Here is a 57,237-nt window from a genome sequence, read left to right on the forward strand (position 1 = left end):
CGACACCCTTCGTTGTATCCGCGACCTGATCAGACTTCGGACTCACTCATCTAGGCCACGCCGGTGACGCCCTCGTACTCGCCTTGGGGCGCTCGGCCGGTCACCTCGTATTCGAGGAGCAGCAGGCCGTTCGGCGTGGCCTCGTGGTGGAGCAGGCGCAGGCCGGACGGCTCGCCCGCGCCGGCGAGCAGCCGCCGTCCGGTCCGCAGGACGGCGGGGGCGACCACCAGGCGGAGCGTGTCGACCAGGCCCGCCGCGAGCAGCGTGTCGCCGAGCCGGGCGCTGCCGTGGATCTGGAGCTCTTGTCCCGGCTGTGCCTTGAGCCCGGCGACCGCCGGGACGGGATCGCCGCGCAGGACGGTCGTGGGGTGCCAGCTCCCCTCGGTGAGCGAGCTGGTCACGACGTACTTCGGCAGGGCGTTCATCCGCTCGGCGAACGGGTCGTCCGGGTCGGTGATCCGCGGCCAGTCGCGTGCGAACGCCTGGTAGGTCCGCCGCCCGAACAGCAGGCCGTCGGCGAGACCGAGCCAGTCGGAGGCGCGCTGGACGAACGCCCGGTCCATGTGGGGGACCAGCCAGCCGCCGCGGGTGAACGCGTCGCTGGTGTCCTCGTCCGGCGAGCCGGGGCCCTGGCTGACGCCGTCGAGCGTGACGAACTCGGTAAGGGCGAGCTTCATCGCGCGGCCTCCGCGTGTGCGGCCAGCTGGTCGGCGACCGTCCCCCAGCCTTCGGCGAAGCCGAGCTTCTCGTGCTGTGCGCGGGCGTCGGGCGCGCCGTGCCGGACGAGGATCCGGTAGTCCGTGCCCTCCGGGTGCTCGAACAGCGTGATCGTGGCGGTCATCGTGAACGGGACGCGGCCCGCGGGCCGCCACGTGCTGTCGATCGCGGTGGTGAAGACGATCCGCTCGGGCTCGTCGACGGCCAGGAAGCAGGCGTCCAGGTGCGGGACGAACTCGGTCCCGTCGTCGCTCAGCAGCGTCACGAACGCTCCGCCGGGGTGCAGGTCCAGATGGTCCACCCTGCAGCGGGACGGGGCCGGGACCCACCACTGCTCGAGCCGGGACGGGTCGGTCCAGGCGCTCCACACGGTGGCGCGCGGCGCGCGGATGACGCGCTCCAGGCCGAGGTCGAGATCGGGATTCATCGGTGGTCCTCCTTCGGGTCGGTGACGAACCGCTCCAGGCGGTCGGTGCGCTCCTCCCAGATGCGGCGCTGCTCCGCGAGCCAGTCGTCGACGAGGGAGAGCCGTTCGCGGTTGAGCACGCAGGTGCGCACCCGGCCGGACTTGACCGTGCGGATGAGCCCGTTCGATTCGAGCGTGCGCACGTGCTTCATGAAGGAGGGGAGGGTCATCGGGAACCCGCCGGCGAGGTCGCCGACGCTCGTGGGGCCGTGACCGAGGCGCCGGACGACGGCGCGCCGGGTCGGGTCGGCGAGGGCGACGAGCACCCCGTCGAGCTGCTCCGAATACTGTGCCATGTGGCTAAGTATTGCTCACAGCAACGGTCCCCACAAGGCCCGGGCCGCGGGAACCGGGGCCGCTCGACGTCGGGCGCGCCCGACCGGCGTAGCATGCCGTCCGGCGGATCGGCGGACGGCGGCAGGAGGACGACGATGGCGGCGCACGTGGCGGCAGTGGGACGCAGCGCGGAGCACACCTTCAGCAAGCCGGCGGCGGAGTCCGTCCGCCTGCTGGAAGGACTCGGCGTCGAGGGGGACGCGCACATGGGTGTGACGGTCCGCCACCGTTCGCGGGTGGCGCGCGACCCCTCGCAGCCGAACCTGCGCCAGGTCCATCTGATCCCGGCCGAACTGCACGACGAGCTCCGGGAGTCCGGGTTCGACGTCCACCCCGGCGACCTGGGGGAGAACGTCACCACCCGCGGGCTGGACCCGCTCGCACTGTCCGCGGGTACCCTGCTGTCGCTCGGCGCGGATGCGGTGGTCGAGGTCACCGGGCTGCGCAACCCCTGCACGCAGATCGACGACTTCCGCAAGGGCGTGCTCGCGGCCGTCGTCGGCCGCGACGGCGACGGCGCGGTCGTGCTCAAGGCCGGTGTGATGGGCGTCGTGCGCGCATCCGGTGAGGTGCGCCCCGGCGACCCCATCGGTGTGCGCGCGCCCGAGGGCCCGCACCGCCCCCTGCAGCGCGTCTAGCGCCGCGGCCGCGGGGGGCCGGTCGGAGGCGCCCCTGGACCCGTCACGAGCCGAAGCGGGCACGCCTGAGCACGGTCTCGCGGCTGAACGCCGCCCCACCGACCCGGGCGCCCCGGAACGTCACCTTCTCGCTGAAGCGCGTGCGGTTGAACGAGACCTCGCCGAAGTGCGCGCGGTCGAACGTCGTCCTCCGGCCGAACCGCGCGTATTCGAACGTGGCACCCGCGTGGAACCGGGCTCCGGAGAACCAGCTCCACCCGGTGAAGTCCGCATCCTCGAACGTCGCGTCGCCGTGGAACCCCGCGTTCTGGAACGTGGCCTCGCCGTGGAACTCCGCGTCCTGGAAGTCGGCCTCTTCGGAGAAGCGTGCGCCGACGAACACGGCCCGGTCGTCGAACCGGGCGCCGTTGAACGACGCCCGGTCGTCGAACCGCGCATCCCGGAACGCGGCCCGGCCGACACGGCACCCCGACATGTCCCAGCCGTGCAGGGAGGCTCCCTCCAGATCGAGGTGCATCCCGCTCCAGAACTCCGGGTCGCCCCTCCTGCTGCTTCTCGCCGGCCGCAGATGGGAGAGGAGCGTCTGCCGGGCGACGCGGGCGGCCTCGGCGCCGCGGTCGGATCCGCCGCCGTCGCGCAGGATGCGGCACAGGGTGTCGACGGCCTCCTGGCGGCGGCCCGGGTCGTCTTCGGCGGCGCGCTCCAGCGCCTGTATCTCGGCTGCCCGGTCGACGGGCTCGTCCGAGTGCGGTGGGCCGTGGTCCGCTTCGCCGGTCCCATTGCGTGCAGTGGCAGCCGACCGGAGGTTCAGCCCGAGCCCCATCGCCAGAATCACCAAGCCGATCATGGGGGGCGGGAGGGTTCCGTCGCTCGGCGCGAGCAGCGTCGCCCCCAACGAGGCCGCGCACACGACCAGGACCCGCCACCATCGCACCGCGGGCATCGGCTCTCCGTTTCGTCCGAGGCCGCACGGGATCCGCCGCAGTACGACTCCCAGGACGAAGCCGGCTCTGGGGGACGGGGGACGCGCGGACCGTGGTCGGGGCCCGCTGATCATACCGCCTCCACCCCACTCCGCCCAGACGAAGCGGCAAGCCCCTTCTCCCGCCGCAGAGCCGGGCGCTCTGCGGCGCCCTGTCCGCCGGCGGGGGCGCCCTCCTGCCGGGCGCGGCGCCTACGGCGCCAGCGCGGGGTTGCGGATCCACTCCTGCAGCTCGGTGCGGCGGTCGTCGTCGCACTTGAGGGGGCACGTGGTGCAGAAGCCGTGCTCCGGGTCGCCCTTGTAGTCGAAGCAGCAGGTCCCGCGCACTGCCCAGGTGCCGCGCGGGTGGTCCTCGTAGAAGGGGAACAGCCGCGGGCGCGCCCGCGTGACCGCGCCCGCCTCGATCAGCGCGTCGCCGAGCTCCCCGGCGCGCCGCCAGGCGGCCTCGGGGTCGCGGCCCAGGAACCGCGCCGGGTTGAGCATGTAGAAGTGCTGGGTGTCGAGCACCCATCCCCACAGTGTGCGCAGTCCCACGCGCGTGTGGTCGTGCAGCGCGTCGATGATCGGCGAGAACGTGCGCACCAGGTGGCGGGCCGCGATGGCGTTCAGGGCCGCCTCGTCGGGCACGACCACCGCGTCGGGGTGGCCGGCCGCGGGGTCGTCCGGCAGGACGGCCATGTGTGCGCTGGTGATGGTGGGAGCGCCGAACGCCGAGGTGGACAGCCACGGGAACCACAGGCGGCGCTCGTCCAGCAGCGCGGCCCGGCCGGTGAGGTAGATGCCCGCCGAGACCAGGAAGATGGGCTCGCGCAGCAGCGAGCGCATGAAGTGGGTGGCGGCCGGGAGCTTGTGTCCGGGCCCGTGCTGGGCGGTGAGCTGGTGGAACAGGGCGCCCACCGCGCCCTCGGCGACCATCAGGTCGGTGCGGTACCAGTGCTCGGTGGCCGGGTGCTCGCGCATGGACTGCACCGTCGTGGTCCGCACGTCGGGCAGCGGCGCGAACTTCAGCGGCCGACAGGCGTCGATCACCGCTTGCAGCGGAGCCTGTTCACCGGCCATGCGGCCTCAGCCAACCTTCCTGCACCGCGTCGGAGACGTGCGGCTCCGGCGCGTAGACGCGTCGCACGAATGCCGCCGAGCTGGGACGACGGAGTTGATCACCGTTCTTTAGATGAGGCTACCCTAATGGGGAGCGACGCAGCAACGAGCCCCCGGCGCCCCGCGGCGCGCTCGCGGGCGGGCAGCCGGGGATCGGGCCTGTCAGATCGCCCGTCCAGCAGGGTCTCCGCGGCGTGGCCTACCGCGCACGGTGCCCACTCCGGGCGCTCACCGCGTCCAAACGTTCCACCAGCCACTCCGCCGCCCGCATCCCTGCGGGGTGCGGAGGCGGCCGCGCCCGGCGTACTGCGCGAGCAGCGGCGCGGGGGCGCGGGCGGCGGCCGGTTCCGGCCCGGTCGAAAGACCCGAAGGACCCCGGGCGGGACGGTGTCCGGGTGTGCGGCTCGACGCGGTGCCTCCAGCGGCCCCGCCCAGGTCGACAGCATCGCGGTGACCACGGCGGCGCGCATCCGGTCGTCCACCGGATGCCCGCGGTCGGGGCGATGGTCAGGACGGCACCGCGCCCGTTCCTAGCGGCTCAGCTGGCGGAAGCGGGCCACCGCCGGCGGCACGCACACCGCCAGTATCGCCAGCGGCCAGACCACCGCCATCAGCAGCGGGTGCTGGGCCACCCAGCTGTCGCCGCCCACCCCGGGGTTGCCGAACAGCTCGCGCGCGGCGTTGACCACCGAGGACACCGGGTTCCACTCGGCGACCGCCGCCACGGGGGCGGGCATCAGCCGCGGCGGCGTGAAGGTCGTCGAGAGCACCCCCAGCGGGAAGGCCAGCGGGTAGACGACGAGCCCGACAAGGCTGGGATTGCGCACCGCCAGGCCCAGGTAGATGCCCACCCAGGTCATCGCGAAGCGGAAGAGCAGCACCAGCCCGATCGCCTGCAGGGCCTCGCCCCCGGTGCCCTGCCAGTTCCAGCCGATGAGCAGGCCGCAGCCGATCAGCACGCCCGTCTCCAGCAGTGCCCGCAGCATGTCCGCAGCCGCGCGTCCGGTCAGCAGCGCCGAGGAGGCCATGGGCATCGAGCGGAACCGGCCGATCACCGCCTTGTCGGCGTCCTGGGCGACCCCGGTGGCGGTGGCCGAGACCGAGTACAGCATCGCCATGACGAAGATGCCCGGCATCAGGAAGGCGCGGAAGCCCTCGGACCCGCCGGTGCCGGGATGTGCCATGCCCTCGCCGAACACGTAGCCGAACACCAGCACCATCATCAGCGGGATGCACAGGCTCAGCAGCACTTCGGCGGGGGCCCGGACATCGTGCTGGAGGTTGCGCACCGTCATGACCCAGCCGTGGTCCAGCGCCCGGCGCAGGCCCCCGCCGGAGGGGAAGGCGGAAGGCGCCGGCGGCGCGGCGGCGCGGGGCGGTGCGGCGGTCATGCGGGCACCTCCTCGCCCGCCGCGTGCGCAGGTGCGGCGGGGCTGCCGGGGGCGCTCGGGTTGCCGGGGCGCCCGGTCAGGCCCAGGAAGACGTCGTCCAACGTGGGGCGGCGCAGTCCGATGTCCTCCACGGCGAGCCCGGCGGCGTCCAGCTCCCGCACGATGCCGGTGAGCACCCCGACCCGTGCGGAGCCCGCCACCGCGACGCTGACGCGCAGGTCCTCGGTGTGCACCTGCGGTTGGCCGCCGCCGCCGCGCGCGGCCGCGGCGGCGACGGCGGCCAGGTCGTCGGCCCGGGCCGCCACGACGTCCACGTGGTCGCCGCCGACCCGCGACTTGAGCTGGGCGGCGGTGCCCTCGGCGATCACGGCACCGGAGTCGATGACCGCGACGCGGTCGGCGAGCCGGTCGGCCTCCTCCAGGTACTGGGTGCTCAGCAGCACGGTGGTGCCCGCACCCACCAGCGCGCGCACCGAGTCCCACACCTCGTTGCGGCTGCGCGGGTCCAGCCCGGTGGTGGGCTCGTCCAGGAAGAGCACCTCGGGGTCGCGGGTGAGGCTCGCGGCTAGGTCGAGCCGCCGCCGCATCCCGCCGGAGTAGCCGCGGGCCCGGCGGCGGGCGGCGCCGACCAGACCGAAGCGCTCCAGCAGCTCGTCGGCCCGGCGGCGCGCTGCGGCGGCGCCGAGCCCGTTGAGCCGCCCGAACATCACCAGGTTGGCCCGCCCGGTGAGCAGCTCGTCGACGGCGGCGTGCTGGCCGGTCAACCCGATGCGCTCGCGGACGCGGTCGGGCTCGCGGGCGACGTCGAACCCGGCGATGCGGGCGCTTCCCGCATCGGGCCGGCGCAGCGTCGCCAGGATCTCGACAGCGGTGGTCTTTCCGGCGCCGTTGGGGCCCAGCAGAGCCAGCACGCTTCCGCGCGGCACCGCGAGGTCGAAGCCGTTCAGTGCCTGCGCGGTGCCGTAGCGCTTGCGCAGTCCGGCGGCACTGATCACGAGATCGTCCGTCATGGCGCCCTCCTCTCTCTGTGTATGTCACACACTAATTAGTGTATTGAATACACTGTTCGTGACGCGGTCAACCCCGGAGGGGTGGAGGGGCGGCTGGTGTCGGCGCCGCGAGCAGGGCAGGGGTCCTCACCCGCCCTGAAGGCCGCATCCGGCCGGTGGCCGTGAACCGCCGAAGCGGTGGTGGGCGCTCCTCCGCCGCTGTCCGCGCCCGCCGCGCCGCAGGGCGCGGAGGCGCGGTCAGCCGTGGCGTCGGGCGGGCTCGGGGCGTGGGAGGCGGCGATGGCCGGGCTCGCGCGGGAGCGCGGCGGGGAGCGGGGGGAGGCCGCGGTTCTAGGATGGGGGCCACGCGAGCGGACGATGGGGCGAAGCGATGGCGACAAGCGGCGGCGAGTGGGCCGACGGGAGCCCGGAGGGCGAGCGGCGCCTGGAGCTGCTGTGGCGGGTGGCCGACCGGCCCCGCCGGGGGCCGCGGCCGGGGCTGAGCCTGGACGCGATCGTCGCCGCGGCCGTGGGGCTCGCCGACGCCGAAGGGCTCGGTGCGGTGTCGATGCAGCGCGTGGCCGCCGAACTGGGCTACACCACGATGTCGCTGTACCGCTACGTGTCGAGCAAGGAGCAGCTCGTCGAGCTGATGGCCGACGACGCGCTGGGCGAGCCCCCCGCGCCGGAGGCGGCCGACTGGCGCGCGCGGCTGGAGGAGGTCTCGCGCGGGCTGGTCGCGGTCTACCGGAACCGCCCCTGGCTGCTGGGGGTGGAGATCTCGGGCCCGCCGGAGGGGCCCAATCAGCTGTCCTGGTTCGAGGCGTACCTGGAGACCCTCGCGGAGGCGGAACTGCCCGGCTATGAGCGCGTCGCCGTGGTCCTGTTCATCGATGGAGCCGTGCGCGAGATCGCCCGCATCGCCGTCCAGGTCGAGGGCGCCCGGCGGGCCGGCGGCGTCAGCGACGACGCGGCGGGCGCGGTCTACGCCTCCGTCCTGCGCCGCTTCGCCGTCCCGGAGCGCTACCCCAACATCGCCGCCCTGGCCGCAAAAGGCGTCTTCGACCCCGAACCGCCGGGGCGTGGCGCTACCCGCGGCGCCGACTGGGGGCTGGTGGACGCGATGGGCACCGACATCGCCTTCGGGCTGCACCGCCTGCTCGACGGTGTGGAAGCGTACGCGAGCGGCCGGACACGGCCCGCAACCCGCGGAAAGGCGTGAGGGCCGCCGCTTCGCGGCGGCCGGTCATGCGCTTGCGGCGCTACTCCGGGGCGCTCCCGGCCTTCCCGGTTCCGGGGCGCGGCGCGGCGCGGCCGCTCCGCTGGCCGCCGGGCCGGGCGTCGTCGGAGGGCGGAGGTCCGGCGCCACCTGGCGGAGACGCTGCACACCGCAGGGGCCCGGCGGGGCGGAGGGCCGCTCCCTCGCCACCGCCTCACCCCGCCGGGCGGGCCGGGCGGATCAGCGCAGCAGGACCAGGTGGTGGCGCACCAGCGCGCGCAGGACCGCGGCCGTGGCCTCGATCGGGGTGCCGGAGTCCTCGGCCAGCTCGGCGACCGTCGTGCGCGGCCGGCGGGCGAGTGCGTCCAGTACGGGCTCGGCCGCCGCCGGGAGCCGGTAGCGCTTGCCCGAGACCGTGACCGCCACCTGCTCACCCTCGCGTTTCACGGGCGGGGGCAGGATCGGCACGAACTCCACCCGCGTGTGGGCCTGCGGCGCCGCGCCGTCGACCGCCCAGGGCAGCGCGAAGGACTGGCGCCGCGGGAAGCGGGCGTCGTGCTCGGCGAGGAAGCCGTCGACATCGTGCTTCTCGGCGGCGTCGGCGAGCCGGCGGATCAGCTCGTGCTGGTGCTTGCGGCGGTCCTCCGCCGAGCCGAAGCGCGGCAGGTCGGCCCGGAAGAAATCTACGTCGTAAAGGTGTTGCAGGAGCGAGCGCGCCCAGTCGATCCCCGTCGCACGGGTGAACCCGAACGTCAGATGCATGCTGACGTCCCCGGTTCCCTTGACTGTGTGCCACCACCCGCGCGGCACGTGCAGCACGTGCCCGGGCGAGAGGACGCCCTCCCACACGGTGCCCTCCGGCGCGCCGTGGCCGTGGTCGGAGTCGACCTTCATGGGGTGCCGGCGGCTGCCGGGTCCGTGCACCTGCCAGGACTTCGTGCCCTCGACCTGGATGACGAAGGTGTCGTGGTCGTCCCAATGGGTGTCGAAGCCGTGGGAGTCGCCCCAGATCAGATAGAGGTTCACCTGCGCGCGCTCGCGGACCAGGCGCATCAGGTCGTCGGTGGCCTCGCGGACGGGCGGGTGCAGCCGGTCGACGGCGTCCAGCACCAGGCTCGCGCCGTCGCGCAGTTCGCGGTAGAGCCCGTCCGGGCGGATCACCGTGCGCTCGGCGCCCGAAGTGCGGCCGGTGTCGGTGTAGCGCGACGCGGGCACCGGCGCGCCCTTGCGGTGCAGGCGCAGGCGCGGAGGCTCCAGCGCGCAGCGGGCCAGGATGTCGTTGAGCGCCGCGAAGTCCAGCAGCGGGCGGACGGTCTCGGCGCCGAGGTCGGCGAAGACGACGTCCTCGGACAGCCGCGTGGAGAGCAGGTCCTCGCCCACGGCGGCGCACAGTGTCTCGGTGAACAGGCGGTCGGTCACGTCGGAGGCCTCCACTGCGGCGGGTCGCGGCGGGCCGCCGGAGGCGGTCGACGCGCTCCGGCGGCCTGCCGACGGCGGATGGGTTACGCCGGCGGCGTCTGTCAGATGAAGTCGGAGCTGGAGTCGGTGCCGTCGTTGTCGCCGCCGGCGGTGATGTCGCGCGACGTGACCTCGGTCAGCTCCTCGACCTCGATGTCGATCTCGTAGGCGTCCATGGCGTCTCCTGTTCCGTGTTGGCGTTGGGTACCCGGTGCCCGCCCACCGGCCGGGACGCCCCGGCCGCGCCCTCGGGCGCGGGGCGGCACACCGCCAGCCCCCGTATCGGGGGAGGCGCGCCGCCCCCGCGCTGCGCTGCGCGGGGGCGCGGCCGCCTGCGGCGGCCGCATGTCTGCACAACTCATGTCGCCTCCCGGCGCCGCGGCGATCCGCCGCCCGCCGGTGCCGCGGCCGCCGCGGGCGGCCGATCGAGCCCGGTCTCGGCGGCGGCGAACGCGTGCGCGTCGGCCGCCAGCTCGATGGCCTTGGTCACCGCACGCGGGCCGTGGCCGACATCGCGCTCGTACCGCAGCAGCGCGGGGCGCTCGGACTCCCCGTGGTGCAGCAGTGCGGCGCACATCTTGCGCGGATGCGCGGCGTCGGTCCGGGTGTCGCCGTGGAACCCGGTGAGCAGTACCGCCGGGCGCTCCGCTGCGCCGTCGGCCAGGACGCGGTGGTAGGGGGAGTAGGACATGAGCGCGGCGAAGTCCTGCGGGTCGGCCGCCGTGCCGAACTCGCGGATCCACAGCGGCCCCAGCCCCAGCCGCTCGAACCGCGCCATGTCGGCCAGCGGGGCCGAGGCGATGACGGCGCCGCACAGGTCAGGCCGCCGGGCCGCCGCCGCGAGGACCAGCAGCCCGCCGGCCGAGCCGCCCGACAGGCACAGCTGGTCGCGGGCGCAGGCGCCCTCGGCGACGAGGGAGTCGGCCGCGGCGACGAGGTCGTCGACCGCGCGGGGCTTGCCGCGGCGGGCGCCGCGCAGGTGCCACTGCCGGCCGAGGTCGCCGCCGCCCCGCACGTGGGCGACCGCGTAGCGGCCGCCGGACATCAGCCAGGCCAGCACCGTGGCGCTGAACCCGAACTGGCGGGGGCGCCCGAACCCGCCGTAGGCGTGCAGGATGGTGGGTCCCGGATCGCCGGGCGCAGGCGCGCCCGCGCCCGCGTCGGGCGGCTCCTGGGCGGTGAACAGGGTGATCGGGACGAGCGTGCCGTCGGCCGAGCGGCACCGCAGCGTGCGGCGGCGCACCGGGGTCGGCGGGCGCGGACGCGCGGCGCGGGGCCAGGGCCGCGGACGGGCGGCGCCCGGGTCGAGCACCAGGACCTCCTGCTGGGTGGCCACGTCGGCGTAGCACAGGTGCGCCCCGGCGCCGGGACCCTCGCCCGCGGGCTCCAGCCGGGTGACCATGCCCTCGCCGGGCAGGTCGACGCGGCGCAGCAGGCCGCCGTCGGCGGCGCTGTGCGCGGTCAGCTCGCTGATCCCCAACCGCGTGCGGGCGACGAGCAGTTCGGGGTGCTCGGCGGTGCCGGTGGCGGTGAAGCCGTCGAGGGTGGCCTCGGGGTCCTCGCCGACCACCTGGCGCCAGTGGCCGGTGCCGGGCCTGCGGGGGTCGGCGGCGCAGATGCGGCGCCGCTCGGCGCCCAGTGTGGTGCGCAGGTACAGCAGGCCGTCCGGTCCGAGCTCGGGCTGGGTCTCGGCCTCCTCGCCCGCGTGGACGGTGCGCCACCGCGGGTGCTCCAACCGCGCGCCGCCGGCATCGGAGCCGTTCGGGGCGAGGTCGGCGATCCAGAGGTCGTTGCGGTGCCCGGTGCCGTGGCTCTCGGAGACCACCAGCCAGCGCCCGCCGAGCAGCCGCACGCCGGGAACCGTGCGCGGGCCGCTGCACGCGCGCACCAGGGCGTCCGGGCCGCCGCCGGCGGGCGCCACCCGGTGCAGCCACACCCCGCGGCGGCCGTCGCCGCCGTCCCGGCGCACGTAGTAGAAGGCCGCAGAGCCCACCCAGGCGACGTTGGAGTAGCGCACCCCCTCGATCGGGTCCTCGACCTGGAGCCCGGTCGCCGCCGAGAGCACGCGCAGTGCTCCGCGCTCGGTGCCGCCGGAGGAGGTCTGCACGGCGACGCGCTCGCCGTCGGGAGAGGGCTCCCAGGAGTCCAGGGTGGTGCCGCCGCCGGGGTCGAAGGCGTGCGGGTCGAAGACGACGCGCGCGCGCTCCCCGGGGGCACCGCCGTCGGGATCGTCCGCCTCTGCGGTGTCGTCGAACGCGACGACGGCGGGGTGGTCGCCCCCGGCGGGGCGCCGGGTGGCGAAGACGCGGCCGCCGCGCCGCAGCGGCGGTGTCCACAGCTCGGCGGCGACCAGGTCGCGGATGCGCTCGGCCAGCGGCGTGCGCAGCGGCCAGTTCTCGGCGGCGGCCGCGAACTCGCGCCCGCGCTCGGCGAGCCAGGCGCGGGTGGCGGGGGAGTCGGGGTCCTCCAGCCAGCGGTAGGGGTCGGCGACGGGCGTTCCGTGGAGGGTCTCGACGCAGGGCGGCGCCCGGCCGTCGCCGCGGGCGATCCCGTGGTGGGCGGCCGTGCTCACCGGGAACCGAGGGGTCGGGGATCGCGGAGGGCGGGTGCATGAGCCATGCCAGAGCCACGGATGCGCACGTCTACATGGTTCAGAAGGGCTCGATGGCCGGTCAAGGTAGTCATGGCTGACCGTCGATCACGCGAATACAGCCACCGCGCCAGGTTTGGCGGCGAAACGTCGGCGCGTGCGGTCGGGTGTCGCGCAGCCGCGCCGCCAAGCTCGCCCCCGCGGCGCCCCCGGCGCCCGGCTCGACCGCGGGCACGCGGTGCTGCGACGTGCCTCCGGGTGGGTCGGGTGGTTCCCGTTCCCACCGGGACCGCAGGAGACCGGGGCGGCCGGTCAGCGCCGCACGGCCCCCAGGAGGGCGGCGGTGTCGCCGGTGTCCGTGGTGAGCGGGGCGGGGGTCAAAGCCGCCAGGGCCGCGCGGTAGCCGGGTCCGGCGTCGAGGTCGGTGAGCCGGACGTGCTCGGGTGCGTCGGGGGAGTCCCACGCGAGAACCCCGGCCGGCTCGAAGGGACCGCTGACCCCCACGGCGGCCAGGCCGCCGGAGAGTCCGTCGCCGGTGGCCTTGAGCAGCGCCTCCTTGCGCGCCCAGTAGCCGAAGAACCCCTCGGTGCGCCGGTCGCCGGGTACCCGGTCCAGGTCGCCGCGCTCGGCCGGGCTCAGGCAGTAGTCGACGAGCCCGTCGGTGTCGCGGTCGGCCGAGACCTGCTCGACGTCGGCGCCCACGGCCACCCCGTGCGCGAGAGCGAGCAGGACGCGCTCGCCGGAGTGGCTGATGGAGATCTCCAGCCCGGCCGCCGCGCCCGCCGGACGCGGCTTGCCGTGCGGCTCGGGGCGCGGGTCGGGACGGCGCTCGCAGGAGCGGCAGTGCAGTGTGAAGGCGACCTCCGCGGGCTCGCAGCCCGCCTCGCGGGCCAGCGCCAGGCGCGCCAGCGCGTGGGCCACCAGGTAGCGGTCGCGGTCGGCGCGGGCGCGGAAGCGGGCGCGGCGTTCGCGCTCCTCGGGGTCGAGCAGGTCGAGGAGCGCGGGGGAGGCGTCGTCGGGGGAGGCCCACCACAGCCGGCACGTCAGCGCAGTCACCCCTCCATTCTGTCCGGTCGGCGCCATCCGCGCACACGGGCCGCCGCGCCGCGGCCGGCGCCGGCCGCGCCCGGCGACACGCCGCGCAACCGGCCGCGCCGAACGGGCATGAAAACGTTCGCGACCGGGCATCGAACGGGTGACTCCTCAGGTGAGGGCGGTACCCGAGCCGCGGGGTCGCCGGTCAGCCCGCTCGCCAGGGAGGCCCCCCGTGTCCGTCATGGTGCTGTTCGGTATCGCGACACTGGCCGTACTCGGCCTGCTGATCGCCGTCTTCGTCGTCGTCTTCGTCGTCCGCGGCCCGTCGCTGGAGGACGACCCCCCCGCTGACGATGACACCATCGACGAGACCTTCCACACCCACGGAGTGCATATGGGCTGACCCCGGCGGCTCTATCATCGGAGCGCACGGCCCCCCAGCCAGCACCGGAGATGGAGTTTCCCCATGGCAGACGAGACCAGGCCGGCGTTCGCGGCCGAGCGCCGGGAGAGGATCCTGGAGCTGGTGCGGGCCAACGGCGCCATGGCGCTGCGCGAGATCGCCTCGCGCGTGCGCGCATCCGAGGTCACCGTGCGCCGCGACGTGCGCGCGCTGGAGGCCGAGGGCCTGATCGACCGCCGCCGGGGCGGCGCCGCGCTGCCGGGGCGCCTGGGCTACGAGCAGAGCTACACGCAGAAGAGCGGCCAGGCCGCCCCGGAGAAGCTCGCGATCGCGGCGGCCGCGGCGCGGCTCGTCGAGGACGACGACGCCGTCGTGCTGGGGCCGGGCACCACCACCGAGGCGCTGGCCCGCGAACTCGTCGGCCGGCAGAACCTCACCGTGGTGACCAACTCGCTGCTGGTGGCCGAGGTCCTCGCCTCGGCGCCGGGCGTCGAGGTGGTGATGACGGGCGGCACGCTGCGCGGTCCCATCCGCGCGCTCGTGGGCACCGCCGCCGAGCAGGCGCTGTCGGGGCTGCGTGTGCGGTTGGCCTTCGTCTCCGGCAACGGCGTCACCGCCGAGCGCGGCCTGAGTACCCCCAACCCGGCCGTGGCCAGCGTCGACCGCGCCCTGGTCGCCTGCGCCCAGGAGGTCGTCGTGCTCGCCGACCACACCAAGATCGGCGCCGACACCATGGTCCAGACCGTGCCGTCCGAGCACGTCGCGCACCTGATCACCGACAACCACGCCGACCCCGAGGTGCTGATGACGCTGGAGGACATGGGCACCCTCGTGCACGTGGCGGTGCTGGAGGTCGACCGGGGAGAATAGGCTGCGGGCCCTCGGGTGGTGTCCGGGGGCGGGAGCGCCCTAGGCTGCCCGGTGAGCCCGAAGACCGCGGACCCCATTGGAGCGCCCATGCCGACCCCGGTGACCCTGCCCGATCCGTGGGCGCGGTCCGCGGTCAGCGTCGTCGTGCCCACCTACAACGAGGCCGACAACCTGCCCGTGCTGGCGCGGAGGCTGCTCGACCTGGAGCTGCCCGAGCTGCGCCTGGTCGTGGTCGACGACGACTCCCCCGACGGCACCGGCAAGGTCGCCGAGGAGATCGCCGCCGAGTACAACACCCCCGGGCGCGAGCGCGTCGCCGTGGTGCACCGCACCGCCAAGGAGGGCCTGGGCCGCGCCTACGTGGCGGGGATGAGCCGGGCGCTGGACGACGGCGCCGAGTTCGTGGTGCAGATGGACGCCGACCTCAGCCACCCGCCCGGCTACGTCCCCCAGCTCCTGGGCACCGCACTCTCCACCGGAGCCGGCGTGGTGATCGGCAGCCGCTACGTGGCGGGCGGCAGCCTGTCGCAGGAGTGGCGGGCCCACCGGAGGCTGCTGAGCTCCTGGGCCAACTCCTACGTGAAGACGATCCTGGCCCTGCCGATCCGCGACGTCACCGCCGGGTTCAAGATCTGGCGGCGCGACGCGCTGGAGGCCGTGGACCTGGCGAGCGTCTCCAGCAGCGGTTACAGCTTCCAGGTCGAGATGCACTACCGCGCCTTCGCCCGCGGCCGGAAGATGGTGGAGATCCCCATCCACTTCGAGGACCGCCGCGAGGGCGTGAGCAAGATGGACCTCGCCGTGCAGATGGAGTCGGCCCTGCGCCCGTTCCGCCTCAAGGCCGCCGAGCGCCGCGACCGCGGGCGCTGAGCCCGCCGCGCCGCCCGCGCCCCCGGAGAGCGGCCGGTCGCGTCCTTCACCGGCCCGCGGCCCTGCCCCGTCCCGGTGGGGCTTGGGGGCTTGGTCTGACGATCCCGGCCTCGCCGGTCTCAGCGGCGTCCCGGCGGGGTGCGCAGCACGGTGTCGGCGATGCGCTGGGCCAGCGCCTCGGCCTGCTCGCGGATGCGGGGCACGGTGGCGTCGGCCTCGCCGCGCCGCACCGCGCCGACGGCGAACAGGCGGTCCGCCTCACCCGCGGCCGTAGTCAGCGCTCCGCAGGCGCACACGGCCAGTCCGGCGCCCGCCGCGTCGGCCACCGGCGGCGGTGTGACGGCGGGGTCGCCCGTGGCCACCACGGCCGCCGTCGCCGCGACGCGCTCGCCCGAGGCCAGGCGCACCGCCGCGCCGCCGGAGTCGGCGCCGACCGCCACCGCGCGCGCCGCGCGGGTGTGCACCGACGCGTAGGGGGAGGCCCAGGCCGCCGTGGCCGCGAGGGTGTCGGCGAGGTAGTCGCCGTAGACCCCGCGGGGAAGCAGCGTCTCGGGCCCGCACACGGGTGACGCCAGCGCGGTTCCGCCCGCGTTCGAATCGCCGCGCAGCCGGGCCGGGGTCCGGCCGGCCCGCGCCCACTCCATCAGGTGGCAGGGGCGGTCGGGCAGCGCGGACATGTGCTTGACGGGGATCTCCAGCAGGCACTCCCCGCCCGCGCCGTCGTAGGGCCGCCCGCGCGCGAACCGCCCGTACTCGTCGATCAGCAGGATGCGGTAGGCCAGGCGCAGCCACGTGGTGGCGCGCAGCAGCGCGATCGCGGCGAGGGCGGCCCCTGCTCCGCCGCCCACGAACGCGATGGCCGGCACGCCGCCGTGGTCGGCCGCGGCATCTCCCATGACTCCGACTCTAGGACGTCTCGCCGCCGCCGCGAAGGGGTTCGCCCGCCGACGAGCCCGGGCAGCCCGCCATCGGGGGTCCCGACACGCCGCAGAAGCTCCTCTCGGCGGCCGGTACCGACGGCCGGCTGCGCAGCAGGGCGAGCGCCAGCAGGCCCGCCAGCGCCGCGGCGGCGGCGATGATCAGCATGGCCGGGCCGAAGCCGCCGGAGATCCCCGCGGCGCCGCTGACGCCCGCGAGCACCGGAACCGCGGCCACGCCGATCAGCTGCGCGGTGCGCGCCAGCGTGTTGTTGACCCCGGAGGCCAGCCCCGCGTGGCGCTCGGCCGCCGACGCCAGCACCGTGGCGGTGAGCGGCGCAACCGCGGCCGACAGCCCCGCTCCCACGAGCAGCACGCCGGGCAGCACACCGGTGAGGTAGGAGGCGCCCGGCGCCAGCCGCGACAGCACCACCAGCCCCGCAGCCAGCACCAGGGGGCCGAAGCCGAGCTGCCAGCGCGGGCCGATGCGCTCGGCGAGGCGGCCGGACTGCCCCGACAGCGCCAGCATCAGCAGCGTGATCGGCAGCGACGCCGCACCCGCCTCCAGCGCGGAGTAGCCCAGCACCTCCTGCAGGTAGATGACCAGCAGGAACAGCAGGGGGCCGAGTGCTCCGTACATCAGCACGGTCACGGCGTTGGTGATCGTGAACCGGCTGGAGGCGAAGATGTCCAGCGGCAGCATGGGGTGCGAGCTGCGCAGCTCCACGGCGGCGAAGGCCGCCAGCGCCGCCGCGCCGGCTCCGGCGGCCGCGAGCACCCGCCAGTCGCCGGGCCCGGTCTCGCCCGCCGTGATCAGCGCGTAGGTCAGCGCGGCCAGCCCCACCATGCCCAGCAGCGCACCCGGGTAGTCCAGCCGCTCGGAGGCCTGCGGGTCACGGGACTCGGCCAGCCGGAAGCGGGCGATCAGCAGCACCACCGCCGCCAGGGGCAGGTTGATCAGAAAGATCAGCCGCCACGAGCCGAGGTCGACCAGCCAGCCGCCCGCGAACGGCCCGATCGCCGCGGCGACACCGGTCAGGCCCGACCACGCGCCGATGGCCCGCGCCCGGTCGCGCTTGCGGAAGCCCGCCTGCAGGATCGCCAGGCTGCCCGGGGTCAGCAGCGCGCCGCCCACCCCCTGCAGCACGCGGCCGGCGATCAGCCATTCCAGGGTCGTCGCCAGCGAGCACAGCGCCGAGGCCAGCGCGAACCACGCCACGCCCGCCGAGAACACCCGCACCCGGCCGAACCTGTCGCTGAGCGAGCCGCTGAGCAGGATCAGCGCCGACAACGTGACCATGTAGCCGTTGGCGGTCCACTGCAGGCCCGACACCCCGGCGTCCAGCTCGCCGCCGATGGCGGGCAGCGCCACGTTGACCACGGTGGAGTCCAGGAACGCCATGCCCGAGGCGAGCACGGTGGCGGTCAGCATCCACCGCGCGGCCGGCGTACCCCACGCCGCTCCGCCGTCCGGCGGCGCCGAGGATTCGGAGGCGCCCATGCCTTCCCCTTCCGACCGGTCGCGGCCGCCCCCGCGGCGCAGGCGGCGGGCGGACCCCGCGGTCCGCCCGCCGCCACACTACGGCGCGCTCGGCGCGTTCCTCCGGCTCGGCGGGAGGTGTGTCGCCTCCGGCCGCGCGCCGCCCTACTGGTCGGCCATGGCGGCGGTGATCGAGGTGCCCGCGGCCCGGCGCGAGGGCGACACCGAGGCCAGCAGCCCGGCAGCGACGGCCGCCCCGATGAAGGCGGCGATCTGCGCGACGGGCACGGTGAAGACCAGGTCCTCGAAGACCGCGGCCGAGGCGGCCCAACCGAAGAACACGCCCAGCCCGATGCCGACGAGCGCCCCGATCAGGCACATCAGCACCGCCTCCCAGACGAGCATCAGCCGCAGCTGCGCGCGCATGAGGCCCATGGCCCGAAGCAGCGCCGACTCGCGGGTGCGCTCCAGCACCGACAGCGCCAGCGTGTTGGCGATGCCGAACACCGCGATGACCACCGCCAGGCCGAGCATCGCCACGATCGCCAGGAACGCCGTGTCCAGCATGTCCTCGTACTGCTTGCGCTTCTGGGCGAGCGAGTCGACCTGGAGCGTGGGGTGGTCCTCCACCGCGGCGTAGACGGCGTCGCGCAGCTCCTTGGTGCCGACGCCCTCGGCACCGGTGACCCGGATCGCCTCGTCTCCCGTGTCCGGGAAGGCGGCGTCGAAGTCCTCGGGCGTCATCAGCACGCGCCACATGTTCGCCGAGTCGACGACGGCCGCGATCTCGAAGCTGCGTTCGCCTTCCTCGGTCTCCACCTTCACGGTGTCGCCGACGCCGCGGCCGGCGGCGTAGTCGGAGGGCACCGCGACGCTGCCCGGCCGCACGTCCGCCAGGTCGCCGGCCGCCGGCTTCTCGCCCCCGGCGGCCGCCCGCTCCAGCGGGGCGCCTGCGAGGGTGGTGTACCGCGTGGCGTCCGGGCCGGGACCGTCGCTCGCGCTGCGCTCGGCGACCACCTCGGCGGTCTCGGGAGCGTCGCGCAGGTCGCGGGCGACGTCCCGCGGGATGTTCGGGTCCTCCTCGGTGAACTGGCCCATGATCCGGTAGTCCATCGGGAACCGCTCGTCGAGCATGCCGTTCATCGTGGTCATCATCGAGGCGTTGACCACCGAGTAGCCGGTGATCAGCGTGGCGCCCACCGTCAGGGCGATCGTGGCCGTCGCCGCGCGCCGGGGGTTGCGCCGCGCGTTGTCGGCCGCCAGCGCACTGGCGACACCCAGCGTGCGCATCAGCGGCGACACCGTGCCCACGGCCATGCGCACCAGCAGCGGGCTGACGACCACGACGCCGACGAAGGCCACCATGCCCGCGCCGGCGACCATGTACAGAGCGTCGTTCGGGTCGTCGATGCCCCGGGCGAGGTACACCATCCCGGCCGAGGCGAGCAGCAGCGCCGCGCCCGCCGCGGCCCGAAGGACGGCGACGCGCCTGCCCAGGCCTGTAGCCACGGCGCTGGTGCGCAGCGCGGTGAGCGGAGGTACGGACATCGCCCGCCGCGCCGGCAGCAGAGCCGAGAACAGGGTCGTCGCCGTCCCGACGGCCAGCCCGATCAGCACCGCACCCGGCTGGGCGACGACCGCTGTGCCGGAGGAGCCGGCGTTCAAGGCGTCGCCGCCGAGCTTGAAGCCGGCCGCACCCAGACCGATTCCCGCCAGCACGCCCACGGCGGAGGCCACCAGGCCCACGACCAGCGCCTCGGCCACCACCGAGGTGAAGACCTGGCGGCGCACCGCGCCCACACAGCGCAGCAGGGCCATCTCGCGCTGGCGCTGGGCCACCAGGATGGCGAAGGTGTTGTGGATGACGATGGCGGCCACCAAGACCGACACGAGGGCGAACAGCAGCAGCCCGGTGGCCATGACGTCGGCCTCCGCGCCCGCCTGCTCGGCCAGCCGCTCGCCCAGCTCCCGGCCGGTCAGCACCTGGGTGCCCGAGCCCGCGACGGCGTCGACGGCGTCGACGGCCCGCTGTGGCGGGACGCCCTCGGCGGCGACGGCGTCGATCTCGGCGAAGCCGTCGGCGCCGGTCATCTCGGCGGCGGTCTGCGGCGCGAAGGCGACCGCCCCGCGGTAGGAGACCTCGGCGGCGGTCCCGAAGTCGATCAGCCCGGTGACGGTGAACTCGCGCTTCTCGCCGTCGGGTCCCAGCACGGTCGCGGTATCGCCCACCTCGTAGCCGGTGGCGTCGGCGCTGACAGTGGCCAGCGCCGCCTCGCCGGGCCCGTCGGGCAGTCCGCCCTCGACGGCCGAGTAGCGGCTGAGGCCGCCCACCGACACCCCGAGAGTGGGCGCGCTGCCGACCGCGCGTCCCTTCTTGTCCAGCAGCGGGGCGTCGCCCATGGTGACGCCTGAGGCGCGGTCGATCTCGGGCAGATCGCGAACCTCGGCCAGTCGCTCGCGGGGGACGGTGCCGGTCAGCGCGTCTTCGGGCAGGACGACGGCGTCCATCTTCTGCGCCGAGCCCATCACCTGGGAGGCGAAGCTCTCACGCAGGGTGTCGGAGAAGACCAGGGTTCCCGACACGAACATGACGCCCAGGGCGACGGCCAGTGCGGTCGTGACGAGCCGGCCCTTGTGCAGGCGCAGGCCGGCGAGTGTTGTGCGCAGCATCGCGGCTCAGGACTCCAGCTTCACCAGGCGGTCGAGGACGGTCTCGGCGGTGGGCCCGTACACCTCGTCGACAAGGCGCCCGTCGCGCAGGAACACGACCCGGTCGGCGTAGGAGGCTGCCACCGGGTCGTGGGTGACCATGATCACCGTCTGGCCCAGCTCGCGCGCCGAGTCGCGCAGGAACGCCAGCACGTCGGCGCCGGAGCGGGAGTCGAGGTTGCCGGTGGGCTCGTCGGCGTAGACGACCTCCGGGTCGCCCAGCAGCGCCCGGGCCACCGCGACCCGCTGCTGCTGGCCGCCCGACAGCGCCGAGGGCAGGTGGCCGAGGCGGTCGCCCAGCCCCACCACCTCGACGATGCGCCGGAAGCGCTCGGGATCGTGTTTGCGCTTGGCGATGCGGCCGGGCAGCAGGATGTTCTGCTCGGCGGTGAGCATCGGCAGCAGGTTGAACGACTGGAAGACGAACCCGATGCGGTCGCGGCGCAACAGCGTCAGCTGCTTGTCGCGCAGGCGGGTGATCTCGGTCCTTCCCAGGTGCACCGTTCCCGAGGAGACGGTGTCCAGGCCGGCCAGGCAGTGCATCAGGGTGGACTTGCCCGACCCCGACGGTCCCATGATCGCGGTGAACGCGCCGCGGGCGAAGTCGACGCTGACCCCGTCGAGCGCGTGCACGGCCGAATCAGCGCGGCCGTAGACCTTGGTCAGGTGGCGGGCGGCCACCACGGGCCGCGTGTCGGTGGTGTCGGGTGCGGGGGCGGCCGGGGCCGCGCTCTGGCTCACGTGGTTCTCCAGACTCGAAGACGGTATGACCGGGACCGGGTGACCGGACGACGGCACTGCTTGCCGGTGCGGCGCCGGGTGCGCGCCGGGGATTCGGTTTCCCGGCGCCGCATCCGGCAACGCTACGGCCGCCGGAGGCGGCGATTGCTCCGCCGCGGGGCCCAGATCGGCGGCGTGCGCAGACCGCCTTTCCGCGCGCCGCTCGGCCCTTCGGGCGGTCCCGGCACCGACTTTCGTCGGGGCGCCCGGGGGCGGAGCGGGCCCTCCGCGGCACGGGCGGCGGGCCCGGCCGCCGCGCTGACCGGCGGCCGCGCCCGGGCACCGACCTTCGTCGGGGGAGGGTGCCCGACCGCAGGTCGGCGAACTGCGGCCGGTGCGGAGCGGCATAAACTCCGGCCCATGGCGGAGTATCGGTCAGCACCCCCGGCACGCGCGGCCGCGGCGCCGCCGGCCTCGCTGAGGGACCGGTGGTGGTCGCGTCGGCACCGCATCGCCGACTGGCTGCTGGCCGCCGCCGTCTTCCCCTGGACCGGGCTGATGCTGGTGTCCGAACCGCACGGCCTGTCCGGCATCGCGGCGATGGCTGTGGCGGGCGGTGTCGCGCTGGTCGGCGACCTGGCTCCCTTCGCCGCTCTTCCTGCCGTCTGGGGGGCGCTGACCGTGTGCGCGGCGGTCTCGACCGTCGTGCTGTTCCGCCGTACCCGGCCCTCGATTCTGCTCGTCGCGGCGACGGCCGCGCTGCTCCTCTACGGCGACTTCAGCCTGGCCGCTCTCGGCCTGTTCACCTATGCGGGCTGGTTCGAGGACCGGCGGAGGCTTGCGCTGTGGGCCTTCTGGCTGTCGGTGTGCTTCCTGGCCGTCTACCGGTTTCTCGGTCCGATGGGCGGCTTGCAGGCCTACAGCGTGCTGATCATGGTCTACGGGCTGCCGCTGGCCGTGGGCCTGTGGATCGGCACGCGCCGCGTGCTCATCGCCAACCTGCGCGAGCGGGCCGAGCGCCTGGAGCACGAGCAGCACCTGCTCGCCGACCAGGCGATCACCGCCGAGCGCACCCGCATCGCCCGCGAGATGCACGACGTGGTCGCCCACCGGGTGAGCCTGATGGTGCTGCACGCCGGCGGGCTGGAGGTCTCGGCGCCCGACGAGCGCACGGCCCAGAGCGCGGCGCTGATCCGCAGCACCGGCCGGGACGCGCTTGCCGAGCTCCGTGAGATCCTGGGCGTGCTGCGCGACGCCCCCGAGGCGGACTCAGCCCCGACCGCGCCCCAGCCGGTGCTGGCGGACATCGACCGCCTCGTCGAGGAATGGCGCGCCGCGGGGATGCCCGTGCACCGAAGCGCCGAGGGCATCCCGGTGGAGGTGCCGGCCCACACCCAGCGCACCGCCTACCGCACCGTGCAGGAGGCGCTGACCAACGCCGCCAAGCACGCCCCCGGCGCCGCCGTGCGCGTGCACCTGAATTACCGCACCGAAAGCCTGGAGATCACCGTGGAGAACGCCGCGCCGCCCCCCGCCACCGCCGAGGCCCCGCCCTCCAGCGGCTACGGGCTCGCCGGTCTGCGCGAACGCGTCGTGCTGGCCGGGGGCGAGCTGCGTGCGGGGCCGCTGCCCGGCGGCGGGTGGCGCCTGGGCGCCGTGCTGCCGGCGGCGCGCGCCGACCGCGCCGGCCTGCGGGAGGCGGCGGAATGATCCGCACCGCGCTGGTCGACGACGAGCGGCTGGTGCGCTCGGGGCTGCGGATGATCCTCGACACGGCCGAGGACATCGAGGTCGTCGGCGAGGCCGGCGACGGCGACGAGGCGCTGGACCTGGCCGCGCGGCTGGAGCCCGACGTGGTGCTGCTCGACATCCGCATGCCCGGCACCGACGGGCTCACCGCCGCCGCGATGATGGCCGACCTGCCCCGCCCGCCCAAGGTCGTCCTGCTGACCACCTTCGACCTCGACGAGTACGTGCACCGCGCACTGCGCGCCGGCGCGGTGGGGTTCCTGCTCAAGGACACGCCGCCGCGCGACCTCATCGGCGCTGTGCGCACCATCGACGAGGGCAACGCGATGCTGGCGCCCAGCATCACCAAGCGGATGCTGGAGCGGTTCACCGTCCCGGCCGCCGGCGCCGGCGCCGAGGCAGCCCGGCGGCTGCAGGTGCTCAGCGACCGCGAGCGCGACGTGCTGGTCGCCGTCGCCCAGGGCATGTCCAACGCCGAGGCCGGGCGCAGCCTGGGCATGCGCGAGGCGACGGTCAAGGCCCACGTCAGCAGCATCCTGTCCAAGCTCGGCATGGGCAACCGGGTGCAGGCGGCGATTCTCGCCCACGACGCCGGGTGGGCCTGAGCCCCGCCGGCCCTCTCCGCGGCCGTGCGGGGAGCGGCCCGCCCGCGTGCGGCCGCAGCGGCCACACACGGCCGGTGTGCGTCTATTGTGTGGTGGTGTTCCGCCCGCGGCCCAGGGGAGGCCGGCGGGCGCTCAGAAGATCGCAGTCTGTGAGAAGGGGCGTGACGTGGCCGTTCGCACCCACGGGGGCACAGGGATGCCGGCCGTGACCTCCGCCGAGTCCGCCGAGTCCTCGGTACCGCGGCGGCTGCTGGCCGTGGCGACCCGCCTGTTCGCCGAGAAGGGTTTCGACCGGACCTCGGTGCAGGAGATCGTCGCCGCCGCCGACGTCACCAAGGGGGCGATGTACCACTACTTCGACTCCAAGGACGACCTGCTCACCGAGATCTACGCCCGCGTGCTGCGCCTGCAGATGTCGCGGCTCACCGAGATCGCCCGCCAGGAGGGGCCGGTGGCCGAACGAGTCGAGCGCGCCGCCGCCGACGTCGTGGTCAGCACCATCGACAACCTGGACGACGCGACGATCTCGTTCCGCTCCCTGCACCAGCTCCGACCCGAGAAGCAGCGCGAGGTGCGCGACGAGCGCCGCCGCTACCACGAGCTGTTCCGCTCGCTGGTCGTCGAGGGCCAGAACCAGGGCGTCTTCACCGACCGAGTACCCGCCGACATCGTGGTCGATTTCTACTTCGGCAGCGTTCATCACCTCAGCACCTGGTACCACCCCGATGGCGCGCTGAGCCCCCGCGAGATCGGGGCGTACTACGCCCGGCTCCTGCTGGACGCGCTGCGCCCGGCACCGGCCCACCGCTGAGCGCGGGCCCTTGCGCCGACCCGCGCCGCGGCGCGGGTGCGCGGTCCCGCCTGCGGCGCCGCGCAGCGGCGGGGCGCGGGCAAACGGGTGGTGCGGGGGTGTGTCCACAGGCACGGGTGTTGTGGTGGTGGCGGCCCGTGCGGCGGGACTAGTCTCAGTTGGCACACGATTCCCGCCAGTGCTGTTCTTTGCTAAGAGGTTCGAACGACCGTGGCTGACCCCTTCGTCCACCTGCACGTCCACACCGAGTACTCGATGCTGGACGGCGCCGCCAAGCTGAAACCGCTGTTCGCCGAGGCGGCTCGGCTCCAGATGCCCGCCGTGGCCATGACCGACCACGGCAACATGTTCGGCGCCTACGAGTTCTGGCAGCAGGCCAAGGGCTCGGGAGTCAAGCCGATCATCGGCATCGAGGCCTACGTCGCCCCGGAGTCGCGGTTCCACAAGAAGCGGGTGCGCTGGGGCCGCGGCGACTCCGACGAGAACACCGAGGGCGGCAAGGACATCTCCGGCGGCGGCCGCTACCTGCACATGACCATGTGGGCGCGCAACGCCGCCGGCCTGCGCAACCTGTTCCGCATGTCGTCGCTGGCCAGCATCGAGGGCTACTACGGCAAGCCCCGCATGGACCTGGAGCTCATGAGCCGCCACTCCGAGGGCATCATGGTCTCCACCGGCTGCCCCTCGGGCGGCGTGCAGACCCGCCTGCGCCTGGGCCAGGAGAAGGAGGCCATCGACTACGCCGCAAAGCTCCAGGATATCTTCGGCAAGGACAGCGTCTTCCTGGAGCTGATGGACCACGGCATCAGCATCGAGCGCGAGGTCCGCGACGGCCTGCTCAAGGTCGGTCGCGAGCTGGGCCTGCCGCCGCTGGTGACCAACGACTCCCACTATGTCACCCAGGACCAGGCCCAGGACCACGACGCCCTGCTCGCCGTGGGCGTGGGCAAGAACCTCGACGACCCCGCCCGGTTCCGCTTCAACGGCGACGGCTACTACATCAAGTCCGCCGAGGAGATGCGCGCCCTGGTCAGCCTGGACGAATGGGCCCAGGGCTGCCGCAACACCCTGCTGGTCGCCGAGAGCGTCGAGGACGGCGCCTTCGACGAGGTCTTCGCCGAGCGCGACCTGATGCCCAAGTTCGACGTCCCCGAGGGCGAGACCCAGGCGTCGTGGCTGCGCAAGGAGATCGACCGGCTCACACCCACCCGCTACCCCGGCGGCCCCGGCCAGGCGGTGCGCGAGCGCATCGACCGCGAGCTGGACATCATCAACGAGATGGGCTTCCCGGCCTACTTCCTGGTGGTCTCCGACATCTGCCAGTACGCCCGCAGGAACGGCATCGCGCTCGGGCCGGGGCGCGGCTCGGCCGCCGGGTCGATGATCGCCTACGTGCTCGGCATCACCGACCTCGATCCGCTCGAACACGGACTGCTGTTCGAGCGCTTCCTCAACCCCGAGCGCGTCACCATGCCCGACATCGACCTCGACTTCGACGAGCGTCGGCGCGGGGAGATGATCGAGTACGTCACCGAGCTCTACGGCGAGGAGCGCGTCGCCCAGATCCTGACCTTCGGCACCATCAAGGCCAAGGCCGCCGTCAAGGACTCCACCCGCATCCACGGCCTGCCCTACGCGCTGGGCGACCAGATCACCAAGGCGTTCCCGCCGCCGGTGGGCGGCAAGGAGATCTCGCTGACCGAGGTCGACGACGAATCCGCCGAGCGGTACGCCGAGGCCGTCGAGCTGCGCACCCTCATGGAGAAGGACCCGCAGATCAAGAAGGTCATGGAGACCGCTCGCGGTATCGAGGGCCTCACCCGCGGCACCGGTGTGCACGCCGCGGGCGTCATCCTCTCGGCCGAGCCGCTCCTGGACGTGGTGCCGCTGCACAAGCGCGACGCCGACGGCGCCATCATCACGGGGTTCCCCTTCCCTCAGTGCGAGGAGATGGGCCTGCTGAAGATGGACTTCCTGGGCCTGCGCAACCTCACGATCATCGACGACGCCATCCAGAACGTGAAGTCCAACGAGGGCGTCGACATCGACTGGTCCCAGGTCGGCTTCGACGACGCCAAGACCTACGAGCTGCTGGCGCGCGGCGACACCCTGGGCGTGTTCCAGCTCGACGGCACGGCCATGCGGGCGCTGCTGCGGCGGATGCAGCCCACCCAGTTCTCCGACATCGTGGCCGTCAACGCCCTGTACCGGCCCGGTCCCATGGCGGCCAACGCGCACAACGACTACGCCGACCGCTCGAACGGGCGCCAGGACATCACCTCCATCCACCCCGAGCTCTACGACGCGCTGGACCCGATCCTGTCCGAGACCTACCACGTCCTGGTCTACCAGGAGCAGATCATGGCCATCGCCCAGCAGATGGCGGGCTACTCGCTGGGCGGCGCCGACCTCATGCGCCGGGCCATGGGCAAGAAGAAGAAGGAGGCCCTGGAGAAGGAGTACACCAAGTTCAACGCCGGCATGCTGGAGCGCGGGTTCTCCCAGAAGGCCGTCGACACGCTCTGGGAGGTCATGCTCCCCTTCTCCGGCTACGCCTTCAACAAGTCGCACGCGGCCGGCTACGCGATCCTGTCCTTCCGCACCGCCTACCTCAAGGCCAACCACCCCGCCTCCTACATGGCGGCGCTGCTGACCTCGGTCAGCGGCGACAAGGACAAGATGGCGGTCTACCTGGCCGAGTGCCGCAAGATGGGCATCCAGGTGCTGCCCCCCGACGTCAACGAGTCGGGACTGCGATTCTCCGCGGTCGGCGCCGACATCCGCTTCGGTATGGGTGCGGTGCGCAACGTCGGCGCCAACGTCGTCGAGTCGGTCATGAACACGCGCAGGGCTAAGGGCGAGTTCACCTCCTTCGTCGACTTCGTCTCCAAGATCGAGCTGGCCGCGTGCAACAAGCGCGTGGTGGAGTCCCTGGTCAAGGCCGGGGCCTTCGACGGCTTCGGCCAGCCTCGCATGGACCTGTTCAACCACCACGAGCACGCCGTCGACGCGATGATCTCGGCCAAGAAGCAGGAGGCCCACGGCCAGTTCGACCTGTTCGGCGGCGCCGAGGAGGCCGAGTCCGCGCCCATCGGGCTCGACATCAACTGGACCGACCAGGAGTGGGACCGCAAGACCAAGCTCGCCTTCGAGCGCGAGATGCTGGGGCTCTACGTCTCCAGCCATCCGCTCGCCGGAGCCGAGCGCATCCTGGCCCGCTCCAGCGACGTCTCCATCCTCGACATCAACAACGGCGAGCGCCGCGACCGCGCCGACGTGCAGGTGGCGGGACTCATCTCCGCGGTGGAGCGCCGGGTCAGCAAGCAGTCCGGCAACCCCTGGGCCAAGGTCACCATCGAGGACCTCGACGCCAGCATCGACGTGCTGTTCTTCGCCGAGGCCTACACCCTCTACTCCGAGGTGCTGACCGAGGACACCGCCGTCTCGGTCAAGGGCCGGGTCAAGGAGCGCGAGGGCGAGTACTCCATCCAGGCGTTCGAGCTGACGCCGCTGGACATCAGCCACGTCGCCGAGGGGCCGCCGCCCATGCTGCTGACCGTGCAGGAGCAGCGGCTGACCGCCGAGCTGGTCGAGGAGCTCAAGCACGTGCTCAAGGCCAACCGCGGCGAGACCCCGCTGACCATCCGGGTCGACCACCCGGTCAAGTCGCGGGTCTACGACCTCCCCGTCTACCCGGTGCGGGTGGGTCCCGAGCTCGCCGGCGACCTGAAGTCGCTGCTGGGCGCCGACTCGGTCACCTACTAGCCGCGACCGGCCCCGGCGGCCTCCTCAGGCCGCCGGGGCCGCGCAACCTCCGCGTCGCCGCTCGCCCCGCTTCCGCCCGGGGCGCCGACGGCGCGACGCCGGTACCGGCGGTAGCGAGGTGGACCGGATCCGGCGGATACCGACCAGATGGTATGTTGGCCCACAGTCGAGGCGAAGAGCAGGCGGCCGCGGCCGCGCGGCCCGCTCCGATGCGAGGCGGGGCCGCTCGGGCGCCGACCGCCGGGCGAGCAGAGCGTGGGAGAGCGCATGGGCGAGACAGGTGTGGCGAATCCACCGGGACTGGATCTGCGGCGGCTGGGGGAGTACCTGGAGCAGGCGCGCCCCGGCATGCTCTCCGGTCCCCTCGCGGGCGAGGTCATCGCCGGCGGGCGCTCCAACCTCACCTACAGCGTCACCGACGGCGGCGGACGCTGGGTCGTGCGCCGGCCGCCGCTGGGGCACGTGCTGCCGACCGCCCATGACATGGGCCGCGAGCACCGTGTCGTCAGCGCCCTCGCCGACACCCCCGTCCCGGTGCCGCGCACGGTGCTGCTGTGCCAGGACACCGAGGTGATCGGGGCTCCCTTCTACGTCATGGAGTACGTCGAGGGCGTGCCCTACCGCAGCGCCGAGCAGCTCGACGCGCTCGGGCCCGTGCGCACCGGCGCCATCGCCGCGTCGATGATCGACACCCTGGTGGACCTGCACGCCGTCGACCCCGCGAGCGCGGGGCTGGCCGACTTCGGGCGGCCCGAAGGGTTCCTGGAGCGGCAGCTGCGCCGCTGGAGGAAGCAGCTGGAGGCCTCGCGCAGCCGCGAGCTGCCCGGCATCGACAAGCTGCACGAGCGCCTGGGCGCCGAGGTCCCGGACTCGCCCGAGCCGACGGTCGTGCACGGCGACTACCGCCTGGACAACCTGCTCGTGGACGCCGACGACGAGATCACCGCCGTGCTGGACTGGGAGATGTCCACACTCGGCGACCCGCTGACCGACCTGGCGCTGATCATCACCTACAGCAGCGCCGCCCTGGCCGGCAGCAGCATGGTCAGCAACGCCCACACCGCCGAGGGATACCCCGACGCCGACGAGATCATCGCGCGCTACGCCGAGCGGTCGGGCCGCGACGTCTCGTCCCTCGACTGGTACGTGGGCCTGGCCTTCTTCAAGCTCGCGGTGATCCTGGAGGGTATCCACTACCGCCACAGCAAGGGCCAGACGGTCGGCGACGACTTCGACCGGATCGGCGACGTGGTGCCGTACCTGGTCGACGGCGGGCTCAGGTACCTCGACGGGGCCTGAGCACCGGCGTGCCGGGCCCGCCGCTGCTCAGCCGGGCCCGGTCGTGCGGCGCGTCGAGGTCCAGCTCGGGCCCGGCGGGGACGATGCGCCTGGGGTTCAGCGCCCCGTGGGTGAGGTAGTAGTGGCGCCGGATGTGGTCGAGATCGGTGGACCTGCGGAAGGCTGTCAGCGAGTAGAGGTCGCGGGTGTAGCCCCACAGGTGGGGGTAGTCCACCAGTCGGCGGATGTTGGTCTTGAAGTGGGTCTGGTAGACGGGGTCGAAGCGGATCAGGGTCACCCACAGCCGGACGTCGGCCTCGGTGATGTGGTCGCCGGTGAGGAAGCGCCGGGTGGCCAGCCGGTCCTCCAGCTCGTCCAGCGCCTCGAACAGCTCGCCCACGGCCGCGTCGTAGGCCTGCTGGTCGGGCGCGAACCCGCAGCGGTAGACCCCGTTGTTCACGGCGGGGTAGATGCGGGCGTCCAGCGCGTCGATCTCCGCGCGCAGGTCCACCGGGTAGAGCTCGACGCCGTGCGTGGCCCAGGCGTTGAAGCAGGTGTCGAGGTCGACGGTGATGTCGGGGAAGTTGTTGCTGACGATGCGCCGGGTGGCGGTGTCCCACAGCACCGGGACCGAGATGTGGCCGTCGAAGCCGGGCTCGGTGGCCTCATAGGCCTCGCGCAGCAGCGTGAAGTGCCCCACCGTGTCGGGGCCGTGACCGCGCCCTTCGCGGAAGGCCCAGCCGCGGCCGTCGCGCACGGGGTCGACGATCCCCACCGAGACCGCGTTCTCCAGCCCCTTGAGCTTGCGCACGATCAGGCTCCGGGTGGCCCACGGGCAGGCGTAGGAGGCGTAGATGTGGTAGCGCCCCGCCTCCGCGGGGAACTCCCTGCCGCCGATGCGGCCCCGGAACGGGTAGGCGGGGCGCTGGAACGACGCGCCCGCAGGCGTGGTCATCCGGTCCCCGTAGTCGCCGTAGAACGCGAAGTCGACGGGTGTGGCGACGATGGCGGTGCGCACGGTGGGCCTCCCGGTGCGAACGACGGCTCCGGCGCGGTCCGGCCGCGCGGGCGAGTACGTACTCCTGCATACCCGTACCCCGCCGCCACCGGTGCTGCACGCCGCACGAAACGCCGGGTACGCCCCGCCGGCACCGGATCCCGGGGCGGCGGCACCCGACGGGTGTGCGGATACGCACGTCGCAAGGGTCGGGCGCCGCGGGCCTCGGTTCCACTTACCACCGGGTAGCTCGATACGCTGCTCTCAATTCCGTCCATGGTCGCGAAGCGCCGTCCGGCGCGCAGAGGAGCACGAAATGTCCCGATCGGCACTGGTCACCGGCGGAAACCGCGGAATCGGCCGGAGAATCGCCGGCGAACTCGCCGCGGCCGGGGACCAGGTCGCGGTGACCTACCGCTCCGGCGAGCCCCCCGAAGGGCTGCTGGGAGTCACCTGCGACATCACCGACACGGCCCAGGTCGACGCCGCGTTCAAGCGCGTCGAGGAGGAGCAGGGGCCGGTCGAGGTGCTGGTCGCCAACGCCGGCATCACCAAGGACAACCTCCTGGCCATGATGACCGAGGACGAGTTCTCGTCGGTCCTGGACACCAACCTCACCGGCGCCTTCCGGGTCGCCAAGCGGGCCGCGCGCGGCATGATCCGCCGCCGCAGCGGGCGCATCGTGCTGATCTCCTCGGTCGTGGGCCTGATGGGCTCCGGCGGCCAGACCAACTACGCCGCGTCCAAGGCCGGGCTGGTCGGCTTCGCCCGCTCTCTCGCCCGCGAGCTGGGCTCGCGCGGCATCACCGTCAACGTGGTCGCCCCCGGATTCATCGAGACCGACATGACCGCCGCGCTGTCCGAGGAGCGCCAGGCCGAGATCAAGAGGAACGTCCCGCTGGGGCGCTTCGGCTCGGCCGACGAGATCGCCAAGACGGTGCGGTTCCTGACCGGCGAGGACGCCGCCTACATCACCGGAGCCGTGATCCCGGTCGACGGCGGACTGGGCATGGGCCACTGACGGACCGGCGACGGCCCGTACGCCCCACGCACACACACCCCCCGCGAACGCGCCCCCCGAACCGGGTACCACCGACCACACGAGAACAGAACGGCAGGCTTGAATGGGACTCCTAGAGGGCAAGCGCATCCTCGTCACCGGGGTGATCACCGACAGCTCGATCGCCTACCACGTCGCCCGCATGTGCCAGGAGCAGGGTGCCACCGTCCTCCTGACCGGGTACGGCCGGCTCTCCCTCGTCGAGCGGATCGCTCAGCGCCTGCCTGAAGCGCCGCCCGTGCTGGAGCTCGACGTGACCGACGACGAGGACCTCTCCAGCCTCGCCGACCGCATCCGCGAGCACGTCGACGGCATCGACGGCATCGTGCACTCGATCGGCTTCACCCCCCAGGAGGCGCTCGGCGGCAACTTCCTCAACACCTCCTGGCAGGACGTCGCCACCGCGATGCACACCTCCACCTTCTCGCTCAAGTCGCTGTCGACGGCGGTGCTGCCGCTGATGAAGGACGGCGGTTCCATCGTCGCCATGGACTTCGAGAACGAGGTCACGTTCCCGGTCTACGACTGGATGGGCGTGGCCAAGGCCGGGCTCGCGTCCACGGCCCGCTACCTCGCCCGCTACCTGGGCGAACACGGCGTCCGGGTGAACCTGGTGTCGGCCGGGCCGCTGCGCACCATGGCCGCCCGCTCCATCCCCGGCTTCGCCGAGCTGGCCGATTCCTGGCCGGCGCGCGCGCCCCTGGGCTGGGACACCAACAACCCGGAGCCGGCCGCGCGCGCGGTGGTCGCGCTGCTGTCGGACTGGTTCCCCGCCACGACCGGCGAAACCGTGCACGTCGACGGCGGATTCCACTCCACCGGCGCGTAGACTTCCCCCCGCCGAACGACGCGGATCGCGGGCGCCCCTCCACCGAAGGGGGCGCCCGCGTTCGCGTTCGCACGGCCGAACAGCCACGCCAGCGAACGAGGAAGGGACCGCCACCATGGATCTCGGACTGCACGGCGCTCGGGTCGTCGTCACGGGCGCCAGCCGCGGCATCGGCCGCGCCATCGCCCAGACCTTCGCCGAGGAGGGGGCCGACCTGGCGATCTGCGCCCGGACGGCCGAGCCGCTGCAGCGTGCCGCCGAACAGCTGCGTACGGGCGGACGCACCGTGGTGGAGCAGGCGCTGGACGTCGCCGACGGCGAGGCGCTGCGCGGGTTCGTCGACGCGGCCGCCGACCAGCTGGGCGGCATCGACGTCCTGGTCTCCAACGTCTCCGGCGGCAGCGCGGCCACCCCCGAACAGTGGGAGCGCGGCTTCGCCACCGACGTCATGCCCTTCGTGAACCTGGCCGAGCACGCCCGGCCGCACCTTGCGGCCTCCGAGCGCGGCGGGTCGGTCGTGCTCGTCTCCTCCACCTCGGCGCTGCACACCACCCCGCCCGCCGGCCCCACCGCCTACGGCGCGGTGAAGGCGGCGCTCAACCACCACGCGGCCGCGCTCGGGCACCGGCTGCCCGCAGAGGGAGTGCGCGTGAACACCGTCTCGCCCGGCCCCATCGAGTTCGAGGGCGGTGGCTGGGCCCGCCGGCGCGGCTCCGACCCCGACTTCTACGCCGGCATCCGCGACCGCATCCCCGTGGGCCGCCTCGGCCGTCCCGAGGAGGTCGCCCGCGCCGTCGCCTTCCTCGCCGGCCCGGCGGCGTCCTTCATCACGGGGGCCAACCTGGTCGTGGACGGCGGATTCGTCGACCGGGTCTGAGGAGGGCCGAACGCGCCTGGGCGGCGACGACCGGGCAGAGGCGCGCCCGGCCGCGGGAGCGCGGGAGCGCGGCTGCGGCCGGGCGCGCGCGGGCCTGCCCCGGACGAGGGGCGGCGGGGCCCGGAGCCGGGGCGTTCAGCCTTCGCGCAGCACCTGCGCCAGGCGGGTGTGGCGCGGCAGCGCAGCCTTCTCGCGCACCGCCTCGGCCAGCGCGGGGCCGGCGGCCTGCACGATCGAGAGGTGGCGCTGCGCCGCCGTCACCGCCGTGTAGACCTGGGGCCGCGACGCCCGCGTCTCCGGCGGGAACACCGCGACGACCGCGGGCCACCGGCTGCCGTGCGCGGCCGCGACGGTCACGGCCCAGCCGGGGCGCAGGTGCGCGGGATCGGCCACCGGGCACAGCACGCCGCCGGGCAGCTCGACGGCCAGGGCCGGGCGGCCGTCGCCGGCGGATTCCCCGCCGTCCTCGCCGACGTGCAGGTAGCCGACGTCGCCTGCGGTATAGCCCGGCCCGTCGGCGGTGACGAGCACCCGGTCACCGGCGTCCAGCCCGCCGTAGGCGCCGGGCCCGGGGTTGAAGCGCTCCTTGCACGCCGTGTTCAGCGCGTCGGCGCCGGCCTCCCCGCCCCGGGTGGCGGTGACAATCTGCACCCGCTCGGGCGGGATCTCCAAGGCGCGGGGGATCGAGTCGGTGATGAGCTGTACCGCGCGGTGGGCGGCGGCCGAGGCGGAGTCGGCCGGTACGACCACCACCTCGCGCCCCGGCGAGGATGCCTCTTCAAGTTCGCCGTCGGCCACGCCCGCCGCCGTGCGCGCGATCGGGCCGGAGTCCGGGTCCTCCGGAAGCCCGGCGACGTGGACGGTACGCGACGACGCCAGGTCGGCCGCGACGTTGCCGGGCGCCGCCGAAGGCGCCTGCGCGCGATCGGCCAGCAGCACGAGGTGCGTGCCGTCGGCGCAGGCGTCGACCAGGGCGGCCGCGCGCTCCACGTCCAGCCACATCGCGCCGGCCACCACCACGAGTCCCGCCTCGATCGGCCGCTCGGAGCCGCGCCCGTGCACGCCGCGGGCGCGGGTTTCGAGCAGGGTCGCGAGCGGCACGGCGGACGCGCTGTCACCGGCGCCGAGTCCGGCGAGCGCGGCGTTCAGCTCGGCGGCGGCCTGGGCGGTGGGCGCGGCGACCGCGATGCCGACCTCGCTGTCGGCGGCGATGGCGGCGGCGCAGGCGATGGTGTGGGCGACGGCGGCGCGGGCGCCCGCACCGTGTTCGAGCACGCAGACCCCGCGCAGCGCCACGGTCACCAGCGCCGCGGCGGTGCGCGGGTCGACCGGGGCGCCGAGGCGCTCGGCAGTGGCCTCGACGGTCTCGGCGGCGGTGGCGGAGTCCATGATCGGCTCGCTGGTGCCGGCGAGCCGGACCAGGCCCTCGCCCAAATCCTGTTCGGCCAGGCCCAGGCGGGTGAGGGCGTACCAGCGGTCGGGGTCGGGCATTTCGCCCGGGTCGCCTTCGTCGAAGTCGTCGTCGGGCTCGTCGAACATCTCGAAGAGCATGACGTCGCCCGCGTCCAGCGCCGCGTTCACCGCCGGCTCCACCGATCGGACCCCCGCCGAGCGCAGCGCGCCGGCGAGGTGCTGCTCCTCCAGCGCCGTGTGGCCTTCGCGCGCTGCCCGGCGCAGCAGGTGCGCGGCCAGCGCCCGCCCGCGCCGCGGGTCGTCGGGTGAGGCCTCCTCACCCAGCGCGCGCCGCGCACAGAAGTCGGCCTGCTTCGGGGTAACCCCGCTGACGGACAGCAGCCGCCAGGGGTCGGCGGAGACCTCGGCGCCGGCGTCGGGGCCCAGCGCCGCCACCAGGGGACCGGCGAGCGCGGCGGGCGCTCCCATCCGCTCCAGCGCCGCCCGGGCCCGGTCGACGGGTTCCCCGCCGGGGGTCCCCGCTGCACCCGGCCCGCCTGCGGCGCCCTGCGGTGTCGGCACCGGCGTGGGCGCCTCGGATCCGGGGGTGGCGGACATGGTGAACGGTCCTCTCCGACGGTGGTCTGTGTCCCTCGGAGCTTAGCGACCCCCGCGGACCCTCGGTCGCCGATACCCACAGCCCCGGATCGCGCCCGGGGCCCGCACGATCACCCCGATCGCCTCCAGGCAGGGGGCCGGACGGTGCCGGGGCGCAGGGCCGAGCGCAGTCGTCTCGGCTGTTCACGGGTCCGGTGACCGCAGGCGGTCGGCGAACCGCCGTCAGCGCGGCCGCGCCTCAGCGCCTCAGCGCGGGGACGACTCCGGTCGGGGCGCCGACGAGGCGTCGTCCAGCGCGTCGCGGATCTCCCGGGGCAGCTCCACGCTCTCCATGGACAGGATCTCCTCCAGCTGGGCGGTCGTGCGCGGGCCCACCGCGGCGGCCGACACACCCTCGCGGTCGCGGACCCAGCTCAAGGCAACGGCCAGCGGGGAGACGCCCAGCCCTTCGGCGGCCGTGCAGACCGATTCGACGATGCGCCTGCTGCGCTCGTCCAGGTACGGCTCGACATAGGCGGCCATGTGCTGGCGGGCCGCCCGGGACTCGCCGGGGACTCCGTTGCGATACTGGGCGCTGAGCACCCCGCGGCCCAGCGGGGACCAGGCGACCAGGCCCGCGCCGTGCGCATGCAGGGCCGGCAGCAGGTCCTGCTCCGGAGCGCGGTTGAGCAGGGAGTACTCGCAGCCGGCCGCGACGATCGGGGCGCCCGCGAACCGGGTGGCCGCCCGCTGCCAGGCGGAGTAGGTGGCGAACTGCCAGGCGGAGAAGTCGCCGGTGGCGGCGTAGCGCACCTTGCCCGCGCGCTGGGCCGCCTCCAGCGCGGACAGGGTCTCCTCGACCGGGGTGTCGGGGTCGCGCACGTGCAGGTGCCACAGGTCGACGTGGTCGGTGCGCAGCCGGCGCAGCGACGCGTCCAGCGCGGCGAGCAGGTGGCGGCGCGACAGGTCGCAGGGCCGAAAGCCCTGCGGGGTGTGCCCCGACTTGGTGGCGATGATCACATCGTCGCGACGCACGACCCCGCTCACCAGCCGCCCGACGATGCGCTCGCTCTGGCCGCCGCCGTAGATGTCGGCTGTGTCGATCAGCGTGCCGCCGGCGTCCACAAACGCGGTGAGCTGATCGGCGGCGTCCTCTTCCTGGGTGTCCTTTCCCCAGGTCATCGTGCCCAGGGCCGTGCGGGAGACCCACAGCCCCGATCCGCCCACCTGTCGCTGTTCCATGGCGCGGAGATTACCGCGTACCGCCGTCAGTGACTCTGGGCCGCTCCGGTGGATTCCGAGGTCACGCAAAGTCACGGCGGTGCGGGCGGCGCTCGGATCCGCCCCGGAGCGCGCGGCGCCGCCTCCGGGGCCGACCGGGCCGGCGAGGATGCCCCGCACCCCGAGATCCCAGTAAGCTGCCGTGGTCTGCCCCCGCACGCGGCGTGGAGCCGCCCCTTCGGCTGCGCCGCCGACGTACGCGCTGCTCCCGCGCACCGGCGTGCGGGCGCCCGGCCGTGCTTTGCGCTCCCACGGTCGGCCGCGGCAATTCGCCCCCCGCACGCGCGAACGCCAGGGCACTGGAGCCCCACGCACCCGACCGAAGACCCAGGAGCCGAGCCCGCCGTGTCCATCATCGAGGCCCTCTTCCTCGGCCTGATCCAAGGATTGACCGAGTTCCTGCCGATCTCCTCCAGCGGCCACCTGCGGGTGGTATCCGCCTTCCTCGGTTGGCCCGATCCCGGGGCCGCCTTCACCGCGGTCAGCCAGATCGGCACCGAGCTCGCCGTGCTCATCTACTTCCGCAAGCGGATCTGGGCGATCCTGTCCACGTGGTCGCGGTCCTTGGTCAACTCCGAGCTGCGATCGGACATGAACGCGCGGATGGGCTGGTACGTCATCATCGGCACGATCCCGATCGGCGTCCTGGGCCTGGCGCTGGAGGAGCAGATCGACAGCCTCTTCCGCGACCTGCGGCTGATCGCTCTCACCCTGATCGTGTTCGGCGTGTTCCTGGGCCTGGCCGACCGGTACACGCGCAAGCACCGCACGCTCGTCGACCTGACGGTGAGCCGCGGCCTGGTGTACGGGCTGTTCCAGACCCTCGCGCTGATCCCGGGCGTCTCGCGCTCGGGCGCCACCGTCACGGGCGGCATGCTGCTGGGCTTCAAGCGCGCCGACGCAGCGGAGTACGCCTTCCTGCTGGCGATGCCGGCGGTGTTCGCCTCCGGGCTGTACAAGCTCACCGACATCGGCGCCAACGAGTACGCCGGCTGGACGGCCACCATCGTGGGCACCGTCGTGGCCTTCGTCGTCGGCTACGCCGTCATCGCCTGGCTGATGCGCTTCATCTCCACGCACAGCTTCATGCCCTTCGTCTACTACCGCTGTGCGCTGGGCGTGCTCATCCTGGCCCTCGTCAGCTTCAATCTGCTGGACCCCACCGGCGGCAGCGTGGGAGACGAGACGCAGCCGCCGGCATCCCAGGAGCAGAGCCGGGACCAGGAGGCCGAGGACGACACGGGCCCGGAGAACGGGCAGAGCCCGCAGCCCTCCTCTTCGCCCACCGCCGAGCCCTCGCCCTCGGCCAGCACCGACCCGGTCACGGGATGGCCGATCGACCCCGAAACCGGGCTGGCCGAGGACCCCGAGACCGGTCAGCACCGCGACCCCGACACCGGTGAGAACGTCCGGATCGACCCGGAGACCGGCCTGCCCATCGACCCCTATACCGGCCAGCCCTACGATCCGCAGGCCGACACGGCGACCGAGTAGCGGAGGCGCGGATATGGTTGCCCCAATGGGCACCCCTACGCAAGCGCAGCGGTCCCCGTCCGCCGGGAGCGGGGACCACACGCCCGAACCCGTCGCGACGTTGATCCTGGTCCGGCACGGGCTCACCGAGTCCACCGGCAGCACCCTGACCGGCCGCAGCCCCGGCGTGCACCTCGACGACCGGGGCCGCGCGCAGGCCGCCGCCCTCGCCGAGAGGCTGAGCGGGCTCGACCTGGCCGCCGTGGTCTCCAGTCCGCTGGAGCGCTGCCAGGAGACCGCCGGCATGATCGCCGCGGCCGCCGGGCACGAGGTCACCACCGACGACCGCTTCGTCGAGTGCGACTACGGCACCTGGACCGGCCGCAGACTCGGCGACCTCGCGAGCGAGCCGCTGTGGCGCACCGTCCAGGCGCACCCCAGCGCGGCCCGCTTCCCCGGCGGCGAGAGCCTCAGCGGGGTGTCCGCGCGCGCCGTGGCCGCCGTACGCGACTGGAACGAGCGGCTGACCGCGGTCGCACCCCGCCCGGTCTACGTGGTGTGCAGCCACGGCGACGTGATCAAGGCGGTGGCGGCCGACGCGCTCGGCCTGCACCTGGACCAGTTCCAGCGCGTCCAGGCCGACCCCTGCTCGCTCACCGCCGTGCGCTACACCAGCGTCCGGCCGTTCGTCGTCCGGCTCAACGACACCGGCGGCTCGGTGGAGGGCCTGGCGCCCGCACCGGAGCAGGCTTCGGGCGAGGCCGCGGTGGGCGGCGGCGCCGGGGCCGCGCGGCCCGCCGAGGGCGGCGAATCGCGAGGCTGAGCACGATCCTCTAGGGTTCATTGCATGTCCGTGTTCGAGTACGACCCGCCCGACCGCTTCATCGCAGGAACGGTGGGGCAGCCGGGGGAGCGCACCTTCTTCCTGCAGGCCGTCGGCAGTGGCCGCGTCACCAGCGCCGTCGTCGAGAAATCCCAGGTCTCGGCGCTGGCCGAGCGAATCGAGGAGCTGCTGGAGGAGGTCCGGCAGCGCTTCGGCGACCCGCTGGAGGCCGGAGAGGCGGCCGAGTCGGACGACGGCCCGCTGGAGCAGCCCATCGAGGAGGACTTCCGGGTGGGCACCCTCGCTCTGGCCTGGGACGCCGAGTCCGCGCGGGTCATCATCGAGGCCCAGCAGGCCGAGGAGGCCGAGGACGAGGACGCCGAGGAGGTCGAGGTCTTCGCCGAGGACGCTCCCGAGGGCCGCGACGTGCTGCGCGTGCACCTGACCGCGGGCGCGGCGCGGGCGTTCGCGGGCCGGGCGATGAAGGTCGTCGCGGCCGGCCGGCCCAACTGCCCGCTGTGCGGTCAGCCACTCGACCCCGCCGGGCACATCTGCCCGCGCCAGAACGGGTACAAGCCCGGGGTGATGTGAGTCAGGCGAGGCAGGCGGAGGAAGCGGGACCGCTAGGGACGGGGACATGACCGCGTCGTTCGAAGGGCTGTCGACCAGCGACGCCTTGGAACTGCTGAGCACCGGGGAGCTCACGCCGGTGGGACGGCTGACCGAGGCGTCCAACGCCACGCTGTACTGCACCGTCTCCGCGCCCGGCGGCGCCGAGGCCGGGTGCGTCTACAAGCCCGTCGCCGGAGAGCGCCCGCTGTGGGACTTCCCCGACGGCACCCTCGCCGGCCGCGAGCTGTCTGCGTTCGCCGTCTCCGACGCGCTGGGCTGGGACATCGTGCCGCCGACCGTCCACCGCGACGGCCCCTTCGGCGAGGGGATGGTCCAGCTCTGGATCGACGGCGACACCTCGGTCGACCTCGTCGAGCTCGCTCGCGACACGCTGCACCCCGGACTGCGGCGCATGGCCGTCTTCGACGCGGTCATCAACAACTCCGACCGCAAGATCGGGCACCTGCTGCCGATCCCCACCGGCCACCTCTACGGCTGCGACCACGGCGTCTCCTTCGCCGAGGAGTACAAGCTGCGCACCGTGCTGTGGCAGTGGCAGGGCGAACCGCTCGCCGACGACGCCCTCGCCGGGCTGGCGGCGCTGGAGGGACGGCTGCGCGACCCCGACAGCCCGGTGGCCGGCGAGCTCCGCCGCCACCTCACCGAGCCGGAGGCCTACGCGGTCCTGCGCCGCGTCGAACTGCTGCGCCACCACGGCGTGCATCCCTTCCCCTCGCCAGACTGGCCGGCCGTCCCCTGGCCTCCGGTATAAGGTCCGCCCGGGGTAAGCCGCCCGGTGTAAGGCGCGCCCGGGTGATGGGCGGTTGCAGCAGGGCGCGCCCGGGGGGAGAGGCGGTCGGGGTCGGTGTTGATCGGTTCGGGTGTGTGCGGGGCCGGGCGTGTGACGGGGCGGCGAGGGTGGTGGGTGGTCGGGGCCGGTGTTGATCGGTTCGGGTGTGTGGGGGGTCGGGCGTGTGACGGGGCGGCGAAGGCGGCGGATGGCCGAGCCCCAGCCCAGCGCACCGGGTGCTCGCCGGTGGCGCGCCCAACGGGGGCGAGGGGTGCCCTGCGCCCTGGGGCGCATTCCGAGGGCGCTTGCGTAAGGGTTCGCGGATTCGAGACGTTCCGGGCATTCGGGGCGGATGCCGGGTGAGCGGGTGTGGCGAGACGGCCCTCAGGCACGTATCAGCAGCACGGCATGCCGCACGGGGTGTTCGGGTCGGCTGGTTTGTAGGTAAATGCCCGAATTGGGTACCCGGTTGAACCGTTCACCTCCGCATCGAGTGCGACGAAACCCTCCTGATGCATGTATCCAGGGCCTCTGAGTGCGGTTTACGGCGGTATCGTCGCTGCGCGGGCCTGCGCAGCGACGGAAAAATCGGTCAAATCGGGCAAATGGCCTCCCATTTTTTCGTATTGCGGAATCTCAGATGCAAGGACATGCCGCTTCGCTGATTCGTCTGCGTTCGTGCGCCTTGGGAGGACGCTCGGGAGTCACTATGCCCGAAACGCCCCCTTGGATCGCGGACCCCGGCGCGCCCCCAGGCCGACGGCGCCCATGTCCGCATGCGGACCGCCCCCGCCCCTTCGCCGCGTGCGGAATCGGCGGGCTCTCGGCGCGGTGATCGCGGGCTCTACCCGCGCTGTCCTCGCTGCTGCGTCGGGTGCGGAACCGGCGGGAACGGGGTGCGGTGATCGGAGTCCCGGCCATGCGCTGCCCTTGCTGCCGCGTTGGGTGCACGGCCGATGGTGACCGGTGCGGTGGTCGCGGGCTCTACCCGCGCTGTGCTTGCTGCCGCGTTGGGTGAGCAGCCGAGGGCAACCGATGCGGTGGTCGTGGGCTCTACCCCGCGCCGTCCTTGCTGCTGCGTCGGGTGTGGGACCGGTGGTGACCGGTGCGGTGATCGGGGTTCCGGCCATGCGCTGTGCTTGCCGCTTCGTCGGGTGTGGGACCGGTGGTGACCGGTGCGGTGGTCGGGGGCTTGCCCCGCGCTGTGTTTGCTGCCGCGTTGGGTGAGCAGCCGAGGGCAACCGATGCGGTGGTCGTGGGCGCTACCCCGCGCCGTCCTTGCCGCTTCGTCGGGTGTGGGACCGGTGGTGACCGGTGCGGTGGTCGGGGGCTTGCCCCGCGCTGTGTTTGCTGCCGCGTTGGGTGAGCAGCCGAGGGCAACCGATGCGGTGGTCGTGGGCTCAACCCCGCGCCGCCCTTGCTGCTTCGTCGGGTGCGGGACCGGCGGGAACGGGGTGCGGTGATCGGGGTTCCGGCCATGCGCTGCCCTTGCCGCTGCGTCGGGTGTGGGACCGGTGGTGACCGGTGCGGTGATCGGGGTTCCGGCCATGCGCTGTGCTTGCCGCCGTGTCGGGTGAGCAGCTGGTTGAAACTTTTGGGGTGATTGGGGGCTTGGCTGTCCGCGGCCGTTGCTGCTTCGTCGGGTGCGGGACCGGCGGGTGCGCGGTGCGGTGGTCGCGTGCTCTACCCCGCGCTCCCCTTGCCGCTTCGTCGGCTGAGTGGCCCATGGCCACCGGTGCGGTAGTGGGCGGCTTGGGGCGAGGCGCCTCAGATGCCGTCTTCGCTGCCGTCGAGGTAGTCGGCCCGGCCCTGGTCGTCGACGTCGAACACCCCCCGGGGGACGAGGCAGAACTCGTTCCCCTCGGGATCGGCCATGACCAGGAAGCCTCCGTCGGCGTACTCGGGCAGGCGACGGCCGCCGAGCTCTTCGATCCGCCGGCGCTCGGCAGCGGGATCGGCGCAGGACAGGTCCAAATGCACTCTGTTCTTCCGCGAGTCCACGTCGTCGACCCGTTGGAACACCACGCCCGGGCCCGCTCCGGAACCCGCTCCGGAACCCGCTTCTGGACTCGCTCCGTGACCCGGTTCGCCTTCGGGGGCCACGCCGGATTCCGGCGAACCGCGTCCCAGGAAGACGTACGGGCCGACGCGCGCCGCGATCGGCCTGCCGAGTACCTGCGACCAGAACTCCGCCAGCCGCTCCGGCTCGCGGCAGTCGACGACGACGTCCCTGATCTCCACGCGGGCCCCTGTCATGCGCTGAGACTTTCATACGCCGCATTTGCCTCCGCCACCCCGCCCCCACCGACCCCCGTCCGCCCCCACCGACCCCGGTCTTCCCCCGCGCCCTCCCTGCGCCGGCGCGGAACACCCCGCTTCGCGGGCGCGTTGGTGGGGGTGTGCGGATGTTCCCCAGCCCCGCGAGCGCGGGCACCGCGTGGAAGCGGAGGCGTTATGTGCACGGTGATCGTCGGCTTCGACCCCGAGGCGGCCACCCCGCTGGTCCTGGCGGCACTGCGTGACGAGATGCTCGACCGGGCGTGGGAGGTCCCGGCCGCGCACTGGCCGGACCGCCCCGACCTGGTGGGTGGGCGCGACTCCCGCGAAGGCGGCACGTGGCTGGCGGCGCGCCGCGCCGGCGCGCCCGGCACCCCGGGTGTGGCCGCACTGCTCAACGGCATCCCTCCGGGCGCCGCATCCCCCGCCGACACGACGGTGCCGCCCGGCACGACGCGCTACAGCCGCGGCCGCCTGCCGCTGGCGGCCGCCGCGGGCGGCAAGCTCGACCTCGACCCCGACGAGGCCCGGCACTACGACCCCTTCCACCTGCTCGTCGCCGACCCGGACCGGGCCGTGCTCGACTCGTGGGACGGCGGTTCGCTGCGCGAAGAGCCGCTTCCCGTCGGGGTCACCGTCCTGGTCAACTCCGGCTGCGACGCCGAGGCGCCGCGCGCCCGCCGCCACCGTCCGGTGTTCGACCGCACCCGTCCCGACCCCGGTGAGCCCGAGTTGGCCGCGGCCGACTCCGTCGAGGCGGTGTGGGGCGAGTGGCCGGCGCGGCTGGACGAGGCCGCGCGCGGAGACGCCCGCACGGGCGGCTTCGGCGCGGGCGCGGACGACCCCGCGTCCCTGTTCGCCCGTTCGGAGTTCGCCGCCGGGCGGGTATGGGCCACGTCGTCGGTGACGCTCCTGGCCCTGGGCCGCGGCACGCTGCGCTACGCCTTCTCGGCCCGCCCCGGCGACCCCGCGGCCTGGTACCTCGTGCGCTGAGGATCGCGCTCCGCTCCTTCCCCGCCCCGCTCCTTCCCCGCTTCACTCCTTCCGCGTGCGCTCCCTCCGCGCTCTGCCGACTTCCGCGTCCACTCCTTTTCGCGTCCGCTCGATCCACCCCTCCCTCCCCTCCTTCCTCCCTCCACGGCTGCCGCACCCCCTTCCGCGCCCGTCCGCAGCCCTCCTCTACTTGACCCGCAGGTAAACCTCGTGCCGGAGCCGGGCGTCTACCAGAACCGGGACCCTGCGCGCGTGCGCCGCCGCGGTGTCCCGCGACCGAGCCCGAGCGGGTGCGTCCGCCTCGAACGCCGCGGTCCCCGTCGGGGATCGCAACCGTGTCGGATGCGGACCCGTCCGAAGGGCGCACAGCGTCTCGATCGAGGGGCGGGTGGGGACGATGACGCCACGGCAGGCATGGCCGAGCCGCGTCGGCCGGCGCCGGCCCGCGGCGGCCGAGCGTGCCGCGGGTCCGGGGCAGGGTCCGGCCCGCCGGAGGGCCGGCGTGCTGGAGCGGGCCAGCTACTGGCTGCTCTATGTGGTGGCGTTTCCCGCAGGGCTGCTGCACTGGAGCGCGGGAAACCACACGTCCGCCCTGCTGTGCGCGCTGGCGGCGGCCGCCGCAGCCGGCTGCATCGCCGGTTCGCACCGCCGCCGCTGACGCCGGCGCATCGAGCGTGGCCGAAACTACGGTGCGTCCGGGGATTCCGTGCACAAAGCGGCCGATATCCTCGACCTATGCGCTCTTGGCCCGCTCCCGACCTCGTCCGCCTGCCCGGCAACGGCGGTCCGCTCCGTGTCCACGACACCGTCTCAGGAGTCCTCCGTCGGCTCGCCCCCGGACCCACGGCCCGGATGTACGTCTGCGGGATCACTCCTTACGACGCCGCCCACCTCGGGCACGCCTTCACCTATCTGACCTTCGACCTGGTGCATCGGGTGCTGCGCGACGCCGGGCACGGGGTCGACTACGTGCAGAACGTCACCGACGTCGACGACCCCCTGCTGGAGCGTGCCCAGGACAACGGCGAGGACTGGCGCGCACTCGCCGAACGCGAGATCGGCGTCTTCCGCGAGGACATGGCGGCGCTGCGCATCCTGCCGCCGCGCGTTTACGTGGGCGTCGCGGAGTCGGTGCAGCTGATCGCCGACTTCGTCGACCGCCTCCGTGCCGCGGGCGCCTCCTACGACCTCGAAGGCGACATCTACTTCTCCGTCGCCGAGGCCGCCAAGTTCGGCGAGGTCAGCGGGATGGACCGGGACCAGATGCTGGAGCTGTTCCCCGAACGGGGCGGCGACCCGCAGCGTCCCGGCAAGAAGGACCCGCTGGACTGGCTGCTGTGGCGCGCCGAGCGCCCCGGCGAGCCCGCCTGGGACACCCGGCTGGGGCGCGGCCGCCCCGGCTGGCACGTCGAGTGCAGCGCGATCTCGCTCAACGAACTGGGCGTCGGCTTCGACATCAACGGCGGCGGCGACGACCTGGTCTTCCCCCACCACGAGATGGGCGCGGCCGAGGCGCGCTGCGCCACCGGCACCGGTCCGCACGCCCAGACCTACATGCACGTGGGCATGGTCGGGCTCGACGGCGAGAAGATGTCGAAGTCGCGCGGCAACCTGGTCTTCGCCTCGGAGCTGCGCAAGCGCGGCGTGGACCCGATGGCGGTGCGGGTGGCGATGCTGCCCTTCCACTACCGCACCGCCTGGCAGTGGAGCGAGGACGTGCTGCAGCAGGGCGCCCGGCGCCTGGACCGCTGGCGCGCGGCAGCCGACCTGACCGCCGGACCGGACGCGACCCCCGCGCTGGAGCGAGTCCGCGCGGCGCTGGCGGAGGACCTGGACACCGCCGCGGCGGTGGCCGCCCTCGACGCGTGGGCCGACAGCGCACTGGCCGGAGGCGGAGACGACCCCGCCGCCCCCGCCCTGATGCGCGATACCGCCGACACGCTCCTGGGAGTACGGCTCTAGGCGACGCGTCCCCGCGCCGCCCCGCCGCCCCCGGCCTCCGCCGGCCGTCCGCGGCTGGGAGAACGGTCGTTCGGCTCCGTCGGACGCAGTATTGCTGCGGTCGCCGTCTGCCGGGGCGCGATCGCGGACGCGGGCGCGGGCGGAAGGGGCGAAGGTCCGTCTCCGCGGGCCCGGCCGGGCGGGCCAGCGTCCCGGCCTGCGGGATGCGGGGTATCCGCAGACCAGGGCGGTGGGGAACCGGTGTGCGGCCACAAGTGGACGAGGGGCCCGCGCAGGTCACGACCACGTGTCCGTCCGTGGTGGGATGGTGACCATGACCACCCCCACAGAGCAGACTCCCGCGGCTTCCCTCGTCCAGGCGTTTGTCGCGACCGGCGACGAGCTCGCCGACCGCGCGGACCTCGCCGCCTTCCTCCGCAAGCACCGGCTGGTGGCCGAAGGGGCCATCCCGATCACGCTGGCCGACTTCGAGGAGGCGGTCTCGCTGCGTGACGCCATCGCGGCGCTGCTGCGGCGCGCCGGGGGATCCTCCTTCGACGAGGAGGCCCTCGTGCGCGGTCAGCGGATTCTCGACGGGCTGCGGGTCACCGTGCGGCTGGAGCCGCCGGAGGACCCGCTGCAGCTGCTGGCGCCCGCCGTCGTCGACGAGGTCCGCCGCGGCCTGGCCCGTATCGCGGCCGCCTGGGCCGCGGTGCTGGCGACCGGCGAGTGGCGCACCATCCGCGTCTGACCTCCGGCCGTCGACCTCCGGGTCCACCGGCCTCAGGCCAACCACCCCTCGGCCCGCTCACCTCCGGCCCGTCGACTCGCCGGCCCTCCGGCGACCGCGACGGCTCCCGGTCCGAGCGGCCTCCGGGCCCGGAAGACGGGACCGCAGGGGCATGACCGCGGTGGCGCGGACCCCGCAACCGCGCGGTGAGAGTCGGCGGATCCCCGGGCGGAGGCGGATCCCCGACGGAGACGAGACGGCAGCCCTCACCCCGAAACGGCAGACGGCATCCGCCATCTCAGAAACGGCATCCGCCACCGTGGAGACGACATCCGCGACACGGCGTCCGACATCCGGCAACAGGTCCGGCGGCGGCCGGCCGCCGCCGGACCCCGCCCCTGCCCGCCGCGTCAGCGGGCCGAGCGGGAGGGGGCGGCGGTGCTCAGGGCTTCAGCCGCGGCCGCGGCGCTTGAGGTAGCGCTCGAACTCGCGGGCGATGGCCTCGCCGGTGGCCTCGGGCAGGTCGGCGGCGTCCTTGGCCTCTTCGAGGCTGCGGACGTAGCCGGCGATGTCGTCGTCCTCGGAGGCGAGCTCGTCGACGCCGCGTTCCCAGGCGCGCGCCTCCTCGGGCAGATCGCCCATCGGCACGGTGAGGTCGAGCACGTCCTCGACGCGGCGCAGCAGCGCGAGGGTGCCCTTGGGGCACGGCGGCTGGGCGACGTAGTGCGGCACGGCGGCCCACAGCGACACCGCCTCCAGCCCGGCGCAGTCGAAGGCGTCGTGCAGCACGCCCAGGATTCCGGTGGGGCCTTCGTAGGAGGTGGGCTCCAGGTGCAGCGAGCCGCGCAGGGCGCTGGGGGAGGTGGAGCCGGTCACCGGCACCGGGCGGGTGTGCGGGGAGTCGGCCAGCAGGGAACCCACCAGCACGATCCGGCGCACGCCCAGCTCACGGGCGATGGAGAGCAGGTCGCCGGCGAACCCGCGCCAGCGCATGTTGGGTTCGGGCCCGCTGACCAGCACCACGTCGTTGCGCGCGCCCTTGGGGCGGGCGATCGAGACGCGCGTGGCCGGCCAGGAGATGCCGCGGTGCTCGCCGTCGACGACGGTCGCACGCGGACGCGAGACCTGGAAGTCGTAGTAGTCGTCGGGCTGCAGCGCAAGCAGCTCGTCGGCGTCCCAGGTCGAGGCCAGGTGCTCGATGACCGCGCTCGCGGCTTCGCCGGCGTCGTTCCAGCCCTCGAACGCGGCAACCATGACAGGCTCGACGAGCTCGGGTGCGCTGTCGAGCTCGGCCACTGACCGCCTCCTCACGTATCCCGGGCGCCGTATGCGGCGGATCCGGGCCAGTCGTCGGATCGACCGCGCGTGAAGCCCACGCGCGATCCAGCCCTACCACGAGTGCCCGCGGCGGCGACAGCCAACCGGCCGCCCGGCGCCGCGCGTTCCGCGCAGCGGACCACGACCACCCTATGGCTCTGGGCTCCACCGGCATAACCGCTCGGTGCCGCGCGTTTGTTCCACACGGGGCGGCGCAGGCCCGCGGCGCTGAACGCACACCGTTTGACCTGCACGTTCGTCGGGGACATGCCGAGGGGGCACCCCCTCACCCCGCAGCGCAAGACGGCCGACACTACAGTTGAAGATTATGAGTTCTCGACTCTCCTTCCGTGATGCCCTCGCTCAACGTGTCATCATCGCTGACGGCGCGATGGGCACGATGCTTCAGGCCCATGATCTCGACCTCGATGATTTCAACGGGCTCGAAGGCTGCAACGAGATCCTCAACGTGACTCGGCCCGACGTGGTACGTGCCACGCACGCGGCCTTCTACGACGTCGGCGTTGACTGTGTCGAGACCAACACCTTCGGCACCAACTACGCCGCGCTCGGAGAATACGACATCCCCGAACGCACCTACGAGCTCGCCGAGGCCGGCGCACGCCTGGCCCGCGAGGTCGCCGACGAGTACACCACCCCCGACCATCCCCGATACGTCCTGGGCTCGGCCGGGCCCGGAACCAAGCTCCCCTCTCTCGGCCACATCGACTACGCCACCATCCGCGACTACTACGAGCAGTGCCACATCGGCCTCATCGAGGGCGGCGCCGACGCTATCCTCATCGAGACCTGCCAGGACCTGCTGCAGACGAAGGCGGCCGTGATCGGCGCGCAGCGCGCGCGGCGCGCCAAGGGCGTCGACATCCCGATCATCGCCCAGGTGACCATCGAGACCACCGGCACCATGCTGCTGGGCTCGGAGATCGGCGCCGCGCTGACCTCCCTCGAGCCGCTGGGCATCGACGTGATCGGGATCAACTGCGCCACCGGCCCGGCCGAGATGAGCGAGCACCTGCGCTACCTGTCCCAGCACGCGCGCGTGCCCATCTCCTGCATGCCCAACGCCGGCCTGCCCGAGCTGGGCGCCGAGGGCGCGGTGTACCCGCTGCAGCCCAGCGAGCTCGCCGACGCCCACGACTCCTTCACCGGCGAGTTCGGACTGTCCATCGCGGGCGGCTGCTGCGGCACCACGCCCGAGCACCTGCGCCAGGTCGTCGAGCGTGTGGGCGGGCGCGGCATCAAGCAGCGCAACGCCTACGACGTCGCCTCCGCGGCCTCGCTCTACCAGAGCGTGCCCTTCCGCCAGGACACCAGCTACCTGGCCGTGGGCGAGCGCACCAACGCCAACGGCTCCAAGAAGTTCCGCGAGGCGATGGTCGAGGAGCGCTTCGACGACTGCGTGGAGATCGCCCGCGACCAGATCGCCGACGGCGCCCACATGCTCGACCTCAACGTCGACTACGTCGGCCGCGACGGCTCCGCCGACATGCGCGAGCTGGCCTCCCGCCTGGCGACGGCCTCCACGCTGCCGATCATGCTGGACTCCACCGAGCCCGCCGTCATCGAGGCGGGGCTGGAGATGCTCGGCGGCCGCGCCGTGATCAACTCCGTCAACTACGAGGACGGCGACGGCCCCGACTCCCGGATGAAGCGGCTGATGCCGGTCATCATGGAGCACGGCGCCGCCGTGGTCGGGCTGACCATCGACGAGGAGGGCCAGGCCCGCACCGCCGAGTGGAAGGTGCGCGTGGCCGCCCGCCTCATCGACGAGCTCACCGGCGAGTGGGGCATGCGGCGCGAGGACATCATCATCGACGCGCTGACCTTCCCCATCGCCACCGGCCAGGACGAGACCCGGCGCGACGGCATCGAGACGCTGGAGGCGATCAAGGAGATCAACCGGCTCTACCCGGGCGTGCAGACCACCCTGGGCCTGTCGAACCTCTCCTTCGGCCTCAATCCGGCCGCGCGCATCGTGCTGAACTCGGTGTTCCTGCACGAGTGCGTCGAGGCCGGGCTGACCTCGGCCATCGTGCACGCCTCGAAGATCCTGCCGATGAACAGGATCCCCGACGAGCAGCGCCAGGTCGCGCTGGACATGATCTACGACCGGCGCACCGAGGACTACGACCCGCTGGCGAAGTTCCTCGACCTGTTCGAGGGCGTCGACGCCCAGGCCCTGAAGGCCTCGCGCGCCGACGAACTGGCCAAGCTGCCGCTGTGGGACCGGCTGGAGCGCCGCATCATCGACGGCGAGATGAACGGCATCGAGGCCGACCTGGACGCGGCGCTGGCCGAGCGGCCGGCCCTGCAGATCGTCAACGACACGCTGCTCGCCGGCATGAAGGTCGTCGGCGAGCTGTTCGGCTCCGGCGAGATGCAGCTCCCGTTCGTGCTGAAGTCGGCCGAGGTGATGAAGTCGGCCGTGGCCTACCTCGAACCGCACATGGAGAAGACCGACGACGACGGCAAGGGCCGCATCGTGCTCGCCACCGTCAAGGGCGACGTGCACGACATCGGCAAGAACCTCGTCGACATCATCCTCTCCAACAACGGCTACGACGTCGTGAACCTGGGCATCAAGCAGCCGGTCTCGACAATCCTGGAGACCGCCGAGGAGCAGAAGGCCGACGTCATCGGCATGTCCGGGCTGCTCGTGAAGTCCACGGTGATCATGAAGGAGAACCTGGAGGAGATGAACTCCCGGGGCATCTCCGAGACCTACCCGGTGCTCCTGGGCGGCGCTGCGCTCACCCGCTCCTTCGTCGAGGAGGACCTCGCCGGACTGTTCGACGGCCAGGTGCGCTACGCCCGCGACGCCTTCGAGGGCCTGCGCCTGATGGACGCGTTCATGGCCGTCAAGCGCGGCGTCGAGGGCGCCGAGCTTCCCGCACTGCGCCAGCGCAAGGTCAAGGGCGGCGCCAAGCTGGAGGTCACCGCGCCCGAGGACATGCCCGCGCGCAGCGACGTCGCCACCGACAACCCGCTGCCCACTCCGCCGTTCTGGGGCGACCGGATCAGCAAGGGCATCCCGCTGGCCGACTACACCGCCTTCCTGGACGAGCGGGCGACCTTCATGGGCCAGTGGGGCCTGAAGGGCTCCAAGAAGGGCGGCGGGCCCAGCTATGAGGAGCTGGTCGAGACGGAGGGCCGGCCGCGCATGCGGGCCTGGCTGGACCGCATCCAGACCGACGGCCTGCTGGAGGCCGCGGTGGTCTACGGGTACTTCCCCTGCTACAGCGAGGGCGACGACCTGGTCGTGCTGGACGAGGAGGGCGGCGAGCGCGTCCGCTTCTCCTTCCCGCGCCAGCGCCGCGACCGCCACCTCTGCCTGTCGGACTTCTTCCGGCCCAAGGAGTCGGGCGAGCTCGACGTGCTGCCGCTGCAGGTGGTGACCGTCGGCTCGGCGATCAGCGGGGCCACCCAGGAGCTGTTCGAGAAGAACGCCTACCGCGACTACCTGGAGCTGCACGGGCTCTCGGTGCAGTTGACCGAGGCGCTGGCCGAGTACTGGCACACGCGCATCCGCTCGGAGCTGGGTTTCGCGGGCGAGGACCCCGAGGACCTGGACTCGTTCTTCAAGCTCGGCTACCGCGGCGCCCGGTTCTCCCTGGGCTACGGCGCCTGCCCGGACCTGGAGGACCGCGCCAAGGTGATGAAGCTGCTGGAGCCCGAGCGGGTCGGCGTCACGTTGTCCGAGGAGTTCCAGCTCGTTCCCGAGCAGGCAACCGACGCGATCGTCATTCATCACCCGGAGGCGAAATACTTCAACGTATGACCGGTTCCGGCGCACCCCTGCAGGCAGTCCTGTTCGACATGGACGGCACACTGATCGACAGCGAACGCCTGTGGGGGACGGCCGAGTCGGCCGCGGCGGCCTCCCTCGGCGGCGAGTGGACCGCGCAGGACCACCGCCGCAACATCGGGGGAGCCGCCGCGGCGGTGGCCCGCTACATGATCGAGCGGGCCGGTGTGGACGCAGACGCCCACGCCGTCGCCGCCCGGCTGCAGGCGGAGTTCGCCCGCCTGCTGGCCGGCGGCGCCGAGCCGCGTCCGGGAGCCAAGGAGCTGGTGGCCCGCGTCGCGGGCTCGGGAGTCCCCTCGGCGCTGGTCACCTCCACCCAGCGGGCGCTGGTCGGCTCGGCGATCGGCGCGATCGGGGTCGACAGCTTCGACGTCTCGGTCGCCGGCGACGAGGTCGGGGCCAACAAGCCCGACCCCGCCCCCTACCTCACCGCTGCCCGACTGCTGGGTGCCGACCCCGCGCGGTGCGTGGCCTTCGAGGACTCCGAGGTGGGTGTGGCCTCCGCGCTGGCGGCCGGCTGCACGACGGTCGCCGTGGTCGACCAGGTCGGCTTCACCCCCGGCGGACGCCTGCACGTGCTGGAGACGCTGGAGGGCGTGGACCTGGACTGGGTCGGGTCCCTCGTAGCGGCCTGACCCGCGGTACCGGCGCCGGCCGCCGCGTCGCCGTGCGGTGGCCCCGCGCCCGCAGCCGCGAGACCGCCACCGGACCCGCCACCCCTCCCTGTGGCCCGTCGCGGGCGATCCCTAGGGGACTCGCCCGATGTGCGGCGCTGGACGCGGATGCAACACTGGAAGCATGCCGGAACAGTTGCCCATCGCAGGTCCGATGCTGGGAGCCGCACTCACCGTCGTGGGGCTGATCGTCTCGTGGGTGCTCTGGCGGCGCCGCGGCGCCGCCTCCGGGCTGCGCGGTGTCGCATGGTCGCTGCTGCCGCTGGCCGTCGGCCTCATGGGGCTCATGACGATCCTCTGGCGGCTCGTCGCCGACCTGGTCGGCTTCTTCGTCTCCTTGGCGTTCAACCCCATCGTGTGGGCGGGGGTCGCCGTGGCCGGCCTGGCGGTCGTGCTGTGGGTGGTCTCGGGCGTCATGCGTGCGCGCGGCGTGGGCGTGCGCAAGGGGTCCGGGTCCGGTTCCGCGGCGGCCGAGCAGGGCGGCGGTCCGGCCGCCGGCATCACCTCCGCGGACGGCGGGACCGCAGGCGCCGCCGGCGCGCCGGGCAAGGGCCAGGGCAAGCAGGCGGCGAAGCCCAAGCAGGGCGGCGACGACGACTTCGGCGACATCGAGGACCTGCTGCGCAAGCACGGGATCGAGTAGCGGGCGGAGCGGCCCGCGGCGGCGGGGGCGCTGGTCCGCGCCCCGGCGAGCGGCGTGTGCGCGCGGCCTGCCCCCTCCCGGGCGCGCCTGCTCCCGGGCGCGCCCGCGCGCGGTCCGGGCACCGCCGAGCGCGGCGCGCAGCCCCGATCCCGCGCCGGAATCCGGCGTCCGCGGAGTGCATCCCGAAGACGCCCCGTGCGCCCCTCGCGCACCATTCTCCCAAGCCCGGTCCGAGGCCGGGAGAGAGCCCCCCGTGACCGCCATTTCCGTGCGTCCGGTGCGGCGGCTCGGCGGCCCCGGACCGCCGGCGGAGTAAATTTACCCGCTTGGCGGGATGATTGTCCTAATTTTCCGTTTACTATGACTTCGGGCTGTAGCGAGGCCCCCGACCAGGGCGTGCCGCCCCAAACCGATGCCTGTCGTGATGCACACTCGGTTCTGGCATCGCTGCGCAACGTCAGTTCGCGCCGAGTGACGGATCTGTGGTGCTGACGTCACGATTGGGATACATCGCCGGATATTGGACGTTCGGTGCTGAATTGCGGCGTACATTAATCGCCGTGCCGCGTCGGGCCGACGGTAACGGTGCATATGTCCACGGTTTACGGGTTCGACGGTCACGTCCGTCACACACGGGCCATGGAGTCACCCTCCGCGGCACGTGCCAGCACGGAATCCAGGCGTGCGCGCACACCGGTCGCGCCGTCGCACGGGTGTGCCGGGTATCGCCGGCGAATCCGAACGGAGAAGACTGTGCCGCCGCACAGAGCGGGACTAGTGGGGGAGTAGTGGTGCTATGACCGCGCCTTTGGACGTACCGGGCGGGGCCGAGGAGGCCCATCCCGACGCGGTCGCCCAGAAGGGCGGCGTGCGCGACCGCGGCCGGTCCCTGGGCCAGATCGCCTGGATGCGGCTCCGCAAGGACAAGGTCGCGATGACCGGCGGCGCCTTCGTCGTCCTGATGGCGTTCGTGGCGCTGTTCGCGCCCGTGATCGTCGGCCTGTTCGGCCATCCGCCGAACCAGTGGAACCGGGAGATGATCGACCCCGCCCTCGGCATGCCCCTCGGCGGCATGGGCGGCATGAGCGGCGACTACCTCTTCGGCGTCGAGCCGGTGACCGGACGCGACGTCTTCAGCCGCATCGTCTACGGCGCCCGGATCTCCATGCTCATCGGCTTTCTGGCCACCCTCGTCTCGGTGGTCCTCGGTACGATCATGGGCATCATCGCCGGCTACTTCGGCGGCTGGGTCGACGCCGCGATCAGCCGCCTGATGGACATCTTCCTGGCCTTCCCGCTGCTGCTGTTCGCCATGGCGCTCGTGGGCGTGCTGCCCGACGCCGCGTTCGGCCTCCAGGACCAAGCCCTGCGCATCGCGATCCTGGTGTTCATCATCGGGTTCTTCAACTGGCCCTACATCGGCCGCATCATCCGCGGCCAGACGCTGAGCCTCCGCGAACGCGAGTTCGTCGAGGCGTCGCGCAGCCTCGGGGCGAGCAACCTCTACATCCTGCGCAAGGAGCTGCTGCCGAACCTGGTGGCGCCCATCCTGGTGTACTCCACCCTGCTGATCCCCACCAACATCCTCTTCGAGGCCGCGCTGTCCTTCCTCGGCGTGGGCGTCGAGCCGCCCACGGCCACGTGGGGCGGCATGCTCTCCGAAGCGGTCGACTACTACGACTCCGCGCCGAACTTCATGCTCGCCCCCGGTCTGGCGATCTTCCTGACGGTGCTGGCGTTCAACCTCTTCGGTGACGGTCTGCGCGACGCGCTCGACCCCCGCACCCAGTCCTGACCCCACCATGAATCACCCCAGGTGTCCGAGCACCCGATCGGTGCCCGCACCACTGTTCGCGTAGAGAAAGGCAAACGCCAGTGAGCAAGAAATGGCTGGGCCTCGCCGCCGCCGGCACATCGGTGGCGATGCTCCTGACCGCCTGCGGAGGCGGCGGTGGAAACGACAACGGCGGTAGCAGCGACATCTCCGTCGACGACTCCGCAATCAGCAGCATCGTCGACAAGAGCACGGAGCAGGGCGGCACCCTCAAGTACGCCCACTCCGACCAGTTCGACTCGCTGGACCCCGGCAACACCTACTACGCCGCCAACTGGGACTTCACGCGCTACTACGCGCGCACCCTGGTGACCTACCCCCAGAAGCCGGGCGACAAGGGCCAGGAGCCGATCCCGGACATGGCCACCGACCTCGGCGAGGTCAGCGACGACGGCCTGACCTGGACCTACACCCTCAAGAAGGGCCTGAAGTTCCAGGACGGCTCCAAGATCACGTCCGAGGACGTGAAGTACGCCATCGCGCGCAGCAACTTCGCCCCCGAGGTGCTGAACAAGGGCCCGAACTACTTCTTCCAGCTGCTGGACGCCGGCGGTTACGAGGGCCCCTACAAGGACGACAACCTCGACAACTTCAAGGGCGTCACCACCCCCGACGACCGGACGATCGAGTTCCACCTCAAGAAGCCGTTCGCGGAGTTCGACTACCTGGCCGCCATGCCGCAGACGGCTCCGGTGCCGGCCGACGCCGACACCGGTGACCAGTACCAGACCAACGTCGTCTCCAGCGGGCCCTACAAGTTCGAGAGCGAGTGGACGCCCGGCCAGCAGCTCAACCTCGTCCGCAACGAGGAGTACGACCCCGAGACCGACCCCCTGACCCGCAACCGCCCGGACAAGGTCCAGGTGCAGTTCAAGCAGGAGGAGAACGACCGGGACAAGCGCCTGATCAACGGCGACCTGCACGTCGACGTCGCCGGCCTGGGTGTCGAGGCCTCCGCCCGCCAGGACATCCTGCGCAGCGAAGAGCTGAAGGCCAACGCCGACAACCCGCAGACCGGGTTCCTGCTCTACTTCGCGATCAACCCCAACGTGAAGCCCTTCGATAAGAAGGCCTGCCGCGAGGCGATCCTCTACGCCGCCGACAAGACCGCCATGCAGGGCGCCTGGGGCGGCTCCATCGCCGGCGACATCGCGACCAACATGCTGCCGCCCTCGATCCCGGGCTACAAGGACATCGACCCCTACGGCACCAAGGGCCACAAGGGCAGCAAGAAGAAGACCGAGGCCGCCCTCGAAGAGTGCGGCATGCCCGACGGCTTCTCCACCAACATCTCCTACCGCTCCGACCGCGACAAGGAGAAGAAGACCGCCGAGGCCCTGCAGCAGGCCCTGCAGAAGTACGGCATCAAGACCGACCTGAAGGGCTACCCGGCGGGCACCTACACCAGTGAGCAGGCGGGCTCGCCGGAGTTCGTCAAGCGCGAGGAGCTGGGCATCATCGCCTACGGCTGGGGTGCCGACTGGCCCTCCGGCTACGGCTTCATGTCGCAGATCATGCACGGCGACTCCATCAAGCCGGCCGGCAACTCCAACCTCTCCGAGCTGGACGACCCGGAGGTCAACGAGCTCCTCGACGAGGCCGCGGTCACCGAGGAGCCGGCGGCCCGCGAGAAGATCTACGCCGACGTCAACGCCCTGGCGATGGAGTCGGCCACGTTCCTGCCCTACCTGAACCAGAAGGCGCTGCTCTACCGGCCCGAGAGCCTGAGCAACGTCTACTTCAGCGAGGCGTACAAGATGTACGACTACTCCGCGCTGGGGCTGGAGCAGAACTAGCGCCCCCGGTCGGCCCCCGCCGCGCGCGGGGGCCGACCCCGGTCCGAGATCGGGCGCGGGCAGCCACAAGCCCGCCCGCGCCCCCGGCATACCTCACTCGTGTAGCAAGGCAGGTGAAGGCTTCGGCCGCCCGCTGTGATCCGATACATTTTCCGCCGCCTGGCCGCGGGCGTCGTCCTGCTGCTCGTGGTCACCATGGTCGTCTTCGCGATCTTCTTCCTGGTGCCCCGGCTCGCCGGCATCGACTCCGACGCTCTGGCGGCCCGCTACATCGGCAAGTCGCCCAGCCCCGAGGCGATCGCCGCGGTCAAGGAGCGGCTGAATCTGGACGAGCCGATCACCGTGCAGTACTGGGAGTTCGTCTCCGGACTGGTGATGGGCCAGGAGTACGACAGCGGGACCGACGTCATCCACTGCGACTCCCCGTGCTTCGGCTACTCCTTCAAGACCAACACCGAGGTCTGGCCGCAGCTGCTCGACCGGTTGCCGGTGACCGGCTCCCTCGCGATCGGCGCCGCCGTCATCTGGGTGGTCGCCGGCGTGTCCATCGGCGTGCTCTCCGCTCTGCGCCGCGGCTCCGCGCTGGACCGCGCCGCGATGATGACCGCGCTGGCCGGGGTGTCGCTGCCGATCTTCTTCACCGGTCTGGTGTCCCTGGCGCTGTTCAGCTACTACTGGCCGATCTTCCCGCCGGGCGGCAGCTACACCGACTTCACCGCCAACCCGCTGGCGTGGGCGCACGCCCTCGTCCTGCCGTGGATCACCCTGGCGTTCCTCTACGCCGCGATGTACGCGCGGCTGACCCGCGCCGGGATGCTCGACACCATGGGCGAGGACTTCATCCGCACCGCCCGCGCCAAGGGGCTGCCCGAGCGCAAGGTCGTCACCAAGCACGGCCTGCGCGCCGCGCTGACTCCCATCATCACCATCTTCGGCCTGGACTTCGGCCTCATGCTGGGCGGCGCGGTGCTCACCGAGAGCACGTTCTCCCTACCCGGACTGGGCAAGTTCGCCGTCGACGCGATCCGCGGCAACGACCTGCCTGTGGTCCTGGGGGTCACCATGTTCACCGCGGTGTTCGTGGTCGTCTGCAACCTGATCGTCGACGTGCTCTACGCCTGGGTCGACCCCCGCGTGCGCGTGGGCGTCTGAGGCAGGGGAGGCGAGCATGTCGAGTACCGCAAACACGCACACAACGGCGAAACGCACCGAAGGTGAGGCGGCCATGACCGATCCGGTCGTCAGCGTCAACGATCTGCGGATCACGTTCCCCACCCTGGAGGGCCGGATCACCGCGGTCGACGGGATCTCCTTCGAGGTCCCCAAGGGGGGCGCGATCGGCATCGTCGGCGAGTCCGGGTCAGGCAAGAGCGCAACGT

The 57,237-nt window shown here is 73.1% G+C and carries 47 protein-coding genes (1 of these 47 only partly in view); 28 read left to right on the forward strand and 19 right to left on the reverse strand.

The genetic code is table 11. The features are described 5' to 3' along the window. Positions 1-50: 50 nt before the first annotated feature. From ABEA15_RS04810 to ABEA15_RS04820, 3 genes are read right to left on the reverse strand one after another with little or no spacing between them, the layout of a single operon-like run. The gene (locus ABEA15_RS04810) at positions 51-677 is read right to left on the reverse strand and encodes a dihydrofolate reductase family protein (protein WP_345555642.1); all 627 of its coding nucleotides are present in this window, start codon (positions 675-677) and stop codon (positions 51-53) included. After that, positions 674-1,144 carry an SRPBCC domain-containing protein gene (locus ABEA15_RS04815; protein ID WP_345555643.1) on the reverse strand — a complete coding sequence of 157 codons (471 nt, stop codon included), beginning with the start codon at positions 1,142-1,144 and terminating at the stop codon, positions 674-676. The genes ABEA15_RS04810 and ABEA15_RS04815 overlap by 4 nt, the downstream gene beginning before the upstream one ends. Further along, a complete protein-coding gene (locus tag ABEA15_RS04820) occupies positions 1,141-1,479 on the reverse strand; it encodes an ArsR/SmtB family transcription factor (protein ID WP_345555644.1) in 339 nt (112 codons plus the stop codon). Before ABEA15_RS04820 ends, ABEA15_RS04815 begins: the two co-directional genes overlap by 4 nt. A gap of 135 nt (positions 1,480-1,614) precedes the next feature. Between ABEA15_RS04820 and ABEA15_RS04825 the strand changes: the two genes are divergently transcribed. Then, on the forward strand, positions 1,615-2,157 hold the full coding sequence (locus ABEA15_RS04825; RefSeq protein ID WP_345555645.1) for an MOSC domain-containing protein: 543 nt from the start codon (positions 1,615-1,617) through the stop codon (positions 2,155-2,157). A gap of 43 nt (positions 2,158-2,200) precedes the next feature. On the opposite strand, the gene ABEA15_RS04830 is transcribed toward ABEA15_RS04825, so the two are convergent. The 4 genes from ABEA15_RS04830 to ABEA15_RS04845 all read right to left on the reverse strand — a co-directional run bounded on the left by ABEA15_RS04830 (position 2,201) and on the right by ABEA15_RS04845 (position 6,638). After that, complete coding sequence (locus ABEA15_RS04830; protein WP_345555646.1) at positions 2,201-3,100, reverse strand: pentapeptide repeat-containing protein; 900 nt, start codon at positions 3,098-3,100, stop codon at positions 2,201-2,203. Between the two features lie 231 nt (positions 3,101-3,331). After that, positions 3,332-4,198 carry a (2Fe-2S)-binding protein gene (locus ABEA15_RS04835; protein WP_345555647.1) on the reverse strand — a complete coding sequence of 289 codons (867 nt, stop codon included), beginning with the start codon at positions 4,196-4,198 and terminating at the stop codon, positions 3,332-3,334. 569 nt (positions 4,199-4,767) lie between these two features. Beyond that, positions 4,768-5,628: an ABC transporter permease gene (locus ABEA15_RS04840; RefSeq protein WP_345555648.1), complete on the reverse strand. Its 861-nt coding sequence runs from the start codon at positions 5,626-5,628 to the stop codon at positions 4,768-4,770. After that, positions 5,625-6,638, reverse strand: coding sequence for an ATP-binding cassette domain-containing protein (locus ABEA15_RS04845; protein WP_345555649.1), 1,014 nt, complete (start codon positions 6,636-6,638; stop codon positions 5,625-5,627). Before ABEA15_RS04845 ends, ABEA15_RS04840 begins: the two co-directional genes overlap by 4 nt. A gap of 370 nt (positions 6,639-7,008) precedes the next feature. Here ABEA15_RS04845 and ABEA15_RS04850 point away from each other — a divergent pair, with 370 nt between their 5' ends. Beyond that, positions 7,009-7,839, forward strand: coding sequence for a TetR/AcrR family transcriptional regulator (locus tag ABEA15_RS04850; RefSeq protein WP_345555650.1), 831 nt, complete (start codon positions 7,009-7,011; stop codon positions 7,837-7,839). Positions 7,840-8,076: 237 nt separating this feature from the next. Here ABEA15_RS04850 and ABEA15_RS04855 read toward each other — a convergent pair whose 3' ends face one another. The 3 genes from ABEA15_RS04855 to ABEA15_RS04865 all read right to left on the reverse strand — a co-directional run bounded on the left by ABEA15_RS04855 (position 8,077) and on the right by ABEA15_RS04865 (position 12,940). Further along, on the reverse strand, positions 8,077-9,255 hold the full coding sequence (locus tag ABEA15_RS04855) for a JmjC domain-containing protein (protein ID WP_345555651.1): 1,179 nt from the start codon (positions 9,253-9,255) through the stop codon (positions 8,077-8,079). A gap of 397 nt (positions 9,256-9,652) precedes the next feature. Next, positions 9,653-11,866, reverse strand: a complete 2,214-nt coding sequence (locus tag ABEA15_RS04860; RefSeq protein WP_345555652.1) for a prolyl oligopeptidase family serine peptidase — start codon at positions 11,864-11,866, stop codon at positions 9,653-9,655. Positions 11,867-12,196: 330 nt separating this feature from the next. After that, on the reverse strand, positions 12,197-12,940 hold the full coding sequence (locus ABEA15_RS04865) for a 4'-phosphopantetheinyl transferase family protein (protein ID WP_345555653.1): 744 nt from the start codon (positions 12,938-12,940) through the stop codon (positions 12,197-12,199). A 211-nt stretch (positions 12,941-13,151) separates the two neighbouring features. On the opposite strand from ABEA15_RS04865, the gene ABEA15_RS04870 reads away from it, so the two are divergent. From ABEA15_RS04870 to ABEA15_RS04880, 3 genes are all read left to right on the forward strand, one after another. Further along, positions 13,152-13,322, forward strand: a complete 171-nt coding sequence (locus tag ABEA15_RS04870) for a hypothetical protein (protein ID WP_344143682.1) — start codon at positions 13,152-13,154, stop codon at positions 13,320-13,322. Positions 13,323-13,385: 63 nt separating this feature from the next. Then, positions 13,386-14,192: a DeoR/GlpR family DNA-binding transcription regulator gene (locus tag ABEA15_RS04875; protein ID WP_344143685.1), complete on the forward strand. Its 807-nt coding sequence runs from the start codon at positions 13,386-13,388 to the stop codon at positions 14,190-14,192. 87 nt (positions 14,193-14,279) lie between these two features. Next, a complete protein-coding gene (locus ABEA15_RS04880; RefSeq protein ID WP_345555654.1) occupies positions 14,280-15,062 on the forward strand; it encodes a polyprenol monophosphomannose synthase in 783 nt (260 codons plus the stop codon). A 119-nt stretch (positions 15,063-15,181) separates the two neighbouring features. On the opposite strand, the gene ABEA15_RS04885 is transcribed toward ABEA15_RS04880, so the two are convergent. The 4 genes from ABEA15_RS04885 to ABEA15_RS04900 form a co-directional block, all read right to left on the reverse strand. After that, positions 15,182-15,958: an FAD/NAD(P)-binding protein gene (locus ABEA15_RS04885; protein WP_345555655.1), complete on the reverse strand. Its 777-nt coding sequence runs from the start codon at positions 15,956-15,958 to the stop codon at positions 15,182-15,184. A 10-nt stretch (positions 15,959-15,968) separates the two neighbouring features. Further along, a complete protein-coding gene (locus tag ABEA15_RS04890; protein WP_344143692.1) occupies positions 15,969-17,480 on the reverse strand; it encodes a DHA2 family efflux MFS transporter permease subunit in 1,512 nt (503 codons plus the stop codon). A 144-nt stretch (positions 17,481-17,624) separates the two neighbouring features. Next, complete coding sequence (locus tag ABEA15_RS04895) at positions 17,625-20,129, reverse strand: ABC transporter permease (RefSeq protein WP_345555656.1); 2,505 nt, start codon at positions 20,127-20,129, stop codon at positions 17,625-17,627. A gap of 6 nt (positions 20,130-20,135) precedes the next feature. Continuing rightward, a complete protein-coding gene (locus ABEA15_RS04900; protein ID WP_344143697.1) occupies positions 20,136-20,909 on the reverse strand; it encodes an ABC transporter ATP-binding protein in 774 nt (257 codons plus the stop codon). A gap of 399 nt (positions 20,910-21,308) precedes the next feature. On the opposite strand from ABEA15_RS04900, the gene ABEA15_RS04905 reads away from it, so the two are divergent. From ABEA15_RS04905 to ABEA15_RS04925, 5 genes are all read left to right on the forward strand, one after another. Further along, positions 21,309-22,598: a sensor histidine kinase gene (locus ABEA15_RS04905; protein WP_345555657.1), complete on the forward strand. Its 1,290-nt coding sequence runs from the start codon at positions 21,309-21,311 to the stop codon at positions 22,596-22,598. Then, the gene (locus ABEA15_RS04910) at positions 22,595-23,242 is read left to right on the forward strand and encodes a response regulator (protein ID WP_345555658.1); all 648 of its coding nucleotides are present in this window, start codon (positions 22,595-22,597) and stop codon (positions 23,240-23,242) included. Before ABEA15_RS04905 ends, ABEA15_RS04910 begins: the two co-directional genes overlap by 4 nt. 196 nt (positions 23,243-23,438) lie before the next feature. Then, positions 23,439-24,053 carry a TetR/AcrR family transcriptional regulator gene (locus tag ABEA15_RS04915; protein WP_344143958.1) on the forward strand — a complete coding sequence of 205 codons (615 nt, stop codon included), beginning with the start codon at positions 23,439-23,441 and terminating at the stop codon, positions 24,051-24,053. Between the two features lie 210 nt (positions 24,054-24,263). Beyond that, positions 24,264-27,818 carry a DNA polymerase III subunit alpha gene (gene dnaE / locus ABEA15_RS04920; RefSeq protein WP_345555659.1) on the forward strand — a complete coding sequence of 1,185 codons (3,555 nt, stop codon included), beginning with the start codon at positions 24,264-24,266 and terminating at the stop codon, positions 27,816-27,818. A 267-nt stretch (positions 27,819-28,085) separates the two neighbouring features. Next, positions 28,086-29,117: a phosphotransferase family protein gene (locus ABEA15_RS04925; protein WP_344143707.1), complete on the forward strand. Its 1,032-nt coding sequence runs from the start codon at positions 28,086-28,088 to the stop codon at positions 29,115-29,117. Here the strand turns inward: ABEA15_RS04925 and ABEA15_RS04930 are convergent. Further along, positions 29,095-30,114, reverse strand: a complete 1,020-nt coding sequence (locus ABEA15_RS04930; RefSeq protein WP_345555660.1) for a glutathione S-transferase family protein — start codon at positions 30,112-30,114, stop codon at positions 29,095-29,097. The two genes, ABEA15_RS04925 and ABEA15_RS04930, sit on opposite strands and share 23 nt — an antisense overlap. Positions 30,115-30,409: 295 nt before the next feature. On the opposite strand from ABEA15_RS04930, the gene fabG reads away from it, so the two are divergent. From fabG to ABEA15_RS04945, 3 genes are all read left to right on the forward strand, one after another. Further along, complete coding sequence (gene fabG / locus ABEA15_RS04935; protein WP_344143711.1) at positions 30,410-31,114, forward strand: 3-oxoacyl-[acyl-carrier-protein] reductase; 705 nt, start codon at positions 30,410-30,412, stop codon at positions 31,112-31,114. A gap of 103 nt (positions 31,115-31,217) precedes the next feature. Next, positions 31,218-31,982 (forward strand): enoyl-ACP reductase FabI, encoded by a 765-nt coding sequence (fabI, locus tag ABEA15_RS04940; protein WP_344143713.1) that lies wholly within the window; start codon positions 31,218-31,220, stop codon positions 31,980-31,982. A gap of 115 nt (positions 31,983-32,097) precedes the next feature. Beyond that, positions 32,098-32,859 (forward strand): SDR family NAD(P)-dependent oxidoreductase, encoded by a 762-nt coding sequence (locus ABEA15_RS04945; protein ID WP_345555661.1) that lies wholly within the window; start codon positions 32,098-32,100, stop codon positions 32,857-32,859. Between the two features lie 135 nt (positions 32,860-32,994). Here the strand turns inward: ABEA15_RS04945 and ABEA15_RS04950 are convergent, their stop codons facing one another. Together ABEA15_RS04950 and ABEA15_RS04955 are read right to left on the reverse strand one after the other, a co-directional pair. Beyond that, positions 32,995-34,869, reverse strand: coding sequence for a helix-hairpin-helix domain-containing protein (locus ABEA15_RS04950; protein ID WP_345555662.1), 1,875 nt, complete (start codon positions 34,867-34,869; stop codon positions 32,995-32,997). A gap of 246 nt (positions 34,870-35,115) precedes the next feature. Then, positions 35,116-36,090 (reverse strand): aldo/keto reductase, encoded by a 975-nt coding sequence (locus ABEA15_RS04955; protein WP_344143719.1) that lies wholly within the window; start codon positions 36,088-36,090, stop codon positions 35,116-35,118. Between the two features lie 384 nt (positions 36,091-36,474). Here ABEA15_RS04955 and ABEA15_RS04960 point away from each other — a divergent pair, with 384 nt between their 5' ends. From ABEA15_RS04960 to ABEA15_RS04975, 4 genes are read left to right on the forward strand one after another with little or no spacing between them, the layout of a single operon-like run. After that, complete coding sequence (locus tag ABEA15_RS04960) at positions 36,475-37,623, forward strand: undecaprenyl-diphosphate phosphatase (protein ID WP_345555663.1); 1,149 nt, start codon at positions 36,475-36,477, stop codon at positions 37,621-37,623. A 25-nt stretch (positions 37,624-37,648) separates the two neighbouring features. Continuing rightward, on the forward strand, positions 37,649-38,425 hold the full coding sequence (locus ABEA15_RS04965; protein WP_344143723.1) for a histidine phosphatase family protein: 777 nt from the start codon (positions 37,649-37,651) through the stop codon (positions 38,423-38,425). A gap of 24 nt (positions 38,426-38,449) precedes the next feature. Continuing rightward, positions 38,450-39,016, forward strand: a complete 567-nt coding sequence (locus tag ABEA15_RS04970) for a DUF3090 family protein (protein WP_345555664.1) — start codon at positions 38,450-38,452, stop codon at positions 39,014-39,016. A gap of 46 nt (positions 39,017-39,062) precedes the next feature. Further along, on the forward strand, positions 39,063-39,809 hold the full coding sequence (locus ABEA15_RS04975) for an SCO1664 family protein (RefSeq protein ID WP_344143728.1): 747 nt from the start codon (positions 39,063-39,065) through the stop codon (positions 39,807-39,809). Between the two features lie 1,785 nt (positions 39,810-41,594). Here ABEA15_RS04975 and ABEA15_RS04980 read toward each other — a convergent pair. After that, on the reverse strand, positions 41,595-42,083 hold the full coding sequence (locus tag ABEA15_RS04980) for a VOC family protein (RefSeq protein WP_345555665.1): 489 nt from the start codon (positions 42,081-42,083) through the stop codon (positions 41,595-41,597). A gap of 198 nt (positions 42,084-42,281) precedes the next feature. Between ABEA15_RS04980 and ABEA15_RS04985 the strand changes: the two genes are divergently transcribed. The 4 genes from ABEA15_RS04985 (at position 42,282) to ABEA15_RS05000 (ending at position 45,789) form a co-directional block, all read left to right on the forward strand. Next, positions 42,282-43,097 (forward strand): NRDE family protein, encoded by an 816-nt coding sequence (locus ABEA15_RS04985; protein WP_345555666.1) that lies wholly within the window; start codon positions 42,282-42,284, stop codon positions 43,095-43,097. A 502-nt stretch (positions 43,098-43,599) separates the two neighbouring features. Then, the gene (locus ABEA15_RS04990) at positions 43,600-43,755 is read left to right on the forward strand and encodes a hypothetical protein (RefSeq protein ID WP_344143732.1); all 156 of its coding nucleotides are present in this window, start codon (positions 43,600-43,602) and stop codon (positions 43,753-43,755) included. A gap of 77 nt (positions 43,756-43,832) precedes the next feature. Continuing rightward, positions 43,833-45,059 (forward strand): cysteine--1-D-myo-inosityl 2-amino-2-deoxy-alpha-D-glucopyranoside ligase, encoded by a 1,227-nt coding sequence (gene mshC, locus ABEA15_RS04995; protein ID WP_345555667.1) that lies wholly within the window; start codon positions 43,833-43,835, stop codon positions 45,057-45,059. A 313-nt stretch (positions 45,060-45,372) separates the two neighbouring features. After that, positions 45,373-45,789 carry an ABATE domain-containing protein gene (locus tag ABEA15_RS05000; RefSeq protein ID WP_344143737.1) on the forward strand — a complete coding sequence of 139 codons (417 nt, stop codon included), beginning with the start codon at positions 45,373-45,375 and terminating at the stop codon, positions 45,787-45,789. A gap of 429 nt (positions 45,790-46,218) precedes the next feature. Here the strand turns inward: ABEA15_RS05000 and ABEA15_RS05005 are convergent, their stop codons facing one another. Then, positions 46,219-47,064, reverse strand: a complete 846-nt coding sequence (locus ABEA15_RS05005; protein ID WP_345555668.1) for a PAC2 family protein — start codon at positions 47,062-47,064, stop codon at positions 46,219-46,221. 349 nt (positions 47,065-47,413) lie between these two features. On the opposite strand from ABEA15_RS05005, the gene metH reads away from it, so the two are divergent. The 7 genes from metH to ABEA15_RS05040 all read left to right on the forward strand — a co-directional run. Further along, the gene (metH, locus tag ABEA15_RS05010) at positions 47,414-50,884 is read left to right on the forward strand and encodes a methionine synthase (protein ID WP_345555669.1); all 3,471 of its coding nucleotides are present in this window, start codon (positions 47,414-47,416) and stop codon (positions 50,882-50,884) included. After that, entirely contained in the window at positions 50,881-51,546 is a 666-nt protein-coding gene (locus ABEA15_RS05015; RefSeq protein ID WP_344143745.1) for an HAD family hydrolase, read from the forward strand. The genes metH and ABEA15_RS05015 overlap by 4 nt, the downstream gene beginning before the upstream one ends. Positions 51,547-51,709: 163 nt before the next feature. After that, the gene (locus ABEA15_RS05020) at positions 51,710-52,228 is read left to right on the forward strand and encodes a cellulose synthase (RefSeq protein WP_345555670.1); all 519 of its coding nucleotides are present in this window, start codon (positions 51,710-51,712) and stop codon (positions 52,226-52,228) included. A 796-nt stretch (positions 52,229-53,024) separates the two neighbouring features. Continuing rightward, entirely contained in the window at positions 53,025-54,023 is a 999-nt protein-coding gene (locus ABEA15_RS05025; RefSeq protein ID WP_344143751.1) for an ABC transporter permease, read from the forward strand. A gap of 80 nt (positions 54,024-54,103) precedes the next feature. Further along, positions 54,104-55,858, forward strand: coding sequence for an ABC transporter substrate-binding protein (locus tag ABEA15_RS05030; RefSeq protein ID WP_344143753.1), 1,755 nt, complete (start codon positions 54,104-54,106; stop codon positions 55,856-55,858). Positions 55,859-55,993: 135 nt separating this feature from the next. Next, a complete protein-coding gene (locus tag ABEA15_RS05035) occupies positions 55,994-57,010 on the forward strand; it encodes an ABC transporter permease (protein ID WP_344143755.1) in 1,017 nt (338 codons plus the stop codon). 73 nt (positions 57,011-57,083) lie between these two features. After that, positions 57,084-57,237, forward strand: partial view of an ABC transporter ATP-binding protein gene (locus tag ABEA15_RS05040; RefSeq protein WP_345555671.1) — the 5' end (the start) only. Its footprint extends 1,670 nt past the window's final position; the window shows 154 of its 1,824 coding nt (coding positions 1-154); it begins with the start codon at positions 57,084-57,086; its stop codon lies off the right edge, out of view.

The organism is Streptomonospora halophila, assembly GCF_039542725.1.
Lineage (GTDB): Bacteria > Actinomycetota > Actinomycetes > Streptosporangiales > Streptosporangiaceae > Streptomonospora > Streptomonospora halophila.

Excerpts from the sequence above, each read along its gene's own strand:
- ABEA15_RS04950 (WP_345555662.1), bottom strand. The coding sequence starts at position 34,869 with ATGTCCGCCACCCCCGGATCCGAGGCGCCCACGCCGGTGCCGACACCG.
- ABEA15_RS04840 (WP_345555648.1), bottom strand. The coding sequence starts at position 5,628 with ATGACCGCCGCACCGCCCCGCGCCGCCGCGCCGCCGGCGCCTTCCGCC.
- ABEA15_RS04890 (WP_344143692.1), bottom strand. The coding sequence starts at position 17,480 with ATGGGCGCCTCCGAATCCTCGGCGCCGCCGGACGGCGGAGCGGCGTGG.
- ABEA15_RS05015 (WP_344143745.1), top strand. The coding sequence starts at position 50,881 with ATGACCGGTTCCGGCGCACCCCTGCAGGCAGTCCTGTTCGACATGGAC.
- ABEA15_RS04885 (WP_345555655.1), bottom strand. The coding sequence starts at position 15,958 with ATGGGAGATGCCGCGGCCGACCACGGCGGCGTGCCGGCCATCGCGTTC.
- ABEA15_RS04965 (WP_344143723.1), top strand. The coding sequence starts at position 37,649 with ATGGGCACCCCTACGCAAGCGCAGCGGTCCCCGTCCGCCGGGAGCGGG.
- ABEA15_RS04910 (WP_345555658.1), top strand. The coding sequence starts at position 22,595 with ATGATCCGCACCGCGCTGGTCGACGACGAGCGGCTGGTGCGCTCGGGG.
- mshC (WP_345555667.1), top strand. The coding sequence starts at position 43,833 with ATGCGCTCTTGGCCCGCTCCCGACCTCGTCCGCCTGCCCGGCAACGGC.
- ABEA15_RS04835 (WP_345555647.1), bottom strand. The coding sequence starts at position 4,198 with ATGGCCGGTGAACAGGCTCCGCTGCAAGCGGTGATCGACGCCTGTCGG.
- ABEA15_RS04985 (WP_345555666.1), top strand. The coding sequence starts at position 42,282 with ATGTGCACGGTGATCGTCGGCTTCGACCCCGAGGCGGCCACCCCGCTG.
- metH (WP_345555669.1), top strand. The coding sequence starts at position 47,414 with ATGAGTTCTCGACTCTCCTTCCGTGATGCCCTCGCTCAACGTGTCATC.
- ABEA15_RS04845 (WP_345555649.1), bottom strand. The coding sequence starts at position 6,638 with ATGACGGACGATCTCGTGATCAGTGCCGCCGGACTGCGCAAGCGCTAC.
- ABEA15_RS04980 (WP_345555665.1), bottom strand. The coding sequence starts at position 42,083 with ATGACAGGGGCCCGCGTGGAGATCAGGGACGTCGTCGTCGACTGCCGC.
- ABEA15_RS04945 (WP_345555661.1), top strand. The coding sequence starts at position 32,098 with ATGGATCTCGGACTGCACGGCGCTCGGGTCGTCGTCACGGGCGCCAGC.
- fabI (WP_344143713.1), top strand. The coding sequence starts at position 31,218 with ATGGGACTCCTAGAGGGCAAGCGCATCCTCGTCACCGGGGTGATCACC.
- ABEA15_RS05020 (WP_345555670.1), top strand. The coding sequence starts at position 51,710 with ATGCCGGAACAGTTGCCCATCGCAGGTCCGATGCTGGGAGCCGCACTC.
- ABEA15_RS04880 (WP_345555654.1), top strand. The coding sequence starts at position 14,280 with ATGCCGACCCCGGTGACCCTGCCCGATCCGTGGGCGCGGTCCGCGGTC.
- ABEA15_RS04825 (WP_345555645.1), top strand. The coding sequence starts at position 1,615 with ATGGCGGCGCACGTGGCGGCAGTGGGACGCAGCGCGGAGCACACCTTC.
- ABEA15_RS04875 (WP_344143685.1), top strand. The coding sequence starts at position 13,386 with ATGGCAGACGAGACCAGGCCGGCGTTCGCGGCCGAGCGCCGGGAGAGG.
- ABEA15_RS04925 (WP_344143707.1), top strand. The coding sequence starts at position 28,086 with ATGGGCGAGACAGGTGTGGCGAATCCACCGGGACTGGATCTGCGGCGG.
- ABEA15_RS04815 (WP_345555643.1), bottom strand. The coding sequence starts at position 1,144 with ATGAATCCCGATCTCGACCTCGGCCTGGAGCGCGTCATCCGCGCGCCG.
- ABEA15_RS04915 (WP_344143958.1), top strand. The coding sequence starts at position 23,439 with ATGCCGGCCGTGACCTCCGCCGAGTCCGCCGAGTCCTCGGTACCGCGG.
- ABEA15_RS04850 (WP_345555650.1), top strand. The coding sequence starts at position 7,009 with ATGGCGACAAGCGGCGGCGAGTGGGCCGACGGGAGCCCGGAGGGCGAG.
- ABEA15_RS04955 (WP_344143719.1), bottom strand. The coding sequence starts at position 36,090 with ATGGAACAGCGACAGGTGGGCGGATCGGGGCTGTGGGTCTCCCGCACG.
- ABEA15_RS04895 (WP_345555656.1), bottom strand. The coding sequence starts at position 20,129 with ATGCTGCGCACAACACTCGCCGGCCTGCGCCTGCACAAGGGCCGGCTC.
- ABEA15_RS04810 (WP_345555642.1), bottom strand. The coding sequence starts at position 677 with ATGAAGCTCGCCCTTACCGAGTTCGTCACGCTCGACGGCGTCAGCCAG.
- ABEA15_RS05025 (WP_344143751.1), top strand. The coding sequence starts at position 53,025 with ATGACCGCGCCTTTGGACGTACCGGGCGGGGCCGAGGAGGCCCATCCC.
- fabG (WP_344143711.1), top strand. The coding sequence starts at position 30,410 with ATGTCCCGATCGGCACTGGTCACCGGCGGAAACCGCGGAATCGGCCGG.
- ABEA15_RS04905 (WP_345555657.1), top strand. The coding sequence starts at position 21,309 with ATGGCGGAGTATCGGTCAGCACCCCCGGCACGCGCGGCCGCGGCGCCG.
- ABEA15_RS05000 (WP_344143737.1), top strand. The coding sequence starts at position 45,373 with ATGACCACCCCCACAGAGCAGACTCCCGCGGCTTCCCTCGTCCAGGCG.
- ABEA15_RS04970 (WP_345555664.1), top strand. The coding sequence starts at position 38,450 with ATGTCCGTGTTCGAGTACGACCCGCCCGACCGCTTCATCGCAGGAACG.
- ABEA15_RS04830 (WP_345555646.1), bottom strand. The coding sequence starts at position 3,100 with ATGCCCGCGGTGCGATGGTGGCGGGTCCTGGTCGTGTGCGCGGCCTCG.
- ABEA15_RS04820 (WP_345555644.1), bottom strand. The coding sequence starts at position 1,479 with ATGGCACAGTATTCGGAGCAGCTCGACGGGGTGCTCGTCGCCCTCGCC.
- ABEA15_RS04975 (WP_344143728.1), top strand. The coding sequence starts at position 39,063 with ATGACCGCGTCGTTCGAAGGGCTGTCGACCAGCGACGCCTTGGAACTG.